The sequence below is a fragment of the Deinococcus aestuarii genome (genome assembly GCF_018863415.1).
Lineage (GTDB): Bacteria > Deinococcota > Deinococci > Deinococcales > Deinococcaceae > Deinococcus > Deinococcus aestuarii.
In genome coordinates this window covers 110,799-160,000 of the sequence record NZ_JAHKSN010000010.1, presented here as the reverse complement: position 1 = coordinate 160,000, position 49,202 = coordinate 110,799, and the positions used below count along the sequence as shown (strand labels likewise).

The window sequence follows — 49,202 nt, the reverse complement described above, 5'->3', positions numbered from 1 at the left end:
AGCCCGTCCCCCCAGCACCGCGACCAGGGCGGCCCCGGAGAGGGCGATCCCGAGGGCGGCGGGCAGCCCGACGTGTTCGGCAACGAAGCCGATAAGGGGCGGGCCGAGCAGGAAGCCCGCGTACCCGATGGTCGCTACCTGCGCGATGCCCCGGCCCGCGAGGGCGTGCCCCGCCGCGCCGTACATGACGGGCACCACATTGCTCAGGCCCAGGCCCGAGAGCGCGAACCCCACGGCGGCAGGCAGCGGCTCGCGCACGAGCAGGGCCAGCCCCAGCCCCAGCGCGGTGAGCAGGGCGCCGCCCCTCACCGTCCGCTCGTCCCCCAGGCGGCCGCGCACCCGGTCGCCGAACCAGCGTCCGAGCGTCATGGCAGCGACGAAGGCCGTGTAACCGATCCCGGCACTTCCGCCCGTCACGTTCAGCACGTCGCGGAAATACAGCGCGGCCCAGTCGTAGTTCGCCCCCTCGGAGAGCATCCCCAGGAAACACAGGGCGCCCAGCAGCAGCACGGCGGGACCGAGGTGGGGAACACGGCTGGCGGAGGAGCTGGAAGCCTCGGCCGTCCCCGGCGCCGGGCTCGCCGCGCGGTCGGGAAGCAGCAGGCGACCGGCCAGAACGCCCGCCACGGTGGTCACGGCGACGACCCCGAGGGCGTGCGCGAGCATGGGCACCCGGCCGATCAGGGCGGTCCCGAGGAGCGCGCCCAGCACGCTGCCCAGGCTGAAATAGGCGTGAAAGCGGCTCATCACCGCCCGGCCCAGCGAGCGCTCGACCGTCACGCCCTGCGCGTTCATGGACACGTCCATCGCGCCGTTCGCCGCCCCCAGCACCGCCAGCGCGAGCACGAGCAGCCCCAGGTTCGGTGCGAGAAAGGGCAGCGCGAGGGCGAGCAGGCACGCCACGGTGGAAACCTGCGTGACCCGGTGGCTGCCGTAGCGGGCCGTCCAGCCCCCCGTGAGCGGCATGGTCGCCAGGCTGCCCAGCCCCACCGCCAGCAGCGCCACCCCGAGCTGCGCGTCGCTCAGCCGCAGGTGGTCACGCACCCCGGGAATATTGACCGCCCAGGTGGCGAACATCACCCCGTTCGTCAGAAAGACGACCCCCAGGGCGTGCCGGGCCACCTCGGCACGCCGGGTGGGGAGGGGGGAACCGGGGAAGACGGGCACTTCGGTCATGGCAACTCCTGAAACGGGGGGCGGTGGTCATCTGAATCGATTCAGACACGCGGGGCTTACGCTAGCATCCGGCCATGCGCCCTGCCAAGCCGCCCCCGGCCCGCCGCGTCACCCTGCGCGACGTGGCCGCCCGGCTGGGGGTGTCGCCCGCCACGGTGAGCAACGCGTACAACCGGCCCGACCAGCTCTCCCCGGAGCTGCGCGAGCGGGTGCTTGGCGCGGCGCGCGAACTCGGCTACGGCGGGCCCGATCCCCTCGCGCGCAGCCTGCGGCGGGGACGGACGAACGTGATCGGGGTCGTCTACGACGCGCCCCTGGAGTACGCCTTCGCGGACCCCGCCGCCGCCCTCTTCCTGGGGGCCGTGGCGCGCGCCCTTCAGGAAAGGGGGCTGAGCCTGCTGCTGCTGGCGAGTCCGGGGGGCACCCGGCCCGTGCAGACCGCCAGCGTGGACGGCTTCGTCGTGTACTGCGCCGCCGAGGACAGCGAGTTGCTGCGGGCGGTGCTGGGCCGGGGGCTGCCGACCGTGCTGGTGGATCAGGCCCCGCAGCCGGGGGCCTCGCGGGTGGGGATCGACGACGCCGGGGGGGCGCGGGAGGCGGCGCGGCACCTGACGGCCCTGGGCCACCGTCACCTGGGGGTGCTGAGCCTCGAACTCTCGCCGGAACGCCGGGGAGGCCCGGTGAGCCCGGAGCGCGAGGCCCGCGCCCTGTACGCGACGACCGCCACCCGCCTGCGGGGCTACCGGGAGGCGGCGCGGGCGGCGGGCGCACACCTGCTGATCACCGAGGCCGCCCAGAACACCCCCGAGGAGGGCGAGCGGCTGACCCGCGCCCTGCTCGCCGCCTTCCCGCAGGTTACCGCGCTGCTGTGCATGAGCGACGTGCTCGCGCAGGGGGCGCTGCGGGCGGCCCAGGCCCTCGGGCGGCGGGTGCCGGAAGACCTCAGCCTCGTGGGCTTCGACGACCTGCCCAGCAGCGCGGCCCTGAACCTCAGCACCGTCTGGCAGCCCACGACCGGGAAGGGCGCGCGGGTCGGCGCGGCCATCCTCGCCCTGCTGGACGGGGAGGGCCCCGGAGACGTGACCCTGCCCACCCGGCTCGTCGTGCGGGGGACCACGGCGGGGGTGGCTGTGCCCGGTCCCCGGTCATGACGGGGGCCTTCCGCGCGCGGCCTGGGGCTGCACCGTCACCTCCAGGGTGAGGAGGTGACGTGGGCCGTCGGGAGAGGCGTGCCGGGCCTCCGGCGGTGTGGCCCGGTGGCGCGCGGAACAGCCCGGGCGGACGTGGGCGGCGGTGGAGTCGGGTTGAGGGCGTCCCCAGGGCCGTCCTATCCCTTACCCTGCCCCCATGACCTCCTCCCTTCCCACCCCGGCCGACCTCTCCACCCACATCGGGCGCGGCCTCTCGGACCTGCGCGACCTCGTGGCCCTGCAAAGCGTGTCGGCGCAGGGGCGGATGCTGCCCGAGACGGCGGCCTTCGTGACCCGGCTGCTGGAGGCCGAGGGCTTTACCGTGCGTTCGTATCCCGGTGAGGTCGCGCCCGTCCTCGTCGCCGAGGCGGGGGAAGGGCCCGCCACGCTGCTGATCTACAACCACTACGACGTGCAGCCGGAAGACCCCGCCGAGCTGTGGGAGAGCCCGCCCTTCACCCTGACCGAGCGGGACGGGCGGCTGTACGGCCGCGGCGCCTCCGACGACAAGGGTGAGTTCGCCGCCCGCCTCGCCGCCGTGCGGGCGGTGCGCGAGCGGCACGGCGGGCGGCTCCCCCTGCGCGTCCGCTGGCTGATCGAGGGCGAGGAGGAGGTCGGCAGCCCCAGCCTGGAACGTTTCGTCGCCGAGCACGCGCAGGAGTTGCGGGCCGACGGCTGCTGGTGGGAGTTCGGCAGCATCGACCCTGACGGGCGCCCGGTTCTCTCCCTCGGCCTCAAGGGCGTGATGTGCGTGGAGCTGCGCTGCCGGGTGGCGGCCTCCGACCTGCACAGCAGCCTGGGGGCGGTGATCGACAACCCCCTCTACCGCCTCGCCCGGGCGGTCGCCTCCCTGCGCGACGACGGGGGGCGGGTGACCATTCCCGGTTTCCACGACGACGTGCGGGAGCCCTCGGCGGCGGACCTGGCGGCCCTCGCCCGCATTCCCGGGGACGGTCAGGCCGTGCGTGAGACGTATGGGGTCACCCGCCCGCTCGCCACCGGCCCGGCCTATCACGGGCGGCTCAACCTCGCCCCGGTCGTCAACGTCAACGGCTGGGGCGGCGGGTACGGGGGGGAGGGCAGCAAGACGGTCCTGCCCGCCCACGGCTTCGTCAAGCTCGACTTCCGGCTGGTGCCGGGGCAGGACCCGGCGCGGGTGCTCGGGCTGTTGCGTGCCCACCTGGACGCGCAGGGCCTGACGGACGTGGAGCTCGTCGAGCTGGAGGCACACCAGAAGCCCGCGCGGGTGGAGGCCGGGCATCCGTTCGTGCGGGCCTGCGTCGCCGCCGCGCGGGAGGCGCACGGGGCCGAGCCGGTCGTGCAGCCCTCCAGCGGGGGCAGCGGGCCGATGTACCCTTTTCAGGCCCTGGGGGTGGCCTGTGTGGCGGCGGGGATCGGGAATGTCGGGGGGCGGGTGCACGCGCCGAACGAGAACATCGTGCGCGATCACTTCGAGAAGGGGGTGGTGTTCGGGGTGGCGCTGCTGGAGGGCTTGAGCCGCGGGGAGTGAGGTCGGGTTGGAAGGCGTTGCCCCACCCCACCGAGGGAGGAGGGGAGTGACGCGGCGCTGGGCCAGGGCACACGGGCGGCGGGTGTGGACAGGTCCTACGAGGTGCAGGATTCGGTCTTGTCGCGGGCCAGGAGCGTCCAGTCGCGGACAAGGGTGGGGCGTCTGGATAGATGTGTTGAACAGCGCAAAAGCTCCCGCGCTTCTAGCTCCTCCCCCCCTGTGGGAGAGGCTGGGAAACGAGCCTGGCCCCCAAGCCCACCCGGAGCGTCCTGCCACCTTGCTTCCGCCGAGATGCGGAAGGGCACCCCGCACCCGTCGCCCCCTTCAAACCTCCGCGAACAGCGATTCCTGCCGCGCCCGCCACAATTCCAGCGCCTTGTGATCCAGCCGGGAGAGGGCGGCGTCGGCGACCGGCCTCCGCTCCGGGCCCCCCTGCCCCCCGTAGACCGTCAGCGTCACGAGCCGGTGCGTCATCGTGTGGGTGACGCGGCCCAGTTCACCCGTCACGGTCGCCCCCAACCGCGCGGCGAGGCGGGCGAGGGTGTCCTCCTCCCGCGTCCCTTCCGCGACGACCTCGGTCGGCAATCCCATCAACCCGCCCAGGAGGGTCCCCTCCCGCCGTTCGAGCACGGCCTCTTTCTCGTCGCCGAGCAGGAGGGCCACGGCGCGGACCTCGCGCACGGCGGCGCGCACCTTGGGGGCGGGGAAGGCGGCGGGTTCGCCCGACCGGAAGGCCGCGCACCAGGCCGAGACCGGGCACTCGGGGCAGCGCGGGTTTTTCGGCGTGCAGACCGTCGCCCCCAGGTCCATCACCGCCTCGTTCAAGGCGCCGGGGCGGGCGGGGTCGAGGAGGTCGTCGGCCCGCGCCTGCACCCAGATGGAAGTCGGTTGCCGCTCGCCGTGGATTCGCGCGAGCACCCGCCGGACGTTCCCGTCGCTGACCGCCCTCGCCTCCCCGAAGGCGAGGCTGGCAACCGCCGCCGCCGTGTAGGGCCCCACGCCGGGCAGGGCCCGCCAGCCCCCGTAGGTCGTCGGCATCCCCTCCCGCACGATCACGCCCGCCGCCCGGTGCAGGTTCCTGGCCCGCGCGTAGTAGCCGCACCCCTCCCACGCCTTGAGGACGGCCTCGATGGGCGCGGCGGCCAGCGCCTCCACGGTCGGGAACGCCGCCAGAAACCGCTCGAAGTACACCCGCCCCCGCGCCACCTGGGTCTGCTGGAGCAGCACCTCGGACACCCACACCCGGTAGGGGTCGCGCTTCCCCTCTGCCCCCACGCGCCACGGCAGGTCACGCCCGGCGCGGTCAAACCAGGCCAGCAGCGCCGCGCGCACGGCCGGAAGGTCGGCGGGGGAGAGGGTCACGGGGGGAAGTGTAGAAGACGGGGCCGCGGGCAAAGGCAGCCGTCGCGGCAATGTCGGGCGAAAGGAGACCGGGCGTCTGCCCGGCAGTACCTACCAGCAGAAGCCCGAGGAAGGTGGGGTGGTTACAAGCCCTTGAGGTACTCATGCAATACCTTGATCTGGTCGTCGGTCGGGGGCGCCCCGTCCAGCCCGGTGTCCGCGAAGCGCGGCATCACGGGCGCGAGGGTTCGCCCGCCCGGCGCCTGCCCGTGCAACACGGCCTGACCGAAGTCCGCGAGCGACCACCCCTTCGTCTCCGCGAGGCCGGGGCCGACCCCGCCCTGGGCCTGGGCCCCGTGGCACCCGGCGCAGTTCCCGGCGTACAGCGTCTGCCCGTTGGGCGGGGCGGGGGTGGTGGAGGCGGCAACCACGGCCCCCGCGCCCTCGCCCGCGATGTTCAGCCCGGCGCGGTATGAGGTCACCCCGATGAGCGTGCCCAGCACCACGAAGGTCAGGGCGGCGGCGATCTCGCGCCCGGTGAAGAAACGGTCGTCACTCACGGGGAAAGCCTCCTTTCGGGAAAGGGCCCGGTCACCACAGCCTCATTCCGGGGACGAGCTGCGCGTCCGCGATCATCGGGCCGAGGACGGGCAGATACACCAGCAGCACGAGGAAGAAGGCGAAGACGGCTATGGCGAGCAGCGGCTCGGTGCGCCGGACGAGCAGGCTGGCCGTCTTCAGGTCTTCCCCCGCCGGGCTGATCGCCTCGCTGGAGGGGATGGGCACCGCGTCCCCGTCCTGCACCCGCCTCGAGAGCAGCGTGCGGAAGAGCACCCAGAAGAACAGCAGCCCGCCGACGAGCAGCACGACGCCGCTCAGGCCTGTCAGCGCCTGCGGGATCGCCAGGTTCATCTCGCGGTACACGTCCTGCGCGGTCGTGCTCATCTGCGAGCGGCGCGGCACCCCCAGCAGGCCCTGCCAGTGCATCCCGACCGCGAAGAGCATCATCCCCACGAACCACAGCCACACCGACCACGAGGCCAGGCGCGGGCCGAAGAGCCGTTTACCCGTCAGGTGCGGAACGAACCAGAAGGCCACCCCCATGAAGGTCAGCGTCGTCGCCGTGCCCACCGTGATGTGGAAGTGCCCGGGAATCCAGGCGGTGTTGTGCACGACCGGCCCGAAGGCCAGGCTCGCGTTCACGATCCCGCCCGCCCCCCCGAAGATGAAGGAGGTCATGGCGAGCACCTGCGCGCTGAAAGAGGCGTTGCCCCAGGGGAGGCGGCCTATCCAGCCCACCAGCCCCCGGCCCCCCCGCGCCCGCGCCCCGTCCTCCAGGCTCGCCGCCACGCTGAAGGCGGTCAGCAGGCTGGGCACGGCGACCAGGAAGGTCAGGAGCATATGGATGCTCTTCCAGGTGTTCGAGATGTTGGGGTCGGCGTACTGGTGGTGCAGCCCCACCGGCACGCTGAAGATCAGGAACAGCACGAAGGCCAGCCGGGCGAGCGGCTCGGAGGCGATGCGGCCCCCCGCCTGACGCGGCAAGAAGGCGTACCACGAGATATAGGCGGGCAGCACCCAGAAGTAGACGATGGGGTGCCCCGTCCACCAGAAGAGGGTGCGCGCGAGCAGCGGGTCCACCCCGGAAGTCAGCCCCAGCGACCAGGGAATCAGCAGCACGACCACCTCGACCACGATCCCGAGCGCCGCGATGGACCACATCAGCCAGGTGGCGACGCTGCCGAACGCGACGAGTGGCGTGACCCGGCCCGGGTTCTCCCGCTTCCAGCGCCACCACATATGGACGACCTGCCCCGCAACGAGCAGGCTGGAGCCCACCATCACCCCCGCGCCGATGTAGAAGAGGGGGCTGCCCTCCAGCGGCGGGTAGAAGGTGTAGAGCACCGTCGCGTCGTTCGTCAGCAGCGGCACGGCGGCGGTGAGCAGCCCGGCGGTCATCAGGAGGTAGGTGAACCAGGCGAAGCGCAGGTTGATCCGCGCGCCCAGGTCACGCACAGGGAGGTACAGCATCCAGCCGCTGATGAAGAACTGGGTGAAGACGAGGGCGTTCAGAACGCCGTGCAGGGTCAGCCCCTGGTAGTACGACTTGATCAGCGCCTTGAGGAGCGGAGAGTCGTAGACGTTGATGCCCGCGTAGTTCAGCGCCTGGAGCGGGCCGAGGAGAATCCCGATCAGGAGGGCCAGAAAACCCGTCACGACGTAATACTGGGTGACTTTCTTCAGGCTGGCGAGGTAAGCCGCGTCCGGTGAGGCGTCCACACGGGGGCCGGACACCAGCGGCACGGAGGGCCGGAGGGGTGGGGTGGTCACAGGTTTTCTCCTAGGGCCGGGTCAGCGCGGCGGGCGGGTCCACGATCACGCGGTTGATCATGCTCTGGTGGCCGATGCCGCAGTACTCGTTGCAGATCGCGTGCTGCTCGCCGGGGCGGCGGAAGGTGAGGGTGAAGCTCGCCACGTGCCCGGGCAGAATCTCGGCGTTGATGTTCGTGCCCGTCACGTTGTACCCGTGCACCACGTCGGCGGAGGTCACGTGAATGGTCACGGGCTGCCCGGCGGGCACGCGCAGCACGGCGGGCTCGAAGTTGAAGGCGCGGGCGACCACAAAGGCTTCGAGGGTGCCGTCCGCGTTCTGCCGCAGCCCGGGTTGGGCGAAGGGCGTAGCGGCGAGGTTGTTCGGATCGAGCCGCCCGCTGCTCACCCCGCTCGCGTGCCCGCCGCCCGTACTCCGCAGCAGGGGGAAGGTGCCCGTGATCATGCTGCCGAACACGCTGGCGAAGAGCAGCAGCAGCAGCACGACGGCGATGCCCAGCCAGATGTGCTCGTACAGGGCGAGGGTGTGGTGGTCGAGCCGCCGCGCGGGCCGATCAGGAGCCGCCACGTCAGGCCCGCCCCTGGAGGATGCCGAGGACGAGCATCCACAGGAAGATCAGGGCGAGGAGCAGGGTGGCAATCACCATCAATGTGCCGCGTGGAACGGCGTGTGGGGCGTTGTCCGCGTCCTCGGCGGGGTGGGTGGAGCGGGAGCGGTCACTCACGCGCGGGCCTCCTCGCCCACCGCGTCACCCTCGACGGGCGCGTTCGTCCCCGGCTCCGGCGTGCGGGCGTAGTCGTGCAGCAGGTCGGTCACGGTGATCACGCCGACCAGCGTTCCGGCGTCGTCCACCACGGGCATTCCGCCGATCTTGTGCCGCAACAGGGTGTAGGCGGCGTCCCGCGCGTCGGCTTCCGGGTGGGTGGTGACCACACCCCGGCGCATGACCTCCCCCACGGTGATCGCGGCGAGGCGGGTGGTCGCCTCCCACATGCTGAGGGTGGTCGTGCGGCCCGGCATCGCCTCGCGCAGGTCGCGGTCGGTCACGATGCCGACCAGCCTGCCTTCTTCGAGCACAGGGAGGCGGCGAATCCCCCGCTGGCGCATCAGCAGGGCGGCCTCGGGAACGCTGGCGTCGGGCGAGACGGTCACGGGGGAGCGGGACATCAGCCGGGCGACATGCATAGGAAAGCCTCCATAGATCGAGGCTCCCGCCGGGCTGTTACGGGGGCATTACCGGGAAGAAAGACGCCCTCTCTTGATTGGCGGAGTCACGGGGAGAGGGCCAGGGATTCTCGCTGTTCTCGGCCGCCCGGCCCGTTCACGCCCACCCGGCCTCCCCCCTCAAGAGGGGCTCGTAGCGTTGCGCAGCAGAGGAGCTCAAAAGCGTCCCTCCCGCCTGCAACCAAAGACCGTGGAGCCGAGTCAGGGCAATTGACACCGGAACACTGTCAGGCTGAGCGAAGCATCTCCAACCTGCCGGTCGAGACCCTTCACTTCGTTCAGGGTGACGACTCTTCTTTCGTCAAACGCTCTGGGCCTTTCTATCTCCCCAGGAAGGGAAGGGAACCGGTCGCCGGGGCCGCGAGCATGGTGTCGGCGCAGGGGACCTCGCCCTGCTTGATGCGCTCGGCGAGGCAGGCGGTCTCGGACATGGGGGTGTCGCCCACCTCCTCGCGCAGGTAGCGGCAGTAGCGGCGGTAGTGCTCGACGGCCTCGTACTTGCCGCGCGTGGCGGCGAGGCAGGTCATCAGGCGCTGGTGGTGGTCCTCGCCGATCAGGGGGTCGCACTCCACCGCGCGGGTCAGGGCCAGCGCCGCCAGCGGGCATTCGCGCCGCGCGCAGTGGAGCGTGGCGAGGGCCACGTACGCCCGCACCCGCGCCGCCCGGTGGTGCGCCCGCGCCGCGTCGGCCCAGTCGCCGCGCACGCCCGGCAGGTAGTCCCCGTCTGCCACCGCCAGCGCCCGCCGCAGGGCTTCCTCGCGCTCGGCGTCGTCCCGGGCGAAGCGGGCGCCCAACAGCCCCGCGTGCAGGGCGGCGGTGTCGCTCTGGGCCAGGATCGCCGGGTGCAGGGCGTAGCGTCCGCGCACCTCCGTCACCGCGTCCGCGCTTCCCAGCGTCGCCCGCAACCGGCACAGCGCCACCCGGAAGCGGTTCGCGGCGGCGGGCGTGTCCTCCAGCCCCCACAACTCCGCGAGCACGTCCGCCCGGTACGCCCCGCCCTCGTGCGCGTGGAGGTACCACAGCAACTCCTCCGCGCTGTGGGCGGGCCACGTCAGCGGCTGCCCGTCCAGCGTGACCACGCTGTCTCCGAGCGTGTGGAGAAAGAGGGCGGCGGAAATGGGAGCGGGAGCGGTCATACTTGTGACTCCTTTCACTTGTATGATGCACCCTGGACGGGAGGCAGTTGTCCCGCTCTCACCAAGGAAAACGCCCCCGACCTTCCGGCTGGGGAGCGTTCCTTTTTTGCCCGGTTCAGCCCAGCGCCGCGACCAGTTCGGCCTTGCTCATGCCGCTGCGGCCCTTGATGCCCTTTTCCCTGGCGCGGTTGTACAGCTCGTCGCGGGTGAGGTCGGAGAGCCGGGCGTTCGGGTTGCCCGTGCCCTGGGTCCGCTTGTTGGGCGTGCGGCCCTCCTGGCGGCGGTGCTTGTTCACCGTGCGGGCGGCGATCTCCTCGGCACGGTCTTCCGGCTCGCCGCGTGCGAGTTCGCTCTCCTTGACGTGTGCGTACTGCCGCTCGTCCCTGTCGCTCCAGGCTTCGGGCATGGTCCACCCCCTCACGCGCACCGTAAGCCGGGCACCCGGGAGGGGGATGAGGGGCGGGTAGAGAAGCGTTGGCCTCAAGCCCCCTGCCCCTTCCCCCCGACCACCGCCTGCACGCGGCCCACCTGCCCGCTCGTGAGGCGGACCTTGATGCCGTGCGGGTGGGTGGCCGACCGGGTGAGAAGCTGCGCCACCACGCCGCGCGTGAGCCTGCCCGTGGGCTGGTCCTGCTTCTGCACGATGTCCACGGTCACACCGGGGCGAATCTGGGAGCGGGGAGGGGTCATGGGGGGAGGATAGGGGAGGGGGAGCGGGCGGCTTTCCATCACGGGTTACAGGCCCAACACCAGCCGCAACCCAGCGTCTACCTCCTGCATCGCGCTCACGCTCAGTTCCGAGACCCGCTCCGTCAGCTCGGCCCTGTTCAGGGCAACGAGGCTAGACACGTTCACCACGCTGTCTTTCGGGAGGCGCGTTCGGTTGGTTTCTAAAAGGACGTTGCCAGGGGCAGCCGCTCGCGCAAGATTGCTCGTCATGACGGCGACGATGACGGTGGCGATGCGACTTCGGTTGAAGCTGTCGGCCTGCACCACCAGCACCGGGCGGACGTAAGCTGGACGGCTGCCGACGGGCTCGCCCAGGTCGGCCCACCAGATTTCGCCGCGAGCGATCACCACTCGTTCGCCTCGAACGCTCGACGCGCCGCCTCCTGCCGAAAGTCATCGTCCTGCTCAGGATTTGCACCATACACGCGGTCGAGTGCTGCCGTCACGTCCTCGCCACTATGCCGAGCCAAAAACTCGCGGAGGGCTGCCCGGTAAAGTTCGCTGCGGGTGAGACGCAGCTTCTGCGCCAGCGCCTCAGCCTCCGCAAAAGTCTGGTCGTCGAGGGAAATGGCGGTCTTCATGGCCGGAGTATAACTTAGTTATACCCAAGGGTGCCGATGGGCGGGACTGTTGGTACTATCGGTGGCATGAATAATGCCACTCGCATCAGTGCCACCTTGCCCTCCGACCTTGCCGCTTTTCTGGATAGGTACCAGGAAACTCACAAGCTCGGGTCACGTAGCGCCGCCTTGGCTGAAGCTGTTCGCGCCCTGCGTGATCAGACCTTACAGGACGCCTACCGGGAACTTGGCGAAGCGCAACAGAGCGGACGCGAGACCTACCCCGCCGACAACCTCGACGGTTTGGAGAATGGGTGAGGCTCATTCGGCGCGGCGATGTTTGGCTGATCAACTACCGGCCCGACGGACGGGAAGGCGAAGCAGCGCAAACACACCCTGGCATCGTCGTGACTAACAACGCTGCGAACGCCAACACACACCTGTTGATGACCGTTCCCCTGACAAGCAACGTGGCACGCTTGTATGTGACCAACGTCCTCCTGCCTAATCAGCGCACCGGGCTCGACCACGACAGCAAGGCACAGGTGGAAGCAACGCGGGCCACGCACGTCAGCCGCTTAATCAAACGGCTGGGTCATGTACCGGATGACCTGATGGCCGAGTTGGATGAAAAACTGCGAGTGCATCTGGGGCTATGACCACCCACCCGGCACCCACGCCCCCAGCCGCTCCAGATCATCCGGCACGGCGTACAGGCACACCCCGAGCTGATCGCCCACGCTGAACGCCGCGCCCCGGCAGCTCACCCACCCGCGCTCCACGCTCGCCCCCCATGCCAGCGTGAACGACCCGGCGGACGACGGCGCCCCGTGGTCCCCCTCCACCGCTGCCAGCACCCGCTCGGGCGTCGCCTCATGCACGTCGTACCGCATTCGGAACCACCGATACCCCGCGTCCTGCACCAGCACCACGCGCCCCCAGCCCGGCCCGCCCAGCAACTCCCGGGTCAGGGACAGCCACCACGCCCGCACGCCGGGCGGCACGTCCTCCCCCGGGTCGGCCTCGGCCTCCGCCGCCCAGATGCAGGAGAGGCGGGCGCCGGGGGGAGGGTGAACACGGGCGAGGGCGTGGCGGAGGTCGGGGGAGGAGAGGGGGAGGGAGAAGGTCATCTGCTGCCTCAGGTGCTACGACGAGTCCTACAATTTACCTTTTCATTCTGGCCGTCTAGGAGATATGCTCTTCCTGTGACTAAGAGCCAAAGGCGAAGCGGAACGAGACCAGTAGAGGAATTTTATATTCATGATTTATATGGAAGTAGAAATGTTCGAATTAGATTTCGCGAATCACAACTTATCCTAGTAGGAGAAAACGGCAGAGGTAAAACCACTATTTTGTCAATCTTCTACTACACAATTACAAAGCAATGGCACAAACTGTCTAATTTTCACTTCAGTAGAATAGAGCTTAAATTTAGGGGCAGGAGCCCAATAGTAATTCATAAAGAACGAATGTTTACCGATAGTGATTCAGAGGGACCTTATGACAGTTTTATCCATGAAATAATGAATAGCGGAAGGTATGAAGGCAGCACCTTTGAGAGTAATGTGATTGCAGCTAGGGATATATCTGGGGAATCAGGTATTCCTCTAACTTATGTAAGGGATTACTTACAGAGGCGCCGCAGCACGTTAAACAAGAGCGTTGTAAGTGATATAAATAGGTTGATCGATGAGTCAATTGATTGCCAAATAGTTTATATGCCTACTTATAGACGAATAGAGCAAGACATAAGACTAATTTTTCCGGAGATGAGTCACAGTTTTAGTGATATTATACAAAGAAGGTCTCCCCAGTCAAAAAATTATATAGAGTTTGTCGAATTTGGTATGAGCGACGTCAAAAGCCTTTTGGAAGTTCATTCTAATAGACTTGGGGCCTCATTAACAGAGAAACTGATAAACCTAAGTAGAAATTATCTGACCGACATTATGTCTCGCAATTATCTAGATATCACCTATGACAAAAATCTTTTCCCTATGTACGTAAAGATGTTGCAAGACATGAACGAGCACGTGAAAGGCTTTGTGGATATAAGTCAGATAGAATCAATAATGAGTAATCTAAAATCAAGAAAAAAGCTAGACGACCACGAGAAGATAGTTATGAGTTTCGTTTCTAGGCTTGTTGATGTCTTTCTGCAACAATCTAGGGAGGCAGGACCCATTTATCAATTCGCCGAGCTTATAAATAGTTACTTTATAGATAAATTTGTTCTGTACAATCCTAGCAATTACACGGTGAAGTTCTATCATAGAAAACCGTATCTTCCTAACGAAAACTCAATGTTTTTTGTGTCCGACAGTCTTGTTGAATTATATAATAAGGAGGATGAGATTGATTTGAAAGATTTATCATCTGGTGAAAAACAAATAGTCTCTCTGTTCTCCCACATTTACCTATCCGACAGAAAGAGGATGTTTCTTATTATAGATGAGCCTGAGTTGTCGCTGTCTCTGCCGTGGCAGAAGAAGCTACTTGTGGATGTATCCGAATCTGGAAGAGTAGAGGGCCTATTTGCAGTTACGCACTCGCCATTCATTTTCGACAATAAAATGGACGTGTATTCACACGATATGGCTGAATTTGAGGAAAGTAATGTCGTTTCTTGATTATCTCAGATCGGAAAGACAATCTCAATCAGTGGCATGGAACGACTTCGTAAGGATGAATGCGAAGGAAAGTAGGACACTGTTTGTATTTGTAGAAGGTGCTACTGACTCAGCATTTTATGATTTTCAAATAGAGAAGTACGATCCCTCTATAAAATACGAATACATATATTGTGGTAACAGAGATGGCGTAATAGCAACGTACAATAAGGTGAGGAATAGGACGCTTCTAAATTCTAACAAATCTATTTATATAGTTGATAAGGACCTGCACGATTATATTGGCAGTCCCATTCTTAATACTGACTTTTTTGTAACACCTACGCACTCCTACGAGAATCTGTTGATTGACACAGAGCCTCTATCAAGACTCTGGAGGAGTGGAATATTCAAAGGAAGAGTCCATATAAATTATCAAATTATTAAGAAGAAGTTCATATACGCTTGGAGGAAATTCAGTTTACTGCTACGAAGATTCCACGCTGTTGTAGCATGTTATAAAATAGATAATAATTGTGAATTGAGCAGGATAAAAGTTAAGACGTACTTTAAATTTGATGACAATTTGAATATATTCATTGAGCAGGATTATTTAAACAAAATGTATCGAAGAGCGGGGATAACCAATCCGGGTAGCCTTGATGCCCAATGCATATCAGATATTGAGGATACTATGAAAAGAGCAAACCCGAAGGCTTATGTTAGGGGAAAGTTTGAGTTGGAATTTGTGCGTCTATTTCTTGATAAGTTGCTCGAAGTTTGTAAATTGATCGACCCTAACTTTAGCTACAGATTTGAAAATAGCGATACTGGATTGGTGAATTACTTAGCACTAAGGACTCCTTTGTCACATCCCTTTCGCGAATATTTAGATAGGATGCTTGTATAAGAAAATCTACTTCCAAATATACGCTATTGCCTTTAATCCCTAAATCACTCCCAACCGCTTCTCCTCCTCATACAGCCGCTCGCCCACGAACTGCTTGAGCAGCGTCTGGTACGGCACCTTTTTCAGCGCGGCGACGTGCTTGAGCCGCTTTTCCATGTCCTCGTCCAGGCGCAGGGTGGTGACGTGGGTGGCTTTGGGCTGGCGCGGTTGCCGGGGCCGCTGGCGGAGGACGAAGCGGGGAAAGAAAAACACTGCCCCTCGTCCTGAAGGGCAGTGTACACAGCGGTCAGTTCCTTTTTGGCTCAGACCTCTAGCGCCAGCTTGTCCACGTCGTTCAGCAGGGGCGTTCCCGCCGGGTACTCGCCGTTGAAGCACGCCAGGCACAGGCCGGGGCCGCCCACGGCTTCCCGTAGGCCCCGCTCGCTGATGAAGGCGAGGGTATCGGCGCCGATCAATTCCCGAATCTCCTCCGCCGTATGCGTGCTGGCGACGAGTTCCTTGCGGGCGGCGGTGTCGATGCCGTAGAAGCACGGGTGCTTGATGGGCGGGCTGCTCACCCGGAAGTGAACCTCGCGCGCCCCCGCCTCGCGCAGCAGGTTCACGATCTGGCGGCTGGTGGTGCCGCGCACGATGGAGTCGTCCACCAGCACGACCCGCTTGCCCCGCACGGCGCTGGTGGGCGAGAGCTTCATCTTGACCTTCAGCTCGCGCGCCTCCTGGGTGGGGGCGATGAAGGTGCGGCCCGCGTAAGGGTTCTTGTACAGGCCGTAGTCGAAGGGAATCCCGCTCTCCCGCGCGTACCCGATGGCCGCCCCGATGCCGGAGTCGGGCACGGGCACCACGATGTCGGCCTCCACCGGGCGCTCGCGGGCCAGCCTCTCGCCCATGCGGATGCGGCTCGCGTGGGTGTCCACCCCGTCCAGCTCGCCGTCGCTGCGCGCGAAGTAGATCCACTCGAAGGCGCAGGGCGTGGGCCTCTTCGGCTCCACCATCAGGGAGTGCAGGCCGTCTCTGTCCATCCACACCAGTTCACCCGGCTGCACGTCCCGTACTAGCCGCGCGCCCACCGCGTACAGCGCGCACGGCTCGGAGGCGAGCACCCACGCCCCGTCGTCCCGCTGCCCGATCACCAAAGGACGGACCCCGTGCGGGTCACGGAAACCGAGGAGTTGGGTGCGGCTCATCAGCACGCAGGCGTACCCGCCCCGCAGCTTGCGCATGGCGGCGGCGGTCGCCTCCACGAGGTCCATGTGACTCTCGCGGGCGATCAGGTTGAGCATGACCTCCGAGTCGTTCGTGGTCTGGAAGAGGGCGCCCTCCATCAGCATCGCGTTGCGCACCTCACGGGCATTCACGAAGTTGCCGTTGTGCGCCAGGCCCAGGATGCCCTTGTTCGTGCGGGTGGTGAGCGGCTGGGCGTTGAAGCGCAGGTTCGAGCCCGTCGTCGAGTAGCGCACGTGCCCGATGCTGACGCGGGCGTTGGCGAGGCGCAGGCCGTCGAGCCGCCGCTCGTCGAATACCTGCGTCACCAGCCCCAGGTCCTTGTCCACGTGGAACTTCTCGCCGTCCGAGACGCACATGCCCGCCGCCTCCTGCCCCCGGTGTTGCAGGGCGAAGAGGCCGAGGTACGTCAGCCAGGCGAGGTCGTTGGGTTCGGGCGAGTATAGCCCGAAGACGCCGCACTCGTCCTGCGGCTTGTCGGTGGCGGGGTCAAAGAGCATGGTGGGGTCCTTTGGGGCGAGGGCGTTGGTCACACGCCCCCTCACCCCCGGCCCCTCTCCCACGAGGGGAGAGGGGAGCAGGCGGGTAGATTTCGGTGTGGCGACGCGGAGGATGCGGCGGGAGACGGTCAAAGCGCGAGCTTTGAGGGAAAGGCAGACGCCCGAAGAACAGATGCTTTGGCGGGTCTTGCGGAACCGTTTCCTGACCTTCAAGTTTCGACGACAGCAGCCCGTTGGGCCTTACATCGTGGATTTCGTCTGCTACGAGGCGCACTTGGTCATTGAACTCGACGGCAGCCAGCACGCCGAGGAAGGCGCCCGTGCCTATGATTTGGTTCGCACTCAATTCCTTGAGGCGGGAGGCTTCAAGGTCCTGCGCTTCTGGAACAACGAGGTCCACTCCAACCTCGAAGGCGTCGTGCAGGTCATCCAAACCCACCTGCCCTAAGCCGCCCTGCTCCCCTCTCCCCTCGTGGGAGAGGGGCCGGGGGTGAGGGGGCGTGTGACCAACGCCCTCGCCTATCACCCCAAAATCCCCCGCAGCGGTGTCGTATAAGCCTCAGTCAGCGTCCCAAGATTCACGCTCAAGTGTACGTTCGCCCCCGAAACCGAGATGGCGACGCTTTCCCCACCCGAACTAGGCAGGCTCTCCCCGATGACGGTGTAAGGCACGCCCAACTCGTCCAGCACCCGCTGCGCCTCGTCCTCGTGCCCGACTTGAACGGCCACCACCACGCGGCTGTGTGCCTCCCCGAAGAGGAGGGCATCGGGGCGGACTCCCTCAGGTGCGGCGAGCGTCACCTTCACGCCCCGCCCGCCCGCGATTGCCATCTCGGCGATGGCTACGGCCAATCCGCCTTCCGAGCAGTCGTGCGCCGTCTCCGTCAGGCCCGCGCGGATCAGGGCGAGCGTCCCGGCGATCACCCGCGCCTCCAGGTCGAGGTCGAGGGGCGGCACCTCCCCCGCTTCCAGCCCGTGAATCGTCTCCAGATACTGACTCGCCCCAATGCTCTCCGCGTGGCGCCCCAGCAGGTACAGGCTGTGCGGCCCCTCCTTCAGCGCCAGGGTGGCCCGCTTCGTCACGTCGGGCAGCACGCCCACCATGCCAATCGTCGGGGTGGGGTGGATGGCGACGGTGCGGCCCTCCTCCACATATTGGTTGTAGAGGCTGACGTTGCCGCCCGTGACTGGGGTGTTCAAGGCGCGGCAGGCGTCCGCGATCCCCTGCACCGCCTGTTGAAGCTGGAAGTACACGTCCGTCCTAAGCGGGTTCCCGAAGTTGAGGTTGTCCGTGATCGCCAGCGGCGTCGCCCCCACGCAGGCGAGGTTGCGCGCGGCCTCAGCAACGGCGGCGGCGGCCCCCAGGTAGGGGTCGAGGTACACGAAGCGCGGGTTGCAGTCGGAGGTGGCGGCCACCCCCAGCCTCGAATCCTTGATTCTCAGCACGGCGGCGTCGGCGGCACCGGGGGCGACGACCGTGTTCGTCATCACCTGGTGGTCGTACCGCTCGAAGATGGGCCGCTTGCTGGCGATGGTCGGGTGCGAGAGCAGGTCCACCAGCACCGCGCCGAGGTCGCCGGGCATGGGCACGCCGCTCAGGTCGCGCTCGCGCTTGGCCCGGATTTCCTCGGACTCCACGCCCTCCCGCGTGTACTTGGGCGCCTCGTTGAGCAGGGCGACGGGCAGGTCGCACACCACCTCGCTACGCCAGGTCAGGCGGTAGCGGTCGTGCGCCTCGACCTCCCCGATGGTCACCACGTCGAGTTCCCACTTCGCCAGGAGGTCCAGCAGTTCCTTTTCCCGCCCCGGCACGGGCACCAGAATCATCCGTTCCTGAGACTCACTCAGGCAGAGTTCCATCGGCACCATGCCCGTCTCGCGCGTGGGCACGAGGTCGAGGTTCATGGTGATGCCGAGGCCCGCCCGGTACGCCATCTCGCACGTCGAGGAGACGAGGCCCGCCGCGCCCATGTCCTGCACGCCTGCGACGAGGCCCGCCTGAATCGCCTCCAGGGTCGCCTCCAGCAGCAGCTTTTCCATGAAGGGGTCGCCCACCTGCACGGCGGGGCGGTCGGCCTGGGAGGCGTCGCTGAGGTCGGCGGAGGCGAACACCGCGCCGCCCAGCCCGTCGCGCCCGGTCTTGGAGCCGACGTAGACGATCTGGTTGCCCACCGCGCCCATCGTTCCCTTCGCCAGGTCCTCGTGCCGGAGGAGGCCCAGGGCCATCACGTTCACAAGCGGATTCTCCTGGTAGGAGGGGTGGAAGGTCACCTCGCCGCCCACGGTGGGCACCCCGATGGCGTTGCCGTAGTGGGAGATGCCCTCCACCACACCGTTCACCAGGAAGCGGGTGCGGGGCGAGTCGGGGTTGCCGAAGCGCAGGGAATCCAGCACCGCGAAGGGCCGCGCCCCCATCGCGAAGATGTCGCGCAGGATGCCGCCCACCCCGGTCGCCGCCCCCTGCACGGGCTCGACGGCGGACGGGTGGTTATGGCTCTCCATCTTGAAGGCCACCCCCCAGCCCTCGCCAATGTCCACCACGCCCGCGTTCTCACCGGGCCCCTGGAGGACCTGCGGCCCCGTGGTGGGAAAGGCGCGAAAGAGGGGCCGCGAGTTCTTGTACCCGCAGTGTTCCGACCACATCGCCCCGACGATGGCCGCCTCCAGCGCGTTCGGCTCCCGCCCGATGCCGGAGACGAGGAGGTCGTATTCCCCTTCGGTAAGGCCGAAGGTGGGGGCGCGGTCGCGGAGGGAGGGCGTTTGGGGGGGAGGGGTGGTCATGTGTTGTCCTTCAGGGAGAGCTTGAGTTGCCCCCGGTGGTAGGCGACGTGGCGCAGGTGCATCCCCAGGCCGGTCAGGCGGGCCCGTTCCCCGGTGGGGGCGGCGGGAGAGCGGAGCCGGTCTTGCCACTGGTCGTCGCGCGGGGTGCGGACATGGGTGACGATCAGGGTGCCCACCCGGTCCAGTTCCGCCAGAACGGCATCCTTTCCGTCCGTTTCGGTGACGGGCGGCGTGCCGCGCAGGGCCGGCATCCAGGGCGCGTCCTCCCAGCCCAGGTGGGCGTAGCTGGGGCTGAAATCCTGGAGGGCGAAGAAGCGCAGCCATTCGGCGATGTGCAGCGCGTGCCAAGCCGGGCTGTGCCCCAGGTGCGGCGTGCTGAAGGTCGGCTCAGGGACGCCCTCCAGCCCGGCACGGAACATCGCCAGTTCCTGTTCAAAGGCCTCCGCCAGAAAAGTCTGGACGTTCACCGCGCCACCGGGACGCCCTTCAGCGACTCGAAGATGCCGCGTCCGTCCTCGCTCCCCAGCAGCGCCTCGACCGCCCGCTCGGGGTGGGGCATCATGCCCAGCACGTTGCCGCGCTCGTTCACGATTCCGGCGATGTCGTTCAGCGAGCCGTTGGGGTTGTCCACGTAGCGCAGGGCCACCCGGCCCTCGTCCTCCAGCCGGGCGACCGTCTCGGCGTCGGCGTAGTAGTTGCCCTCGCCGTGCGCGATGGGGATTTCGATGATCTGGCCGGGCCTATACGCGCTCGTATAAGCTGTCCCCGCGTTCTCCACCCGCAGGTGGACGGGCCTGCACACGAAGTGCACCTCGCGGTTGCGGCTCAGGGCACCGGGGAGGAGGCCCGCCTCGGTGAGGACCTGAAAGCCGTTGCAGACGCCCAGGACGTAGCCGCCGCGCTCGGCGTGCTCCTTGACCGCCGCCATAATCGGGCTGCGCGCCGCGATGGCCCCGGAGCGGAGGTGGTCGCCGTAGGAGAAGCCGCCCGGCAGGAGCACGAGGTCGGTGCCCGTGGGGAGGCCGCCCTCGGTATGCCACACGAACTGAGCGTCCGGGTCGAGGGTCAGCCGCGCGGCGTGCAGGGCGTCGGCATCGCAGTTGGAGCCGGGAAACTGGATGACGGCGACCTTCATGCCAGAGCCGGTCACAGCCGCTCCAGCTCGGTCACGGTGCGCTCGCCGCCCGCGGTGCCGGTGTTTACGGTGGAGGCGGGCTCGAAGAGCAGCATCCAGACCTCTCCCGTGTCCGCGACGGGCTGGTGCTCCACGCCGCGCGGCACGATGATGAATTCGCCCACCCCGACGAGCACCTCGTGGGTGCGGAAGCGCATCCGCAAGGTGCCGCGCGTGACCAGAAACAGCTCGTCCTCGTGCTCGTGGGCGTGCCAGACGAACTCGCCGCTGATCTTGACGAGCTTGACCTGCTGGCCGTTCAGCTCGCCGACGATCCTGGGCGACCAGTGCTCGGTGAAGAGGTCGAACTTCTCCTGCAAGCTCACGGTCCGGGGCGTGCTCATGCGCCCACCGGCTCGGCCTGCTCAAGCTCCCAGCGCACGTCCTCCATGATCGGGTTGCTCAGCACGTTCCGGGTGATGTCGGCGAGTTGCGTCTCGACCGCCGTTTGCTCGCCCGAGAGCGTCAGCTCGATGTACTTGCCGACCCGCACGCCCGCCACGTTCGCGTGGTCGAGGTGCGACAGGGCCCGCTCGACGGTGCGCCCCTGGGGATCGAGGATGGAGGGCTTGAGGGTGACGAAGACCTTGGCGTGGTAGGTGGGCATGGGGCTCCTTGGAAGCGGTCGAACAGGCAAACCGCGAAGGCCTTGGCTGTTTGACCTTTGGGGCGACGCTCAGAAAGCTTGTGACCCTGAGCCCTTCGCTGCGCTCAAGGGTAACTTCCGCGAAGGGTTCCTCAGTCTTGGGATGTTTCTCCGCTCAGCATGACAACCCTTTTGCGCTCCGCCGCAGACGGTTGAACGGTTAAACCTCGCGGGTCACGCGCGAAAGCATCTCCGCGTACGCCTCCTCCACCCCGCCCAGGTCGCGGCGGAAGCGGTCCTTGTCGAGCTTCTCTCCCGTCCCGGCGTCCCAGAAGCGGCAGGTGTCGGGGCTGATCTCGTCGGCGAGGACGACCCTGCCGCCCGGCGTCTTGCCGAACTCCAGCTTGAAGTCGATCAATCGGATGCCGCGCGAGGCGAAGTAGGGCGTCAGGAAGTCCCGCACCCTCAGCGCGAGTTCGCGGATGCGCCCCAGGTCCTCCTCGCTCGCCCAGCCGAGGGCAATCGCCGTGTCCGTGTTGATCAGGGGGTCGCCCAGCGCGTCGCTCTTGTAGCAGTATTCGACGACCGGCCGGGCGAGGGGCGTGCCCTCCTCCACGCCGAGCCGCTTGGAGAAGCTGCCCGCCGCCACGTTCCGCACGATGACCTCGACGGGCACGATGGTCACGGCCCGCACACGCTGCTCGGTGTCCGACACGCGCTCGATGAAGTGGGTCGGGATGCCCGCCGCCTCCAACTGGGGGAAGAGGTGGGCGGTGATGGCGTTGTTGACGGCGCCCTTGCCGCCGATCTGCGCCCGCTTGACCCCGTTGAAGGCGGTCGCGTCGTCCTTGTACTCGACGACGTACTCGTGGGGGTCGGCGGTGGCGTAGACCCGCTTGGCCTTGCCCTCGTACAGGGGCTCGCGCTTCATGTCGGCTCCGGGGAGCAGGTCGCTGGGGAAGGGAGGAGGACGGGCGCCACCCCAAGAGGTTCGGGGCGACGCTCGGGGGTCGCGGGGTTGGTCATGCTGGGGCTCTCCATCGCCGCCTCTCGGGCGGGCTTACCGCGTCACGGTCAGGGCTCGCGGGGCGTCTCACAGGACGCGGAAGGTTGGGTCGCAACCGGCGGTTGCCGTACGTCACCCTACCATCACCCGGCGCGTGGCGGTGTGAGGCTGTTCAGGAGGGTGGGCTTTGACGCGCCCGCACAAACCGCTCCCGACCGGCGAGGTCGGGCAGCACCTCGGCCCGCCACCCCTCCGCCCGCAGTTCGGCGGCGAACTGGGGGGCATTGCGCGGGTCGAGTTCGAGCAGCAGCACCCCGCCGGGGGGAAGGGTCGCGCCTGCCTGGGCTGCGAGGGGCCGCGCCACCGCCAACCCGTCCGCCCCCGCGTACAGGGCGAGCTCGGGGTCGTGCCGCACCTCGGGGTCGGCGTCCGCCCGGTCTCCCTCGGGCAGGTAGGGCGGGTTGCTGACGATCAGGTCGAAGGGGCCGGGCAGACCCGCGAGCAAGCTCCCCTCCACGAAGGTCAGGTCCACCCCGTTCAGCGCCGCGTTCTCCCGGGCGAGGGTCAGCGCCCCGGGGCTGAGGTCGGTCGCCGTGACGGTGGCGTCCGGCCTCGCCGCCCTGACGCCCAGCGCGAGCGCCCCCGTCCCCGTTCCCACGTCGAGCACACGCGGGGTGGGGACGGAGCGCAACGCCTCCAGGGCGAGGTGCAGCAGCCATTCCGTCTCGGGGCGGGGCACCAGCGCGCGGGCGTCCGTCCTCAGCCGCACGCCCCCCCACTCCACCTCGCCGAGGAGATGTTGGAGGGGCACGCGGGCCGCCCGCCGCTCGATGATCTCAGCCAGCCGTTCCGCCTCCGCCCCGGGCACCACTTCCCCGCCCTGCGTGAGGAGCGCTGAGGCGTTCAGCCCCAACGTGTGCAGCACCAGGACCCGCGCGTCCGTCTCGGGAGACGGCACACCCGCCTCTTGCAGGAGATGGGCGGCGTGGAGCAGCCAGGCGCGGAGGGTGAGGGGTGGAGTGGGGGAGTCAGACACACGAACCGCGCTTTGTTACTCCTCCCCCTTGCGGGGGAGCTTGGGTGGGGGGTGGCGAGCGCCAGCTTGCCCTACCCGTGCCGGGGCTTGATCACCAGCCGCCTGGAGGCCCCCTCCCCGATGGACTCGCTCATCACGTCGGGGTGCTCCTTGAGGGCGATGTGGATGACGCGGCGCTCGGCGGGCGGCATGGGCTGGAGTTCGTGGGGCTCGCCGCTCTTGGCGACCTGCACGGCCAGCCGCTCGGCGAGCTTGGCGAGGGTATCGGCCTGGCGCCTGCGGAAGCCGCCCACGTCCACCCGCACCCGCAGGTCGCTCCTCCCCGCCTGCTTGGCGAGGACCGTGTAGGCGATGACCTCGATGGCCCCCAGGGTCCGCCCGTCGCGCCCCGCCAGCCGGGCGGCGTTCTCCCCGGTGATCTCGGCTTCCAGGGCGTCTTCGACCTCGCGCACGGTCACGGAGAGGTCCGGGTCGATGCGGCTGACCAGGCCCCGGAGGAAGCGTTCCAGCACCGCGCGGGGGTCCTCGTGCGCGGCCTCCAGGGCGGGGGCGGCCTGGGGCGCGTCCGGCGCGGGGGGCGGCGGGGCCACGTCGTCCGCGCCCGCGATCCCCAGCCCCGCGAGGTAGTCGTCGAGGTTCGTGCGGTTATCCATGCTCAACAGTCTATCCCGCCCCTCTCACGCCTTTCCCACCGCCCAGCGTTAAGGCACGGCAACCTCCGGCAAAGCTCGCGGCCTGCGCTCCATATCCCGTCCTCCCCGGTGCACAGGAAAGGGCGAAGGCCCGCGCGGGGAGCCTTCGCCCTCTGGTCCCGCCCTTACTCCTGGGGCCGCTCGACGAGGTACGCCCGCTCGATCACGTCCGGCGTGCCGGGCATTCCGGGCTGGATGCGCGTGAGGCGGTCGAGCACGTCCAGCCCCTCCACCACGCGCCCGAAGACGGTGTGCCGCCCGTCGAGGTGCGGCGTGGCCGTGAAGGTGATGAAAAACTGCGAGCCGTTGGTCCCCCGGCCCATCTGGGTGCCCGCGTTCGCCATGCTCAGGATGCCCTTGCCGCTGTGGCGCTGGTCGTTGATCTCGTCGTCGAACTTGTAGCCGGGACCGCCCGTGCCCGTGCCCGTCGGGTCGCCGCCCTGCGCCATGAAGCCGTCGATCACCCGGTGGAACTTGATCCCGTCGTAGTAGTGGTGGCGGATCAGGTACGCGAAGGAGTTCACCGTCACGGGCGCCTCGTCCGCGAAGAGTTCCACCACGACGCGGCCCTTGCTCGTCTCCAGCACGGCGCGGTAGTCCTTGCCGGGGTCGATGCCGTCGCCGAGTTCGGGCGCCTGACGAAACTGGGTCTTGCGCTCGCCCGACAGTTCGGGCGTCTGCGAGAAGCCTTGGGGCTGGTAGGAGTCCTGGGAGGTCATGGGGGGCATTGTAGCGAGCGGTCAGCCCTCAGCCGTCAGCTCTCAGCAACCCGGGCTTAAGCTTTGGCCTCCTGGGCTGACGGCTGATCGCTGACGGCTGACCGCTCACGCCACCACCCACTCCCCGCCCCGCATCAGCGGCTCGCGCGTTCCGTCCTCCAACACCCCGTCCACGTCGGTGCCGGGGGTGCCGATCATCCAGTCCACGTGGATCAGGGAGTCGTTGCCGCCCGCGGCGATCAAGGCCTCCGGGTTCTCGCCGTCCTGCACGTTGGTGGGGTAGCAGCGGCCCAGGGCGATGTGCGAGGCGGCGTTCTCGTCGAAGAGGGTGTTCAGGAAGAGGGTGCCCGTCCGCGCGACGGGGGCCGAGGCGGACACGAGAGCGATCTCACCCAGCCGCGCGGCCCCCTCGTCCGTCTCGACGAGCCCGCGCAGGGTGTCTTCCCCCTGCTCGGCGCTGACCTCCACTACCCGGCCCGCCTCGAAGCGCATCCGGATGCCCCGGGCGAGCTGGCCGCGCACGCTCAGGGGCTTGCTCGCCACCGCCACCCCGTCCACCCGCTCGCGGTGGGGCGCCGTGAACACCTCGTCGGTGGGGATGTTGGGCACGCCGCGCACGCCGTTTTTCGCCGTCTCCGCGCCCCCCTGCCAGATGTGCCCGTCGGCGAGGCCCACGGTGAGGTCGGTGCCCAGCTCGCTGCGGAGGTGAAGGGCCGCGTAGCGCCGACCGTTGAGGAAGGTGCACAGGCGCTCCAGACGGTCCAGGTGCGCGTTCCAGGCGGCCACGGGGTCGGGCTCGTCGGCGCGGCTGACGGTGAAGATGTCGTCCCAGAGGCGGGCGACGGCCTCTTCCTCGGGGAGGTCGGGGTACACGGCTCTCGCCCAGGCGGGGGTGCTCATCGCGCCGATGGTCCAGCTCACCTCCATGCCGCCCATCGCGCGGCTCACGTCGCGCATGGCCGCCGCCGTGGCCTTGGAGCGCCGGGCCACCCGCCCCTGGTCCACGCCCGCGAGGAGTGCCGGGTCTTCCCCCGTGATGGAGATAAAGGCGTAACCGTCGGCGACCTGGCGTTCACTCTGGTGCGCCGCCCACTCCGGCAGGAAATCGACCGCCGCGTCCGTCCCGTCCTCGTACAGGGCGAGGTTGAGGGAAGCGTCGCCATACAGGACGCGCACGTCCACCGCCCCCGCCCGGTACGCGGCGCGGGCCACCAGCCGGGCGAGGGGGGCCGCCTCGACGGGGGCGTTGATGCGCACCTTGCCCCCCTCGGGCAGGTTCACCCCCGTGCGGACGAGCAGTTCGGCGTAGCGGGCGAGCTTGGCCTCGAAATCGGGGTTGGGGGTCATGGGCGTCACTCTACGGCGTCTCCCGGGGCAGGGGGCGGCAGGGTCAGGGTGTGGTCGTCCGCCCGCTGCGGGGTGCGGCCCCCGCCCACCCGCCAGTACACGCCGTTCTCGCGGGCGAGCAGCCCCAGCCCCACGAGTTCGCGCCGCAGGGTGAAGAAGTCGGGGTGGTATTCGGCCAGCGCCTCGCTCACCTCACGCTCGGTGTACGTGCGGCCCGGCTCGAAGAGGGAGGCGAGCTCCATCAGGATCACGTCCCGTTTCTTGCGCTGGGCGGGGATGCGGGTCAGGCGCCCGTCTTGCATAAAGGCGCGCAGGACCCGTGCCCGGTAGGGGTCCTCGGCGGTCGGGGGCTCGCCCTCCCCACGAATCAGGGCGGCGAGCGTCACGTCCAGCGCCGCGTGGTTCGCCCCATGCAGGCGGTGGTGGCCGTCTTGCCGCACGGTGGTCAGCCCCGCCTCCGCGAGCGCCGCGAGGTGGTGGCTGACGGTCGCGGGCGCGAGGTTCATCAGCCGCGTGAGCGTCTCGCCGGACAGCGGCTGGGTCCACGTCAGCCGCAGCAGCGCCAGCCGCGCCGGATGCGAGAGGGCGCGGAACACGGCGGCGCGGGTACTCAGGTCGGCGCTCACCCCAGCACCTCCCGGGGCCAGGGCCGCTTGCCATAGCCGACGAGGTGACTCGCCGTGTAGATGTCCAGCGCCGCACGCGACGTGTCCAGCCGCGCCTGCGCTTTGCCCATAGCCGCCCGGTCCCCCTCCGCCCGCGCCAACCGCGCGTCCCGCTCCGCATTCGTGAGCAGACCTTCGAGGACAAGGCGGTAGTGAGCGTTCATCCTGGTCTGCGCCGATTCAACTTCGGTCGATGACATTTCGACTCCTTTCGAATCCAACCTATCAGGATTCGATGACCGTCGAAATAAGGGAGATGACGTAGGCGGGAGGGCGGGCCGCACACCGACGCTGGACCCTGCTCGCCAGCCTTGCCTGGAGCCTGAACTACCACCCCTCGATCTGTCGCCCCGCCTCGAAAGCCGCCGCGCCCACCGCCACCGCGAGGTTGAGGCTGCGGCCCCCGCCGGGCTGGGGGAGCTTCAGGGCGGGCAACCCTTCCCGCAGCCAGACCGGCAGCCCGCGTGACTCCGGCCCAAAACAGAGGTAGTCCCCCCGCCGGAAGCCCGCGCGGGTGTAGAGGGCCGAGGCGTGCGTGGAAAAGGCCCACACCCGCGCCCCCTCGGGGAGGGAAGCCTGGAAGGCCGACCAGTTCGCGTGCTCGTGCAGGGCCACGCCCTCCAGATAGTCCATCACGGCCCGCCGGAACTCCCGGTCGTGGAGGTGGAAGCCGAAGGGCCGGATCAGGTGCAGCTCGGCGCCCAGCACGGCGCAGGTCCGCGCGACGTTGCCCACGTTCCCCGCCTTCTCGGGCTCGTAGAGCACCACGCGCAGGAGGGGAGAGGGTGAAGCGTCCGTCACGCCCCCACCCGCGCGAGGAGCACGGTCACGCGCACCTGAACGTGGTCGGGCGCCAGTCCCTCCGAGGTCTTGAAGCTCACGCCCACCTCCGTCTCGGCGAGCTCCAGCAGCGCGGCCACGCTCCCGGCGATCTCAGCCCGCAGCGGCCCCAACTTGGGGCGGTCGAGCGTGACGACGAGGGCGACGTTGGCGGGGGCGTAGCCCCTCTCCCGCACGAGGCTCAGGCAGCGGGCGAGGATGACCCGCGAGTCCAGCCCCGCGTTCTCGGCGGCGGTGTCGGGGTAGTGCTGCCCGATGTCCCCCAGGCTCAGGCCCGAGAGCAGCGCGTCGGCGACGGCATGGAGCACCGCGTCCCCGTCGCTGTGGGCGACCGCGCCGCGCTCGGCGTGGGGAATGGACACCCCCCCGAGGATGAGGGGGCGTCCGGCGGCGAGGCGGTGGGCGTCCTCGCCGAAGCCGATGCGGTGGGGGAGGGGGGAAGGGGTCATGGGGGTAGCTTAGGGCAGGATGTCCAGACCCTACCTGCTGCTGAACGTCACCGTTCCCCTCGCGGTGGGGCTTCTTGTCGTGGCCTCGCTGCTGGGTGTGACCTCCCGGCGCAGCCGTCCGCTGCCAGTGTTCTCTGCGGCATTCTGGCGGTGCTTCTGGGCGGAATCTCCGTCCTGCTCGGTCTGACCCTTCCCTAGGTTGGGGAATCGTGTCAGAGGTCGACCCCCGCCGCTCCTCGGGTGGCATCTCGCAGCGCCGCCGCAAAGGCTTCGGCCTCCTCCGGATATACCCCCACCGGCAGGGTCACCCCCGAGGCCGTGTACGCCTCCTCGCCCCGCTCCGTGTCAAAACTGCCCAGCAGGTGATACAGGGGGCTCAGGTGCTCGAAGGGCACGCTCACGCTCAGGGTGACGCGGGGCCGCACCGTCTCGCGCGGGGCCGTCCGCAGGCACTCCGCCGCCGTGCCCCCGTAGGCGCGCACGAGGCCGCCCGTGCCGAGCTTCACCCCGCCGAAGTACCGCACGACGACGACCATGACGTGATCCACCCCCTGCCCCTCGACCGCGCGCAGGATGGGCGCCCCCGCCGTTCCTCCCGGCTCCCCGTCGTCCGAGAAGCGGTAGAGGGCGCCAACACGGTAGGCCCAGCAGTGGTGGGTGGCGTCGGGGTAACGGGCGCGCAGGGCGGCGAGACTTGCCAGCGCCGCCTCGGGGGTGTCCGCGCGCTCGGCGAAGGCCAGAAACTCGCTGCCCTCGACCACGGCGCCTACGCGGTGTGGCGCCGCCAGCGTGGTGAAGGGCGGGGGCAGGTCGGGCAGGGTCACAGCAACCCGCGCTGGGTGAGAACCCGCCGCGCGTGCCAGAGGGTCAGGCTGCTCGGCCCGTCCTGAATCTCGCCCGCCTCCAGCATCCGGTACGCCTCCGCCAGCGGCAGTACCACCCGTTCGATGACCTCCGACTCCTCGTGCGCCGTCTCGCCGAGCGTCACGCTGAGGGCGAGGAGGGGATAGAACACCACCCCGCTGATGCTGGGCTGGGGGTAGAAGCCGGGCAGCGCCACCCACTCGGCGGCCCGGCCTCCGACCTCCTCGGCGAGTTCGCGGACCGCCGAGTCCAGCAGCTCCTCGCCGCGCTCGACCCCGCCCGCCACGACCTCCCACACGGTCGCCCGCAGGGGGTAGCGGTACTGCCGGATCAGGACGGCCTCGCCCGCCGCCGTGACGGGGAGCACGAACACGGCGCGCGGTCCGCGGGGGCGGTACTGGTAGGTGACCTCCACCCCCGAGGCGGTGCGCGCCCGGTCCTCCAGCACCCGGCGAGGGCTGTCCACCAGCGTCCGGGAGGCCAGGGTCTCCCAGGGCTGGGTCTCGTCCGGGACCAGCCCCGGCCAGTTGGGGTGTGCGTCCCGCGTGTCCGCCATGCCCGCAGGCTACCGCAGGCCGCCCCGCGCGGTTCTCAGGTGCCCAGCCGCTGCAACTCGACCACGTAGCGGGCGACCTCCTGCGGGGAGGCGACGCGGCGGGCGATCTCCACCCGTTCTTCGAGCACCTCGGGGTCGTAGGGGTCCACCCGCAGGAGCTGATTGGCGAGGAGCAGGGCCCGCCGCAGGTCGCCCCGCCCGCGCGCCGCCCGCATCTGTCCGCGCAGGGCGAGGGTCACCGCCGTCTGCAACTCCTCGCGCAGCCCGTCGGCCCACTCGCTGTCGGTGAGGGGCGCCATGAAGGGTCCCCGGTACAGCGCCAGGATGCGCGCGGCGTCCCCCTCGTCGAGCGCCCGGCGCAGCTCCTCCACGTCGAGGGTCAGGCTCAGCCCCGGCCCCAGCGAGTAGCGCGGCTGGTTGTGCGGCCCGGTGTGGACCACGACCTCGCGCCCCAGCCCCTCGCGCAACTCACGGATCACGCTGCGGATGTAGTTCGAGCCCGTCACCGGCTCCTTGTCGGGGTAGAGGTCGAGCTGAATCTCCTGCCGGGTGCGCCCCGGATGCTGGCTGAGATACACCAGCAGCAGGGCGCTCCCGTGCAGGGTGAGGGGCACGGGCTGCCCGTCGCGCGTGATCTGCACGCGCCCGAGCGTCTGCACCTGCACGTGGGTCAGGCGGTCGTCGTCGAGCGAGGTGCCTCCCGTCACCGCCGCCAGCCGCTCCAACACCGCCTCCATGAAGGGCGCGACCTCCGGCTCCAGCAGGGCGCTGTGGGCCAGCTCGGCCAACTCCTCGATGTCGGGCTTGTAACGCCCCTGGTCGCGGTCTTGCAGCAGCCGTTCGAGCGCCTCCCGCAAGCACCCCACCGCCTCCTGGGCCCGGCCCGCCCGCCGCAGCGCGTCTGCCTGATGCAGCAGCGTGCGGGTCAAGAGGTGGGCATCTTGCATGGCCCGCACGTTCGGCAACGCCGCCTCGAAGTCGCTGAGCGCAAGCTCGACCTGCCCCCGCCGCCTGAGGACCACCGCACGCGTCACCAACAGGGGAGGGGGCAGCTCCTGACCTGGCCCCACGCCCTTGTGCAACGCCTCCATCGCCTTGGCATGCTGCCCCTGCTCGCTGTAGAACTCGGCGAGGCGGGAGGCGGTCCAGATGTGGGCTTCGTGATCTTCGCTGCGCTGAACAAGCTCTAAAAGCTGAACGAGAGTCGAATGTAATTTACCATGGTCGCCGCGCAATCGATAAAGGTCAACCTCAACAGAGAGAATCATAGTAAGCCATTGATCTGAGGTAAACTCTGGCTTTGACAGAATTGACCTTGCTTCTCTCAAATGTCTCTCTGCGCCATCACAATCTCTATTGCTGATATAGATAGCAGCAGCACCATGTAAGGCTGACAATCTCGGGTATGGTATAGGCTCTATTGCGAGCACCCGAAGTGCCTCTTTGTACAACTGTAGAGCGCGCCGAGAATTCCCAATACTAGAATACATAGCACCGAGAGTCTGGGTGACACGCCCAGTCAACTCTTCATTTCCCATCGAGATATAGCCGTGCCAAGCCTTTTCGCATCGGCTCAGGCCGCAGTCGATGTTATCCATTTGAAACTCTGTTGTACCCCACCAGCGCTGGTTGCGTAAGGCTAACTCACCACTTAACAATGGTTCAATCTGTTCAAATTGAATGATGGCTTCACCGAATCTACCCATGAGCCGTAACAAGTTCCCAAGCTCAACCATCGCCTCAAGATCGCCCAGAATGCTAGCCCTGGTTAACGGTGTCTCAGCCAATTCTAGTTCACGTAACCTAAGATGAGATAGACCGATCATACGCCATATTTTGGGCGTGATCTGATCAACCAGCGGAGCAAGTGTGATGACAGATCGGTAATTGCCTGACTCGAATGCATCTTGAATTGCATCCAGCGAGTCCATCTGTCTCCTCATGCCCACCTCAGTAGGATCTACCCATGACCTTCCAAGCTAGCACCGCGATCCTTACAGCACTGTCACAAGCTTCCTACAAGATGGGTATCAGGGACTTCGGGGTGATGCAGCTGGGTATCCGTGACTTTGGCGTTATGCAAATGGGTATCAGGGACTTCGGGGTGATGCAGCTGGGCATCCGTGACTTTGGCGTTATGCAGATGGGTATCAGGGACTTCGGCGTCATGACCCCCACCCTCGGGAAGGCGGCCTGACATGCTCACCCACAAAGTCACGCCCGCGCCCAAGCCGCAGCCCGTGAAGGCGGAACGGCCCGTCGCAGAAAAGCCGCGTGACCTCACCCTCCCGGTGATGCGTGGAACGACAGCCGACTTTGGGGTCATCTGAGATGAATATTAACGCAGAGTGGGGCCGTCCGTGAAGGCGGCCCCGCTTTCTTTTGGCCTGCTGCCGTGAAGAACTTCACTCGCTGGTCCCAGATATCCATACAACCAGGCCCCTTCCTTAGCAAAAAGGGTGCCAGGCCGTACAATCCGGGGGCTGTAAAAAGACCCGCACGAGGCGGGAACTTTTTGGTGGGTCGTGTAGGAATCGAACCTACAACCCGCTGATTAAGAGTCAGCTGCTCTGCCAATTGAGCTAACGACCCGGTTAGCGAAGGGGAGTATACGGACGCCCAGGCGACCTGTCAAGGGGAAGCGAGGGCCGCCACGAGGAGGACACGCACCGTTCCGGCGAGGTACAGACTCCCCGTGATCAGCAGCGTGCCACCGGGCGGGGTGAGGTCGAGGGCACGGAAGAGGGCGGCCTGTGGGTCGGGCAGGGCTTCTCCACCGTACTTCTCGGCGAGGGCGTGAGGCGGGGTCGCCGGATCGCCCGGCGCGGTGAAGACCCGGACGGGCGCGACGGCGAGCAGGGGCGCGAGGGTGGCGGCGGTGTCCTTGCGGGCGAGGTTGCCGAAGAGGAGCACATCGGCGTGCGGCACGCTGGCGGCGAGAGCGCCCGTGGCGTGCGGGTTGTGAGCGCCGTCGAGGAGCACCGTCTTTGCCCCGACCTCGAAGCGTTCCAGCCGGGCGGGGTGGGTGGCGTCGAGCGCGGCATCCACTCCCGCCCCGTGGCCGAGGAGCCGCAGCGTCGCCAGGGCGAGGGCGGCGTTCGCGTGCTGGTGCGCTCCCGCGAGCCGGGGCGGGCGGGGTAGGGCGAAGAGAGCCGGGTGTGTCCCCGGGGTGAAGAGGGGGGCGCCGATCTCCGCCGTGACCTCCCGCACGACCTCCAGCGCCTCCCCGGTCGCGGTGGTGAGCAGGGGCACGCCGGGCCGCGCGGCGAGCGCCTTGTCGCGGGCGATCTCGCGCAGGGTGGGGCCGAGGGTGGCCGTGTGGTCGAGGGCCACGTTGGTGAGGGCGACGGCACATACCGTGGAGAGCGCCTGCGTCGCGTCGCTGACCCCGCCCACCCCGGCCTCCATCACGGCCAGCTCGACTCCCTCCCGCGCGAACGCCAGGCAGGCGAGCGCCAGGGTGAGGTCGAAGAAGGCGGCGTCCGGCGCGTGCTCCTTCGCCCAGGCGATGAAGTCGGCGGTGCGGGCCGGGTCGAGGTCGTGGCCCTGGAGGCGGATTCGCTCCTCGTAGCGGGTGAGGTGCGGGCTGGTGAAGCGGCCCACGCGGACCCCGGCGGCGAGGAGCCCGGCCTCCAGCATCGCGCAGGTGCTCCCCTTGCCGTTCGTGCCGACGACCCGGAGGGCAGTGAAGTGGCGATCCGGTGCCCCGAGCCGGTCGAGGAGGGCCCGCGCCGCCCCCGGTCCCCGTGCCCGGCCCGCGCGGGTGCGCGAGAAGAGCCAGTCGTGGTCGGGCCCGCCCGTCATGCGCCGAGGGTAGCGCGGCCCCGGCCTGTAGGATGCGGGCCGTGACGGACACGGATGGGTCGCCCCGCGTGGGCGTGGTTATGGGCAGCCGCAGCGACTTCGAGACGATGCTGGGCGGCCTGGGCGTGTTGCGCGAACTGGAGATCGGATACGAGGTGCGGGTGCTCTCGGCGCACCGGACGCCTGCCCTTCTCCCCAGCTACGCGGCCCGCGCCGAGCGGCTGAATCTCGCCGCGATCATCGCGGGGGCGGGGGGGGCCGCCCACCTGCCGGGGATGCTCGCCGCCTTTACCCGTGTGCCTGTCCTCGGCGTGCCTGTCCAGAGCCGCGCCCTGAGCGGCCAGGACAGCCTGCTCAGCATCGTGCAGATGCCCGCCGGAGTCCCCGTCGCCACCTTCGCCATCGGCCCGGCGGGAGCGAAAAACGCCGCCCTCTTCGCCGCCGCGATCCTCGCCACGACGGACGCGGGGGTGCGGGAGCGTCTGGTCGCCTTCCGCGAGCGCCAGACCCGGGTCGTCCTCGACGACCCGTTCTTCGAGGGCCACCCGGAGGCGGGGGCGGAATGACCCCTCAACAGGCCGCCCTCGGCATCCTCGGCGGCGGGCAGCTCGCCCAGATGCTCGCCCTCGCCGCCCTGCCGCTCGGCATCAGGACGGTGGTGCTGGAGCCCGACCCGCAGGCGCCCGCCCGGCTGTGCGCCGAGCACCTGTGCGCCCCCTACACCGATCCCGCGGGGCTGGGCCGCCTCGCCGGGTGCGACGCCGTGACCCTGGAGTTCGAGAACGTGCCCGTGGAGGCGCTCGCCCGGCTGGAGGGGCGGGTGCCCGTGCGGCCCGGCGGAACGCTCCTCGCCCGCAGCAAGCACCGCGCCCGCGAGAAAGAAGCCCTGCGCGCGGCGGGGGCGGCCACCGCGCCCTTCGTGACGGTCGAGACGGAGGCCGACCTGCCCGGCGCCCTGGAGCGGGTGGGGGGCCACGGCCTCCTCAAGACCTCCGAACTCGGCTACGACGGCAAGGGGCAGGCGCGGGTGAACTCGGAGGCCGAGTTGCGCGCCGCCTGGGAGGAGCTGGGCCACGTGCCCTGCGTGCTGGAGGGCCTGGTGACTTTCGAGCGCGAGGTGAGCCTGGGGGTGGCGCGCACGGCGGCGGGCGAGGTCGCCTTCGGGCCGCTGGTGGAGAACACGCACCGCCGGGGCATTCTGCGAACGAGCGTCTACCCGGCGCAGGTCCCCCCCGGCACCGAGGCCCGGGCCCGCGACCTCGCCCGCCGGGTGGCCGGGGGCTGGGGGCTGGAGGGGCTGCTGACCCTCGAATTGTTCCAGTTGCCAGGCGGCGACCTCCTCGTGAACGAGGTCGCCCCGCGCGTGCACAACAGCGGGCACCTCACCCAGGACGGCGGGGGCGTCAGCCAGTTCGAGGCGCAGGTGCGCGCGGTGCTGGGCTGGCCGCTCGCGGACTGGGCCCCCCTCCACCCCTGCGCGATGGTGAACGTCGTGGGCACCCCGGACGGCACGGAGCCCGACTGGGCAGCCATCGACGCCCTGCCCGGCACCCGGCGGCACCTCTACCACAAGGCGCCGAGGCCGGGCCGCAAGCTCGGGCACGTCAACCTCGTCGCGCCGGACGTGGAGACGCTGCGGGGGCGGCTGGCGAGGCTGGAACGCCTCGTGCCCTGACCCGCCCCCGTCCGCTACAGTCGCCCGCATGACCCTGCCCGCCGTCCCCACCGAGGTCCGCACGCCCCGCCTCCTGCTGCGCGCCCCCAGTCCCGAGGACGCCCCGGCCCTCCACGCCGCCGTCCAGACTTCGCTGCCCGAGTTGCGGCGGTGGATGGTCTGGGCCCAGGAACCGCCCGACCTCCCCGGCACGGTGGAGAACCTGCGGGAGGTCGCCGTGCGCTTCGAGACACGCGAGAACCTGCGCTACCACGTCTGGAACGCGGAGGGCACCGAACTCGTGGGCAGCAGCGGCTACCACGCGCTCGACTGGCGGGTCCCGAAGGGCGAGATCGGGTACTGGATCTCCACCGCGCACGCCGGGCGGGGTTACGCGACCGAGGTGGCGCGGGCGCTGACCGACCTCGGCCTGCGCCCCCCGGGGGAGGGGGGCCTGGGCTTTCGCCGCATCGAGATTCGTGCGGACGCCCGCAACGACCGCAGCGCCCGCATCCCCCGCGCCCTGGGCTACACCCTCGACGCCACCCTCGTGAACGACGCGGTGGCGGCAGACGACCCGGGGCAACTGCGGGACACGTTGGTCTTCAGCGTGACGCGGTGAGGGGGCAGGAGGCGGAAGGCTCCCGGCCCTCTGCTCACCGTCAGGGCGTGATCCGCGTCCCCGCCTCCCCCCGCGCCGCCGCCGCGAGGACGCCCGCCGTCATCCCGCTGGCGATCACGGCGTGGGGGGACCCGGCCTGGAGGGCATCGAGAGCGGCGCGGACTTTAGGAATCATGCCGCCCGCGATCCAGCCCGCCCCGATCCCGCCCTCCACCTCCGCGCGGGTGAGGTGGGGGGCGAGGCTGGAAGGATCGGGGTAGGCGCGGTAGACGCCCTCCACGTCCGTCAGGAAGACGATGCCCTCGCCGAGCGCCCCCGCGACCGCCCCGGCGGCGGTGTCGGCGTTCACGTTCAGGGCGCCTCCGTCCGGACCGACCGCCACGCAGCCCACGACGGGGGTGATCCCCGCGCCGAGCAGGGTCCGCAGCAGCCCCGCGTTCACGCCCGTCACCCGCCCCACCCGGCCCAGGGCGGGGTCGAGGACCTCGGCGCGCAGGAGCTCGCTGTCGCGTCCCATCAGGCCGACCGCCGAGCCGACCTCCTGGCTGAGCCCCTTGTTGAGCTGGCACAGGGCCATCTCGACGATCTCCATCGCCTCCGGGGAGGTCACCCGCAGGCCGCCCCGGAACTCGCTCGCCACGCCCCGCGCCGCGAGTTCACGCTCGATCACGGGCCCGCCCCCGTGAACGACCACGACGGGGTACGTGGCCCGCAGCGCGGCGATCTCCCCGGCGACGGCGCGGCGAAGCTCGACACTTTTCATGGCGTTGCCGCCGTATTTGACGATCACGGGGGGAGTCTAAGGGTCAGGGCGTCAGACGGCCAGCGCCGCAGGCTCAGACCGTTCGGCGGCTCGACACGGCGTGCAGGCCGTCTCCCCCCGGTCCGGTGGGGAGGACCGCCACGGGTTTGGCGTACCACGTCAGGGAGGGGCGGGCGTCGAGGGCGAAGGTGTACCCCAGGCATTCCCAGAAGCGGGCGCCGCGCGGGTTCTCGCCGAGGACCGAGGCCAGGATGCGGGTGGTGCCGCGGGGAAGACGGCGTTCGAGGTCGCGCACCGTCCGCTCGCCCAGCCCCTGCGACTGGCGGTCCTCGCGGATCAGGAGCAGGTTGATGGTGAGGTCCCCCGGGTTGGGGTAGTCCTGCTTGCAGTCGAGGCTGCCGACGAGTTCCCCGGCGGCGTCGTGGAGGAGTTCGAGGTGGCGACGCGGGTCGAGCAGGGCGATCTCCACGTCCCGCTGGACCTCCGAGAGGGTGGGAACGCGGGTGCCGAGCAGGGCGAAATACCCGGGGGCGGCGGCGTACAGCGTGTGGAGCAGCGGCGCGTGGTGCAGCGCCAGCGGCGTGACGTTCAAATCGGGTGCCTCCCGTCCGGCGGGCGGGTTGGGGAGAAGTGGTGGCCGGACTGGGTTCAGGATACGCCCCGGAACCCGGTCCAGCGCGTGAATTCGGCTACCGGAGCGTCTTAGGCTGCGCCTTGGCCGCTTCACACGTTGGGGGTGTGGGGTGCGCTACCCTGCCCCCCGATGAGCCCCGGTTTCTACGCCTCCCGCCTCGCCCGCCCGGGGGCCGTCCTCGCCCCGATGGCGGGCTACAGCGACGCTCCATTGCGCCAACTCGCCGCCGAGCAGGGCGCCCTGTGGACCGTCAGCGAGATGATCAGCGCCCGGGGGCTGGTGCTGGGCGGCGACTCGGAGAACCTCTCGCTGGGTCGTCCCTACCCCGGCGAGGAGAACCGGGTGGTCCAGCTCTTCGGCGCCGAGCCGGAGCTTCTGGCGCGGGCAGTGGTGAAGGCCGAGGGCTGGTTCGCCCCCGCCGCCCTCGACCTCAACATGGGCTGCCCGGTGCCCAAGGTGCGCGGCAAGGGGGGCGCGTGCCTGCTCCAGACGCCGGAAGTCGCCTTCGAGCTCGTGCGGGCGATGCGCTCGGCGACCGAGCTCGACGTGAGCGCCAAGATTCGCCTGGGCTGGGACACCGACCGCAGCGTGGAGATCGCCCGGGGCCTCGCGGCGGCGGGCGCGGCCTTGATCACCGTCCACGGCCGCACCAGCGCCCAGCGCTACACGGGCGAGGCCGACTGGGACGCCATCGCCCGCGTCGCGGCGAGCGTGGACGTGCCCGTGGTCGGCAGCGGCGACGTGCGGAGTGCCCCGCAGGCCCGCGAGCGGCGGCGCTCCGGGGTCGCGGCGGTCATGGTCGGGCGCGGGGCGGTGGGCAACCCCTGGCTCTTCCGCGCGCTCGCCAGCGGGGACGACTCGCCCCCCGGGCTGGGGGAACGTGCCCGCACCGCCCTGCGCCACGCGGAGTTGCAGGCAGCCTTCTACGGCCTCGACCGCCGGGGCCTGACGAACATGCGCCCGCTGCGGAAGGTGCTTCCCCAGTACCTCCCGGACCTCCCCGAGTTGCGGGGCGCCCTCGTCACGGTCGAGACGCTGGAGGACGTGGCCCGCGTCCTGACGCCGCTGCTCCCGGTCCGTCCGGCAAGGCGAGACATGCCGGTCGCCGGATAACCCAGTGCCGACGCCTTTCCCTGCCTTTCGGGGGGGAGGAGGGGGAAACGGCCAAGGGAGATGTAAATGTCTTCACGCCGCGTGGAAAGGGGCACGGTATGCTGTGGGCGGCCATGAACGTCCGCGAATACTATGCCTACCTGTCCGCCGCTCGCGAGCAGCTATGGAATTTTCTGCGGGCACTCCCCGGCAGCGACCTCGACCAGCACCTGATCGACGGAGACCGCTTTCACAACATCAAGGACCTGCTGCTGCATGTCACCGACGTGGAAGACCACTGGGTCCACGGCATCGCGCTCGGGGGGGGGGTGGCCGGGCGTTATCCCCACGACTGGGTCCAGCCCCGCGCCGAGCAGTACGACCTCGGCTGGATCATCGACTACGGGCGCGAGGTGGGGGGCCTCACCCGCACCTTCCTGGACAGCGAGCCCGACCTGGGCCGCGAGGTCAAGCTCGTGCAGGACGACCCGGCCAGCGACACCGTTACCCTCGACCAACTGATGTGGCACGTCATGACCCACGAGGTCCGCCACACCGCCCAGATTGTCCTCCTGATCCGCCAGCTCGGCCACACGCCCCCCTGGCTCGACTACCTGCGCTTCGCCCGCCCCCACACCGCCGCCCCTGCCCCCACCGGGGAGCCCGAGCCCGAACTTATCGCCGACGACGAGTTCTAGAGGCGTCGACGAACGAACAAGGGTCGCCCCGCGCGTGAGCGTTGGGCTCCGCATGAGCCTCTGTTGGGGTAAGCGCCCCGGAGCAGGGAACGGCTGTCCTGGTGTCCTCCCGACCGCATTCTCGAATCAGACGGTCCGGCCCCTCAGTCAGTCCCTCTGGTCGCGGTCCAGCGGCACGAAGTCTCCCGGCGGGCGGATGAGGAGGCGGTCCACGCGCGGGCCGTCCACGTCCACGACCTCGATCTCCCAGTCCTCCACCCGCAGGAGGTGGCCGACGCCCGGGAACTCGCCGAGGGCCTCGAGCACGTACCCGGCGACGGTGCTGAAGTCCTCGCGGGGGAGGGGGGGCAGGGGCAGCGTCTCGCGCAGGGTGTGCAGGGGGAGGCCGCCGTCCACCAGAAAGGTGCCGTCCTCGCGCCGGACGACCAGCCCCTCGTCCTCGGGGTCCTCGATGCCCGCGAGGGTGGCGAGGAGATCGCTGACCGAGAGCACGCCGCTGAACTCGCCGTACTCGTCCACCACGACGGCGAGACGCTGCTGACCCTCGCGCTCCAGCCGGGCGAGGGCGTCTTCCGCCCAGGCCGTCTCGGGCAGGAACACGGCGGGCCGCACGAAGTCCGTGAGGGGCTGCCCGGTGTGCAGCGAACGCAGCACGTCGGCCACGGCGACTTGCCCCACCACCTCGCCCGAGCCGTCGCGCACGGCGTAGCGGTCGTGCTCGTGGTCGAGGACCGTCTCCACCGCCTCCGAGATGGGCGCGGTGAGGTCGAGCGTCACCGCGTTCACCCGGGGCGTCATCAGGTCGCGCACCCGGCGGTCGTTGAAGCGCAGCACCGACTCGATGCGCTCCGTCTCGCCCGCCTCCAGGCTCCCGCTCTCGGCGGCCTGGTTCACGATGGCCCGCACGTCCTCCTCCGTGACGAACTCGGCCGCCTCGCCGCGCATCCCGAACAGCGCGAGCAGCCCGCGCGAGGTGGCCTCCAGCACCCACACGACCGGGCGCATGACCTTTGAGAGCACCGTGAAAAAGGGCGCGACCCGCATGGCGAGCGCTTCCGGGTTCCGCAGCGCCACCCCCTTGGGCGCGAGTTCGCCGAGCACCAGCGAGAGGAAGGTGACGAGCAGGACGACCGCGACGCCCGCCGCCGAGCCCGACGCCGTGCCGAAGAGGGGGCGCAGCAGCGGTTCGAGGTAGCGGGTGAGGCTGCCGCCCGCGAAGACCGCACTCACGGTCCCGATCAGGGTGATGCCGATCTGCACGGTGGCGAGAAAGGCGCCGGGCCGCTCGATCAGGCGCAAGGCCGCCGCCGCTCCCCGGTGGCCGCGCGCCGCCGCCGATTCCAGGCGCGAGCGTTTGGCGGAGACCACCCCCAGCTCCGAGCCCGAGAAGAAGCCGTTGATCAGCAGCAGCAGGATCAGGATGCCGAATTCCAGCAGGGGATTGCCCACAGGGGGCAGTGTAGGTGCCCCGGGGTGAGCTTTCCTTCACGGCTTCCTGACGAGACGGCGAGGGAGCGGCTATACTCGGAGGGTTATGCGTACGGTCACGATAGGGACGCGCGGCAGCAACCTCGCGCTCGCGCAGACCCGCTGGGTGGTCGCCCGCCTGAAGGAGGAATGGCCCGAGACGGACTTCCGCATTCAGACCATCAGCACGGGGGGCGACCGCAACCGGGGCAGCCTGGAGGCGATGGCCCAGAAGGGCGACAAGGGCTTCTGGGTCAAGGAGATCGAGGAGGCCCTCCTCACGGGCCGCATCGACATCGCGGTCCACTCGCTCAAGGACCTGCCCACCGAGCAGCCGGAGGGCCTGGAGGTCTCCTCGATCCCCAAACGGGTGGACGCCCGCGACGTCCTCATCGGCAGGGAGGGCATGAAGCGCCTCGCCGACCTGCCGCCCGGCGCCCGGGTGGGCACGAGCAGCGTGCGGAGGCGGGCCTTCCTGCACGCCTACCGCCCGGACCTGGAGGTCGTCAACCTGCGGGGCAACATCGACACCCGCCTCGCCGCCATCGGCACCCCCGACTACGACGCGATCATCCTCGCGGCGGCGGGGCTGATCCGCACCGAGCAGCGCCACCGCATCGACGAATTCCTGGAGCTGGACGTGCTGCTCCCCGCCCCGGGCCAGGGGGCGCTCGCCCTGGAGACCCGCGCCGACGACGACCTGAACATCGAGGTTGCCTACGCCATCCACGACCACGGCACCGACGACCGGGTGACCGCCGAGCGCGAGTTCCTGGCGGGCCTGGGGGCGGGGTGCCTCGCTCCCGTCGGTGCCCACGCGGGCGTGAAGGGCGGCGTCCTCACCCTGGAGGGCTGGGTCGGCGCGGTGGACGGCAGCAAGGTCATCCGCGCGACGACCTCGGGCGACCCTGCCGAGTGCGCGGACCTGGGCGCCGAACTCGCCGCCGACATGTTGAGCCAGGGGGCACGGGACCTGATCGACTCGGTGCGGGTGTGAGGCGAGTGGTCGTCCCCTTCCGGCAGTGACCGACTCACCGGCGAAACGGCTCGCCGCCCTCCACACGGGCGGCACCATCGCCAGCCGCCCCAGCCCGGACGGCGCGGGGGTCACGCCCCAGTCGGCGCCCGCCGTGCCGGGGCTGCCGGGCGTCGTGGTGGACGACGTTCGGCCCTTCACCCTCCCCAGCCCGCACGTCACGCCCGCGCACATGCTGGCCCTCTCGCACCTGATCGCCGGGCTGGCCCCGGGGCACGACGGGGTGGTCGTCACCCACGGCACCGACACGCTGGAGGAGACGGCCTTCCTGCTGCACCTCACGCTGGGCGTCCAGACCCCCGTGGTCCTGACGGGGAGTATGCGTCACGCCCAGGAGGTGTCCTGGGACGGCCCCGGCAACCTCCTCGACGCCGCGCACGTCGCCCTGCACCCGGCGAGCCGGGGACGCGGGCCCCTCGTCGTCTTCGGGGGAGACATCTTCGACGCGCGGACGGTGACCAAAGTTCACACGACCGCCGTGGACGCCTTCGGGGGGTATCCCGGACCCATCGGGCGGATCGACCGAGTGGGGGAGACCGCCCACGTCCGCTTCTTCGCCCGGCCCGAGCCCCGGCCCACCTACGCCCCGGCGGCGCTGACCGCCCGCGTCGAAATCCTGTACGCCTACGCGGGCTGGACGGGGGAGGGCTACGCGGGGGCCGAGGAGCGCGCCGACGGGCTGGTCATCGCTGCCCTGGGCACGGGCAACCTCCCCGCCGAGCTGCTGCCCCTCATCGCGCGGACGACGGAGGTGGGCAAACCCGTGGTGATCGCCACCCGGACGCACGCCGGGCCGGTGATCCCGGTCTACGGTTACCCGGGCGGTGGGGCGACCCTGGTCGCGGCGGGGGCGATTCCCGCGAGCTTCCTCAACGCGCACAAGGCCCGCCTCCTGCTGCTGGTGCTCCTGAGCCTGGGGAGGACCGGAGACGAGATTCGGCGGGTGTTCGGGGAGGGGGCGTTCTAGAACTCGGGACGGGAGGCACCGCCCCAGACCTCTCGCCCGGCCCGGCGGATGCTCTACCTTGGGCCCCATGAGGTTCCACCTGCCCCTGCTTCTCGCTGCCCTCCTCGCCCCGTCTGCCCTGGCGCAGATGACGATTACCCGGCCCTCGGCGCCCACGCCCGGCGTTCAGCCCACCGCCACCCCCGCCGTGCCCGCCGATCTCCCCGACGGGTGGCAGGTGATCAGCGGGCGGGTCCGCGCCCCCGCCGAGGTGCGGCTGCCCGCCGGAAGCACGGTGACGGTCAGCCTGGAGGACGTGTCGCGCCGGGACGGGCCGAGCCTCTTTCGCGTGCAGGCGAGCTTCCCCGTCTCGCGCCTCTCGACTCCGTACCAGCTCCAGTTCAACCCCGTGCGCCTGCGTCCGGGCCGCACCTACGCCCTGACTGCCCGCGTGACCGCCCCGGGCGGCCGCCTCCTCTACCGCACGACCACCCCCCAGCCGCTGCCGACCGCCCGGAACGCAGTGCAGGACGTGGTGGTGAGCGCGGTGAGGTAAGCGATCAGCCGTCAGCGGTCAGCTTTCAGCCTTTGTCGCTGACGGCTGACCGCTGACCGCTGACGGCTCCTAGAGGTTCCACCCCCCCGCCACCTCCAGCTCCTGCCCGGTCACGTAGTCGCTCGCGCGCACGAAGTAGAGGGCGGCGTCCACGAGTTCGGCGACGGTGCCGACCCGCCCGGCGGGAATCTCGCGCAGGGGCTGGCTGACGGAGGTCTCGATCACGCCGGGCGAGACGACGTTGACGGAGACGCCCGTGCCCGCGAGCACCCTGCCGAGCGCGTGCGAGAGGTGGAGGACGCCCGTCTTGGCGATCACGTAGGGCACGATGCCGGGCCGGGCGACGAGGTGCCGGGCGCCCGCGTAGCTCAGGTTCACGATGCGCCCGAACCCCGCCTCCCGCATCAGTCCGGCGGCCTCCTGGCAGGTGGCGAAGGTGGCGGTGAGGTTGGAGGCGAGCATGTCGGCCCACTCGGCGTCGCTCGTCTCCAGCAGGGGGCGGTGGACGTAGTTCCCGACGTTGTTCACGAGGACGGCGAGGGGTGAGCCGGGAAAGGCGACGTGGGCCTCCCGGACGAGGGCGCGGGCCTGGGCGGGGTCGGTGAGGTCGGCCCGGAGCGTGACGGCCCGCACCCCCTCCCCCCCGCACTGCCGGGCCGTCTCCCGCGCGTCCGCCTCGCTGCCCCGGTAATGGACGGCGACCGCGTACCCCTCGGCGGCGAGGGCGACGGCGAGGGCCCGCCCGATCCCGCGCGCCGCCCCGGTGACGAGGGCCGTGCCCTTTTCCCCTCCGCTCGTCACGCCTCGCCCCGCGCCAGCGCCAGCTCGACGAGCGTGCGGGTGACGGTGTTCAGGGGATAATCCCCAGCCTTCGCCAGCGGCACCCACGCCCACTCCTCGATCTCCTCGTTGGGTGAGACCTCGGGGTCGTCCGTCCGGGCGAAGAAGTCCACGAGGACCATGTGGGCGGGCTTGTGGAACTCGGGGCTCAGCACAGCCTCCTGGGTCTGGGCGTACCTCACGTCGCTCAGCCTCAACCCCGTCTCCTCCCAGAACTCGCGCGTGACCGCCGCCTCCAGCGTCTCGCCCCAGTCCACCTTGCCGCCGGGCACCCCCCACAGGCCGCGCCACTTCGTCGTGCGGACGATCAGCACCCGCCCGTCCGGTCCCCACACGAGCGCCCCCACGCAGACGACTGGCCTCTCCATGAGGGGTAGGGTACGCGGTGCGGGCGGGCAGGTCCGTGGGAAGTCGTCCGTGGGGAGGAGGTCGTATCCTCTGTTCTCCACTCCCTCCTCACCCCTTACCCCCGGCGGTACCGCAGCACCCGCCGCTCCAGCGCCACCACCGCCGTGTACAGCGCCACGCCGAGCAGGATCAGCAGCACGATGGCGGCGAACTGGCGGGGCGTGTTGTAGTACGCGCGGGCCTGGTTGACGGCGAAGCCCAGCCCCGGCTGGTTGCTCACGAACTCCCACACGACCGCGCCGATCAGCGCGAGACTCAGCGCCAGCCGCAGCCCGCCGAGCATGACGGGCAGGGCAGAGGGCAGTTCGAGGCGGGTCAGCCGCTGCCAGGGACCCGCGCGCAGGGTCGAGAACAGTTCGTGGTCGGTGGGCCGAACCTCCCGCACCCCCACGATGGTGGCGACCATGACGGGGTAGAGGGCGCTCAGGGCACTCACGAGCACGGCGGGCACCGCCCCGAAGCCGAACCACGTGATCAGCAGCGGCGCGAGCACCACGATGGGTGTGCTCTGCGAGGCGACCACGAAGGGGCTCAGGAAGCGTTCGAGCGCGCGGGACTTGCCGAGCGGATAGCCGATCAGCGCCCCGGCGAGGCTGCCCAGCAGCGCCCCGAGCAGGGCCACCCGCGCCGTCGCCCAGGTGAAGGCCACGAACTCGCCCGGTGTCTTGGCGAACTCCGCCCAGACCTGCCCGGGGCCGGGGAGGAGGAAGGGCTGATTGAGCAGCCGTGCTCCCAGCTCCCACAGCCCCAGCCCCACGAGCAGCGCGGCGATGGGGGCGAGCCAGCCCAGGCGCATCCGGCCCTTGGGGGCCACGACGAGCCGCGTGCTGTTCCCGGCGCCGAGCAGGGCGCGCAGGTGGGCCTCGACCGGGCTCGCCGCCGGGGCGTGGGTCTTTTGCCGGGTGTCCAGAATCTCCACGATCCGCCCCGCGCGCAGCACGGCCACCCGGTCGGCGAGGGTGGCGGCCTCCCGGATGGAGTGGGTCACGAGGACCGTCGTGCGCCCCGTCTTGTCGTGGAGGTGGCGCAGCTCGGCGTTGAAGCGCTCGCGCACGAGGGCGTCGAGCGCCGCGAAGGGCTCGTCGAGGAGCAGCACGTCGCCGCTCTGGGCGAGCGCGCGGGCGAGCGCCACCCGCGCCCGCATCCCGCCCGAGAGCTGCCCCGGGAAGTAGGCCGCGTAGTGATCCAGGCCGACGAGGTGCAGCGCCTCCCCCGGCTCCAGGCCGCCCCCCGCCCCGAGGTCTCGCGGCAGCCGCACGTTCCGCAGGGCGGTGCGCCACGGCAGCAGGCGGTCGTCCTGAAACATCAGCGCGGGCGGCGAGGCGACCTCCACCGTGCCCGCCTGGGGCCTGAGCAGCCCCGCCAGCACCCGCAGCAGGGTGCTCTTGCCCTCGCCGCTGGGGCCGATCACCGCCAGGAACTCGCCGTGCGGGACCGTCAGCGAGACGCCATCGAGGATCGTCAGCCCGCCCAGCCGCATGGTCACGCCGTCCAGCCGGATGGCGATGGAGGGGTCCTGCCGGGGGAGCTCCACCTGGCCGCGTTCGTGGGTGCCGGTCATGGGGCGGGCCTCCCCCGCGTGTTCACGAGGATGACGCCCGCCACCGCGATCAGACCGCCGACCAGGCTGACCGCGCCCGGCACCTCCCCCAGCCACAGCCACCCGATCAGAATGGCGAGCACCGGGCTGACGTACAGGAAGGAGGTCGTCGTGCTGGCGCCGACCCGCGAGAGGGCGAAGGTCCACGTCAGGTAGCCGACCACCGACGGGAAGAGCCCCAGGTAGATCACCGCGAGGTGGGCCGGGAGCGGAGCCGCCGCGAGCTGTGCCCCGAAGCCCGGCAGGAAGGCGAGCAGGGGCAGGGTCCCCAGCAGCAGGCTCCAGACCGTGAAGTGCAGGGGATTCATCCGTCTCAAGAGGGGCCGCTGAAACACGAAATACAGGCTGGTGAAAAAGGCCGCCGCCAGGATCAACAGCGCCCCGCGCGTGAACTCCACGCTCTCGCCGCGCCCGAGCACGATCAGAGCCACGCCGCCCAGGCTGATCCCGGTGCCCAGCCACCCCAGCGTGTTCAGCCGCTCCCCCGCGAAGCGCGTGGCGAGGAGCGCCGTGATGACGGGCCCCGCCGCGACGATCAGGCTGGCCGTCCCGGCGGGCACGCTGAGTTCGCCGATATTCAGCAGCAGGTGATAGAGAGTGATTCCCGCGAGGCTGAGCACGAAGATCTGCCCGAGGTCCCGCGCGGGCGGCACGGGGATGCGCGCGACCACGGCGTACACGATCAGGGCCGCCCCCGCCACCAGAAAGCGGTAGAGCGTGAGGTGCCCCGGTGTGAACGCCTCCAGTCCGGCCCGGATGCCCGCGAAGGCCGACGCCCAGAACACCAGGGTGACGAGGATCGCCCCCAGCGAGAGGGCGTCGAGACGACCGATCTGCGGCGCGCGGGAGGAGACGGATCGGCTCACGCCCGCCAGCCTAGCGCGGCCAGCCGGGGCGGGCGAGCGTGAGGGGGCCCTCAAGGCGGGCACATCCGCCCCGCACCCGGCCCGGGGAGCATGGCCTTTCCAGACGCACGGCCCGACCACCCAGGAGGTTTCCTTATGGACGAACGCAACAAGGGCGCCGGTGAGACCAACGAGTCGTACATGGGTGCTGGCGACAACGCCCCCGACGCGAACACCAACCTCGGCCCCGGGGTGCCCGGCAGCCCGGTGACGGGGGCCGACCGCGAGGCCACCGGAGCCATCACGGAGAGCCACGCGGACTCGGGGCAGGAGGGCGCCCTGCCCGCGGACGAGCAGAGCGACCCCGCCCGACAGATGGACAACAGCGGGATGCTCAAGCCCACCGGCGAGGGGCGGGACGCCGGGATCATCGGGGCGAGCGGCGACGACCGGAACGAGAACGGCTGAGCCCCCTCCGAGCCCCCCGGCCCGCGAGCCTATGCGGGCCGGGGGCTCTTTACGGTGACTTGGGGAAGCATTCACCGGGTCCATGAGAACACCCCCTAGACTGCCCGGAGCGGAGGAACCCTTCATGACGAATACGAACAGCGGTGAGCAGGGGAACAGCATGGACCAGGGCCGCCTGATCAGCGGGGCGGCGGGCGGCGCCCTGCTGCTGATGGGCCTGCGTCGGCGCGGCATCCTGGGCCTGGGTATGGCGGCGGTGGGCGGCTACCTCGCCTACCGCGCGGCGACCGGCAACGACCCGGTGATGGCGGCGGCGGGCCTGAGCGGCAACACGGCGGCGGCCAAGCCGATCTTCGTGGAGCACAGCGTGGTCATCGACCGCCCCGCCCAGCAGGTGTACGACTACTGGCGCAAGCTGGACAACCTGCCCAGCATCATGAGTCACCTGGAGACCGTCACCGTCCTCGACGAGCGCCGCAGCCGCTGGGTCGCCAAGGCGCCGCTGGGCACCCACGTCGAGTGGGAGGCCGAGATCGTCAACGACAAGCCCGGCGAGCGCATCGGCTGGCACAGCCTGCCCGGCGCCACCGTGGACAACGCGGGCAGCGTCCAGTTCGAGAACCTCCCGAACGGCGGCACCCGCGTCCACGTCGCTCTCTCCTACCGCCCGCCCGCCGGGGCGCTGGGCGCGGCCGTCGCCAAGCTCTTCGGCGAGGAGCCCAGCCAGCAGATCGCCGAGGACCTCCAGAAGTTCAAGCAGACCTTCGAGGGCTCGAACCCGGCGAACTGAGGGCGGAGGCGAGGAGGGGCGGGGCCGGGAAGGCCGACCGCCCCTCTTTTTCGCGTGATCTTCACCAGCTCAGGTCGTACCCGGTGACCCGTTTCGGCTGCGTGACACTTCCGGGCGTGTAGGGGTAGGTCACCAGATTCCAGCCTGCCCGGAGCCCGGAGAGGAGATCGGTCGTCCCGCCACGGCTGTAGACGAGGTATTTGTTGTTGTTCCGTGTCCGCGGCTCGCCCGCGTCATACTTCCGATTGGCATGGCTGTCCACGTAGCCGATCACCTGATAGACCTTCCAGGCAGGATTGGTTGGGAAATCGACTCCGAAGTTGCCCCCGTCTTCCAGGGAAATATCGATCTGCGGCACATCGGGGTTCACCGTCTCATCGAGGGAGAGACCCACGAAAGCGAGCCGCACGTCGCCACCACCCGGGGCTGTACCCGACAGGGTGCCCATGACGTCGTGGCCGGTCGGTATGCCCAGGAGGCCGCACGACGCCAGCACCGTCGGTAGGACCAGCAGGACGGTTCTGCCCATACAGATGATTGTAGCCTTGCTCGTCAGGTGCGGCTGAGAGACGGCCCTCTCCCGGAACTGCCCCTATTCCAGCCCGGTGCCCTCCTCCTGAGCAGGTAAGATCGGGCCGTTCAGGCCAGGCACCTCCTTCGCCCCCGCCGCGATCACCGTCTCGCTATGCACGTCGGCAGGAAAAGAGGCGTCTGCGGCAAGGGTGCCCGGCTGGTCCAGAAGCGTTCGGCCTGGGTAATCGAAGGTCACGCTGTGCTGCCTGAAAAACCTGGCGGGGAGAAACGCGGGGGCATCGAAGGCCGCCGGGGCGATCCGGTCGTGCTCCACCCCGAAGACTTGGCAGCCGTCAAGTGAGAGGGGGCGTCCCTGAACGGTCACCTCAGGGGGAGCAGGAGGGGTGATCCAGCCTCCGTCTTCCTGAACCGGGGCACCTGTGGATGGCAAGCCCAATTCTTCACGCAGCCGCCGCCCCAGCAACACCGCCCCTCCACCCGTGTCGAGGAGAGTCCCTATGCCCGCACGTCTGCTCAAGCCGGAGTGGTAGTCCAACCGCACAAAAGGCCGGTTATGAACGACCTGGAGCGGGAGTTCGAGCGGAGCCACGTCGTCACCCTACCAGGGGTGAAGGCACCAACCCGGCGAACTGAGGCCAGAGGGAACGGGAGCCGCCCCACCCTGGAGACGGCTCCCGTGTTTGGTCCCGGAGGTCAGAAGCTCAGGTCGTAGTTGTTGAAGGGCGTGCCGCTCTTGACGAGCCTGCCGTCTTGCACGAAGTTCCAGCCCTTGCTCAGCCCCGTCACGTTGCCGACGAAGTTGCTGGTGGTGTAGGCGAGAACCTTGCCACTCGACTGGGTGCGCGTCTCGCCCGGGTCGTAGCTGCCGTTGCCGTCGCGGTCGGCGTAGGCGATGACCTCGTACCCTCCGTCACGGGGGGAGGCGGGCAGGCTGAGGGCGTACACACCCCGGTCGGTGGGGGTCACGGCGAACTGTTCCACGCTCTCGTTGACGGCGCCGCCGAAGGTCAGGCCGAGCAGGGCCAGCCGGATGGTGCCCTGGTTCGTCGGGGCGCCCGTGATGTCGCCCGTCACGTCCCCATCGGGCACGCCGACCGTGCTGCAAGCGGCGATGACGAGGGGCAGCCCCAGCAAGAGGAGTTTTCGCATACGGGTCACTGTAGTCGTGCCCGTCCTGCCGGGGTGAAGGGAAGAGGCGCCGCCGGGAGGGCTCTCAGCTCATCTCCCCGTCAGCTTCGGGGGAAAGATGGGAGTTCAGGTCGGGGCCTGGGTCCGCTCCCTCCTCCACCACC

Annotated in this window: 63 protein-coding genes and 1 tRNA gene (2 of these 64 cut by a window edge); 19 read left to right on the top strand and 45 right to left on the bottom strand. The window is 69.1% G+C overall.

From position 1 onward, the window contains the following. Positions 1–1,176 carry the 5' portion of an MFS transporter gene (locus IC605_RS13715; protein ID WP_216325051.1) on the bottom strand. The gene continues 33 nt to the left of window position 1, outside the view, so 1,176 of the gene's 1,209 nt are visible here — the first part of the coding sequence; the start codon lies at positions 1,174–1,176; its stop codon lies beyond the left edge, outside the window. 74 nt (positions 1,177–1,250) lie between these two features. Between IC605_RS13715 and IC605_RS13710 the strand changes: the two genes are divergently transcribed. Together IC605_RS13710 and IC605_RS13705 are read left to right on the top strand one after the other, a co-directional pair. Continuing rightward, positions 1,251–2,327 carry a LacI family DNA-binding transcriptional regulator gene (locus IC605_RS13710; RefSeq protein ID WP_216325049.1) on the top strand — a complete coding sequence of 359 codons (1,077 nt, stop codon included), beginning with the start codon at positions 1,251–1,253 and terminating at the stop codon, positions 2,325–2,327. 196 nt (positions 2,328–2,523) lie between these two features. Next, positions 2,524–3,876, top strand: coding sequence for a M20/M25/M40 family metallo-hydrolase (locus IC605_RS13705; protein ID WP_216325047.1), 1,353 nt, complete (start codon positions 2,524–2,526; stop codon positions 3,874–3,876). A 324-nt stretch (positions 3,877–4,200) separates the two neighbouring features. On the opposite strand, the gene mutY is transcribed toward IC605_RS13705, so the two are convergent. The 11 genes from mutY to IC605_RS13650 all read right to left on the bottom strand — a co-directional run bounded on the left by mutY (position 4,201) and on the right by IC605_RS13650 (position 11,219). Further along, the gene (gene mutY / locus IC605_RS13700) at positions 4,201–5,238 is read right to left on the bottom strand and encodes an A/G-specific adenine glycosylase (RefSeq protein WP_216325045.1); all 1,038 of its coding nucleotides are present in this window, start codon (positions 5,236–5,238) and stop codon (positions 4,201–4,203) included. A gap of 122 nt (positions 5,239–5,360) precedes the next feature. Then, positions 5,361–5,777, bottom strand: coding sequence for a c-type cytochrome (locus IC605_RS13695; protein ID WP_216325043.1), 417 nt, complete (start codon positions 5,775–5,777; stop codon positions 5,361–5,363). A 31-nt stretch (positions 5,778–5,808) separates the two neighbouring features. Further along, positions 5,809–7,548 carry a b(o/a)3-type cytochrome-c oxidase subunit 1 gene (locus IC605_RS13690; RefSeq protein WP_216325041.1) on the bottom strand — a complete coding sequence of 580 codons (1,740 nt, stop codon included), beginning with the start codon at positions 7,546–7,548 and terminating at the stop codon, positions 5,809–5,811. Positions 7,549–7,558: 10 nt separating this feature from the next. Beyond that, positions 7,559–8,116 carry a cytochrome c oxidase subunit II gene (locus tag IC605_RS13685; RefSeq protein WP_216325039.1) on the bottom strand — a complete coding sequence of 186 codons (558 nt, stop codon included), beginning with the start codon at positions 8,114–8,116 and terminating at the stop codon, positions 7,559–7,561. Position 8,117: 1 nt separating this feature from the next. After that, positions 8,118–8,273 carry a hypothetical protein gene (locus IC605_RS13680; protein ID WP_216325037.1) on the bottom strand — a complete coding sequence of 52 codons (156 nt, stop codon included), beginning with the start codon at positions 8,271–8,273 and terminating at the stop codon, positions 8,118–8,120. Beyond that, positions 8,270–8,734, bottom strand: coding sequence for a CBS domain-containing protein (locus tag IC605_RS13675; RefSeq protein WP_216325034.1), 465 nt, complete (start codon positions 8,732–8,734; stop codon positions 8,270–8,272). Before IC605_RS13675 ends, IC605_RS13680 begins: the two co-directional genes overlap by 4 nt. A 359-nt stretch (positions 8,735–9,093) precedes the next feature. Further along, positions 9,094–9,909, bottom strand: a complete 816-nt coding sequence (locus tag IC605_RS13670; protein WP_216325031.1) for an AfsR/SARP family transcriptional regulator — start codon at positions 9,907–9,909, stop codon at positions 9,094–9,096. Between the two features lie 115 nt (positions 9,910–10,024). Beyond that, entirely contained in the window at positions 10,025–10,315 is a 291-nt protein-coding gene (locus IC605_RS13665) for a Rho termination factor N-terminal domain-containing protein (RefSeq protein WP_216325028.1), read from the bottom strand. 74 nt (positions 10,316–10,389) lie between these two features. Further along, a complete protein-coding gene (locus IC605_RS13660) occupies positions 10,390–10,599 on the bottom strand; it encodes a YwbE family protein (RefSeq protein WP_216325025.1) in 210 nt (69 codons plus the stop codon). 45 nt (positions 10,600–10,644) lie between these two features. Then, on the bottom strand, positions 10,645–10,986 hold the full coding sequence (locus IC605_RS13655) for a type II toxin-antitoxin system PemK/MazF family toxin (protein ID WP_343216616.1): 342 nt from the start codon (positions 10,984–10,986) through the stop codon (positions 10,645–10,647). Further along, positions 10,983–11,219, bottom strand: a complete 237-nt coding sequence (locus IC605_RS13650; RefSeq protein ID WP_216325019.1) for a type II toxin-antitoxin system VapB family antitoxin — start codon at positions 11,217–11,219, stop codon at positions 10,983–10,985. Before IC605_RS13650 ends, IC605_RS13655 begins: the two co-directional genes overlap by 4 nt. A gap of 66 nt (positions 11,220–11,285) precedes the next feature. Here IC605_RS13650 and IC605_RS13645 point away from each other — a divergent pair, with 66 nt between their 5' ends. Both IC605_RS13645 and IC605_RS13640 read left to right on the top strand, forming a co-directional pair. Beyond that, positions 11,286–11,516 carry a ribbon-helix-helix domain-containing protein gene (locus IC605_RS13645; protein ID WP_216325016.1) on the top strand — a complete coding sequence of 77 codons (231 nt, stop codon included), beginning with the start codon at positions 11,286–11,288 and terminating at the stop codon, positions 11,514–11,516. Continuing rightward, complete coding sequence (locus IC605_RS13640; protein WP_216325013.1) at positions 11,513–11,857, top strand: type II toxin-antitoxin system PemK/MazF family toxin; 345 nt, start codon at positions 11,513–11,515, stop codon at positions 11,855–11,857. The genes IC605_RS13645 and IC605_RS13640 overlap by 4 nt, the downstream gene beginning before the upstream one ends. Here the strand turns inward: IC605_RS13640 and IC605_RS13635 are convergent. Next, complete coding sequence (locus IC605_RS13635) at positions 11,852–12,328, bottom strand: hypothetical protein (RefSeq protein WP_216325009.1); 477 nt, start codon at positions 12,326–12,328, stop codon at positions 11,852–11,854. The two genes, IC605_RS13640 and IC605_RS13635, sit on opposite strands and share 6 nt — an antisense overlap. Positions 12,329–12,403: 75 nt before the next feature. Between IC605_RS13635 and IC605_RS13630 the strand changes: the two genes are divergently transcribed. Beyond that, the gene (locus tag IC605_RS13630) at positions 12,404–13,828 is read left to right on the top strand and encodes an AAA family ATPase (protein WP_216325006.1); all 1,425 of its coding nucleotides are present in this window, start codon (positions 12,404–12,406) and stop codon (positions 13,826–13,828) included. Between the two features lie 31 nt (positions 13,829–13,859). Next, complete coding sequence (locus IC605_RS13625) at positions 13,860–14,717, top strand: DUF4435 domain-containing protein (protein WP_216325004.1); 858 nt, start codon at positions 13,860–13,862, stop codon at positions 14,715–14,717. Positions 14,718–14,756: 39 nt separating this feature from the next. Here the strand turns inward: IC605_RS13625 and IC605_RS13620 are convergent, their stop codons facing one another. Next, on the bottom strand, positions 14,757–14,969 hold the full coding sequence (locus IC605_RS13620) for a BrnA antitoxin family protein (RefSeq protein WP_216325099.1): 213 nt from the start codon (positions 14,967–14,969) through the stop codon (positions 14,757–14,759). 50 nt (positions 14,970–15,019) lie between these two features. Continuing rightward, positions 15,020–16,438: an amidophosphoribosyltransferase gene (gene purF, locus IC605_RS13615; protein WP_216325095.1), complete on the bottom strand. Its 1,419-nt coding sequence runs from the start codon at positions 16,436–16,438 to the stop codon at positions 15,020–15,022. Between purF and IC605_RS13610 the strand changes: the two genes are divergently transcribed. Beyond that, entirely contained in the window at positions 16,437–16,886 is a 450-nt protein-coding gene (locus tag IC605_RS13610; RefSeq protein ID WP_343216615.1) for an endonuclease domain-containing protein, read from the top strand. The two genes, purF and IC605_RS13610, sit on opposite strands and share 2 nt — an antisense overlap. 74 nt (positions 16,887–16,960) lie before the next feature. On the opposite strand, the gene purL is transcribed toward IC605_RS13610, so the two are convergent. The 17 genes from purL to IC605_RS13525 form a co-directional block, all read right to left on the bottom strand. Further along, positions 16,961–19,219, bottom strand: coding sequence for a phosphoribosylformylglycinamidine synthase subunit PurL (purL, locus tag IC605_RS13605; RefSeq protein ID WP_216324998.1), 2,259 nt, complete (start codon positions 19,217–19,219; stop codon positions 16,961–16,963). Next, positions 19,216–19,686, bottom strand: a complete 471-nt coding sequence (locus IC605_RS13600; RefSeq protein ID WP_216324983.1) for a DinB family protein — start codon at positions 19,684–19,686, stop codon at positions 19,216–19,218. Before IC605_RS13600 ends, purL begins: the two co-directional genes overlap by 4 nt. Then, positions 19,683–20,354, bottom strand: coding sequence for a phosphoribosylformylglycinamidine synthase subunit PurQ (gene purQ / locus IC605_RS13595; protein WP_216325092.1), 672 nt, complete (start codon positions 20,352–20,354; stop codon positions 19,683–19,685). The genes IC605_RS13600 and purQ overlap by 4 nt, the downstream gene beginning before the upstream one ends. Positions 20,355–20,365: 11 nt before the next feature. Beyond that, positions 20,366–20,737 carry a cupin domain-containing protein gene (locus IC605_RS13590; RefSeq protein ID WP_216324980.1) on the bottom strand — a complete coding sequence of 124 codons (372 nt, stop codon included), beginning with the start codon at positions 20,735–20,737 and terminating at the stop codon, positions 20,366–20,368. Next, complete coding sequence (gene purS / locus IC605_RS13585; protein WP_216324977.1) at positions 20,734–21,000, bottom strand: phosphoribosylformylglycinamidine synthase subunit PurS; 267 nt, start codon at positions 20,998–21,000, stop codon at positions 20,734–20,736. The genes IC605_RS13590 and purS overlap by 4 nt, the downstream gene beginning before the upstream one ends. A gap of 199 nt (positions 21,001–21,199) precedes the next feature. Beyond that, the gene (gene purC, locus IC605_RS13580; protein WP_216324957.1) at positions 21,200–21,910 is read right to left on the bottom strand and encodes a phosphoribosylaminoimidazolesuccinocarboxamide synthase; all 711 of its coding nucleotides are present in this window, start codon (positions 21,908–21,910) and stop codon (positions 21,200–21,202) included. Positions 21,911–22,157: 247 nt separating this feature from the next. Next, on the bottom strand, positions 22,158–23,021 hold the full coding sequence (gene prmC / locus IC605_RS13575; RefSeq protein WP_216324955.1) for a peptide chain release factor N(5)-glutamine methyltransferase: 864 nt from the start codon (positions 23,019–23,021) through the stop codon (positions 22,158–22,160). Positions 23,022–23,092: 71 nt separating this feature from the next. After that, a complete protein-coding gene (locus IC605_RS13570; protein ID WP_216324953.1) occupies positions 23,093–23,674 on the bottom strand; it encodes a Jag family protein in 582 nt (193 codons plus the stop codon). Between the two features lie 164 nt (positions 23,675–23,838). After that, on the bottom strand, positions 23,839–24,432 hold the full coding sequence (locus IC605_RS13565) for a peptidylprolyl isomerase (protein ID WP_216324951.1): 594 nt from the start codon (positions 24,430–24,432) through the stop codon (positions 23,839–23,841). A gap of 105 nt (positions 24,433–24,537) precedes the next feature. After that, the gene (locus tag IC605_RS13560; RefSeq protein ID WP_216324948.1) at positions 24,538–25,779 is read right to left on the bottom strand and encodes an aminopeptidase; all 1,242 of its coding nucleotides are present in this window, start codon (positions 25,777–25,779) and stop codon (positions 24,538–24,540) included. A gap of 5 nt (positions 25,780–25,784) precedes the next feature. Further along, positions 25,785–26,405, bottom strand: a complete 621-nt coding sequence (locus IC605_RS13555; protein ID WP_216324945.1) for a DUF2087 domain-containing protein — start codon at positions 26,403–26,405, stop codon at positions 25,785–25,787. Further along, positions 26,402–26,644, bottom strand: a complete 243-nt coding sequence (locus tag IC605_RS13550; protein ID WP_246580805.1) for a hypothetical protein — start codon at positions 26,642–26,644, stop codon at positions 26,402–26,404. The genes IC605_RS13555 and IC605_RS13550 overlap by 4 nt, the downstream gene beginning before the upstream one ends. Before the next feature lie 127 nt (positions 26,645–26,771). Then, positions 26,772–27,245 carry a tRNA (cytidine(34)-2'-O)-methyltransferase gene (locus IC605_RS13545; protein ID WP_216324942.1) on the bottom strand — a complete coding sequence of 158 codons (474 nt, stop codon included), beginning with the start codon at positions 27,243–27,245 and terminating at the stop codon, positions 26,772–26,774. Further along, the gene (ispF, locus tag IC605_RS13540) at positions 27,242–27,733 is read right to left on the bottom strand and encodes a 2-C-methyl-D-erythritol 2,4-cyclodiphosphate synthase (protein WP_216324939.1); all 492 of its coding nucleotides are present in this window, start codon (positions 27,731–27,733) and stop codon (positions 27,242–27,244) included. The genes IC605_RS13545 and ispF overlap by 4 nt, the downstream gene beginning before the upstream one ends. Before the next feature lie 212 nt (positions 27,734–27,945). Then, positions 27,946–28,551, bottom strand: a complete 606-nt coding sequence (locus tag IC605_RS13535; protein ID WP_216325087.1) for an IMPACT family protein — start codon at positions 28,549–28,551, stop codon at positions 27,946–27,948. A 2-nt stretch (positions 28,552–28,553) separates the two neighbouring features. Further along, entirely contained in the window at positions 28,554–29,153 is a 600-nt protein-coding gene (locus IC605_RS13530) for an NUDIX domain-containing protein (RefSeq protein ID WP_216324919.1), read from the bottom strand. Between the two features lie 35 nt (positions 29,154–29,188). Beyond that, on the bottom strand, positions 29,189–30,388 hold the full coding sequence (locus IC605_RS13525; RefSeq protein WP_216324916.1) for an AfsR/SARP family transcriptional regulator: 1,200 nt from the start codon (positions 30,386–30,388) through the stop codon (positions 29,189–29,191). Positions 30,389–31,119: 731 nt separating this feature from the next. Here IC605_RS13525 and IC605_RS13520 point away from each other — a divergent pair. Then, on the top strand, positions 31,120–31,350 hold the full coding sequence (locus IC605_RS13520; RefSeq protein ID WP_216324913.1) for a hypothetical protein: 231 nt from the start codon (positions 31,120–31,122) through the stop codon (positions 31,348–31,350). 1 nt (position 31,351) lies between these two features. Further along, positions 31,352–31,483, top strand: a complete 132-nt coding sequence (locus IC605_RS25135) for a hypothetical protein (protein WP_281416278.1) — start codon at positions 31,352–31,354, stop codon at positions 31,481–31,483. A gap of 186 nt (positions 31,484–31,669) precedes the next feature. Here the strand turns inward: IC605_RS25135 and IC605_RS13515 are convergent. Further along, positions 31,670–31,745: transfer RNA gene (locus IC605_RS13515), tRNA-Lys, on the bottom strand. 39 nt (positions 31,746–31,784) lie between these two features. Beyond that, complete coding sequence (locus IC605_RS13510) at positions 31,785–32,957, bottom strand: glutamate ligase domain-containing protein (RefSeq protein ID WP_216324910.1); 1,173 nt, start codon at positions 32,955–32,957, stop codon at positions 31,785–31,787. Positions 32,958–32,989: 32 nt separating this feature from the next. Between IC605_RS13510 and purE the strand changes: the two genes are divergently transcribed. Genes purE through IC605_RS13495 form a run of 3 tightly spaced genes read left to right on the top strand, consistent with a single transcriptional unit; the run spans position 32,990 to position 35,233 of the window. Next, positions 32,990–33,523 (top strand): 5-(carboxyamino)imidazole ribonucleotide mutase, encoded by a 534-nt coding sequence (gene purE / locus IC605_RS13505; RefSeq protein ID WP_216324907.1) that lies wholly within the window; start codon positions 32,990–32,992, stop codon positions 33,521–33,523. Continuing rightward, entirely contained in the window at positions 33,520–34,632 is a 1,113-nt protein-coding gene (purK, locus tag IC605_RS13500; protein ID WP_216324904.1) for a 5-(carboxyamino)imidazole ribonucleotide synthase, read from the top strand. The genes purE and purK overlap by 4 nt, the downstream gene beginning before the upstream one ends. Before the next feature lie 28 nt (positions 34,633–34,660). Further along, a complete protein-coding gene (locus IC605_RS13495; protein ID WP_216324868.1) occupies positions 34,661–35,233 on the top strand; it encodes a GNAT family N-acetyltransferase in 573 nt (190 codons plus the stop codon). A gap of 40 nt (positions 35,234–35,273) precedes the next feature. On the opposite strand, the gene argB is transcribed toward IC605_RS13495, so the two are convergent. Next, positions 35,274–36,023: an acetylglutamate kinase gene (gene argB / locus IC605_RS13490; RefSeq protein ID WP_216324865.1), complete on the bottom strand. Its 750-nt coding sequence runs from the start codon at positions 36,021–36,023 to the stop codon at positions 35,274–35,276. Positions 36,024–36,069: 46 nt separating this feature from the next. Further along, positions 36,070–36,588 carry a GNAT family N-acetyltransferase gene (locus tag IC605_RS13485; RefSeq protein WP_216324849.1) on the bottom strand — a complete coding sequence of 173 codons (519 nt, stop codon included), beginning with the start codon at positions 36,586–36,588 and terminating at the stop codon, positions 36,070–36,072. Positions 36,589–36,759: 171 nt separating this feature from the next. Here IC605_RS13485 and IC605_RS13480 point away from each other — a divergent pair, with 171 nt between their 5' ends. Continuing rightward, positions 36,760–37,743 (top strand): tRNA dihydrouridine synthase, encoded by a 984-nt coding sequence (locus tag IC605_RS13480; protein ID WP_216324846.1) that lies wholly within the window; start codon positions 36,760–36,762, stop codon positions 37,741–37,743. 113 nt (positions 37,744–37,856) lie between these two features. Then, positions 37,857–38,420, top strand: coding sequence for a DinB family protein (locus IC605_RS13475; RefSeq protein ID WP_216324843.1), 564 nt, complete (start codon positions 37,857–37,859; stop codon positions 38,418–38,420). Positions 38,421–38,567: 147 nt separating this feature from the next. Here the strand turns inward: IC605_RS13475 and IC605_RS13470 are convergent, their stop codons facing one another. Then, on the bottom strand, positions 38,568–39,869 hold the full coding sequence (locus IC605_RS13470; protein ID WP_216324840.1) for a hemolysin family protein: 1,302 nt from the start codon (positions 39,867–39,869) through the stop codon (positions 38,568–38,570). Between the two features lie 85 nt (positions 39,870–39,954). Here IC605_RS13470 and hemC point away from each other — a divergent pair, with 85 nt between their 5' ends. The 3 genes from hemC to IC605_RS13455 all read left to right on the top strand — a co-directional run bounded on the left by hemC (position 39,955) and on the right by IC605_RS13455 (position 42,425). Next, complete coding sequence (gene hemC / locus IC605_RS13465) at positions 39,955–40,884, top strand: hydroxymethylbilane synthase (RefSeq protein ID WP_216324837.1); 930 nt, start codon at positions 39,955–39,957, stop codon at positions 40,882–40,884. Between the two features lie 25 nt (positions 40,885–40,909). Beyond that, the gene (locus IC605_RS13460; protein WP_216324834.1) at positions 40,910–41,890 is read left to right on the top strand and encodes an asparaginase; all 981 of its coding nucleotides are present in this window, start codon (positions 40,910–40,912) and stop codon (positions 41,888–41,890) included. Between the two features lie 67 nt (positions 41,891–41,957). Next, complete coding sequence (locus IC605_RS13455) at positions 41,958–42,425, top strand: YbaY family lipoprotein (RefSeq protein ID WP_216324831.1); 468 nt, start codon at positions 41,958–41,960, stop codon at positions 42,423–42,425. A 69-nt stretch (positions 42,426–42,494) separates the two neighbouring features. On the opposite strand, the gene tmpR is transcribed toward IC605_RS13455, so the two are convergent. From tmpR to IC605_RS13435, 4 genes are all read right to left on the bottom strand, one after another. After that, positions 42,495–43,226: a bifunctional dihydropteridine reductase/dihydrofolate reductase TmpR gene (tmpR, locus tag IC605_RS13450; protein WP_216324828.1), complete on the bottom strand. Its 732-nt coding sequence runs from the start codon at positions 43,224–43,226 to the stop codon at positions 42,495–42,497. Further along, positions 43,223–43,633 carry an NUDIX domain-containing protein gene (locus IC605_RS13445; RefSeq protein ID WP_216324826.1) on the bottom strand — a complete coding sequence of 137 codons (411 nt, stop codon included), beginning with the start codon at positions 43,631–43,633 and terminating at the stop codon, positions 43,223–43,225. Before IC605_RS13445 ends, tmpR begins: the two co-directional genes overlap by 4 nt. A gap of 95 nt (positions 43,634–43,728) precedes the next feature. Continuing rightward, positions 43,729–45,234, bottom strand: a complete 1,506-nt coding sequence (locus tag IC605_RS13440; RefSeq protein WP_216324822.1) for an ABC transporter permease subunit — start codon at positions 45,232–45,234, stop codon at positions 43,729–43,731. After that, complete coding sequence (locus tag IC605_RS13435) at positions 45,231–46,139, bottom strand: DMT family transporter (RefSeq protein WP_216324819.1); 909 nt, start codon at positions 46,137–46,139, stop codon at positions 45,231–45,233. Before IC605_RS13435 ends, IC605_RS13440 begins: the two co-directional genes overlap by 4 nt. Positions 46,140–46,274: 135 nt before the next feature. Here IC605_RS13435 and IC605_RS13430 point away from each other — a divergent pair, with 135 nt between their 5' ends. Both IC605_RS13430 and IC605_RS13425 read left to right on the top strand, forming a co-directional pair. Next, positions 46,275–46,586 (top strand): hypothetical protein, encoded by a 312-nt coding sequence (locus tag IC605_RS13430; protein WP_216324816.1) that lies wholly within the window; start codon positions 46,275–46,277, stop codon positions 46,584–46,586. A gap of 124 nt (positions 46,587–46,710) precedes the next feature. Continuing rightward, positions 46,711–47,376, top strand: a complete 666-nt coding sequence (locus IC605_RS13425) for an SRPBCC family protein (RefSeq protein ID WP_216324814.1) — start codon at positions 46,711–46,713, stop codon at positions 47,374–47,376. A 61-nt stretch (positions 47,377–47,437) separates the two neighbouring features. Here IC605_RS13425 and IC605_RS13420 read toward each other — a convergent pair whose 3' ends face one another. The 4 genes from IC605_RS13420 to IC605_RS13405 form a co-directional block, all read right to left on the bottom strand. Beyond that, positions 47,438–47,905, bottom strand: coding sequence for a hypothetical protein (locus tag IC605_RS13420; protein WP_216324811.1), 468 nt, complete (start codon positions 47,903–47,905; stop codon positions 47,438–47,440). A gap of 63 nt (positions 47,906–47,968) precedes the next feature. Beyond that, positions 47,969–48,427, bottom strand: coding sequence for a hypothetical protein (locus IC605_RS13415; RefSeq protein WP_216324808.1), 459 nt, complete (start codon positions 48,425–48,427; stop codon positions 47,969–47,971). A 176-nt stretch (positions 48,428–48,603) separates the two neighbouring features. Beyond that, the gene (locus tag IC605_RS13410; protein WP_216324805.1) at positions 48,604–49,059 is read right to left on the bottom strand and encodes a hypothetical protein; all 456 of its coding nucleotides are present in this window, start codon (positions 49,057–49,059) and stop codon (positions 48,604–48,606) included. A 64-nt stretch (positions 49,060–49,123) separates the two neighbouring features. After that, positions 49,124–49,202, bottom strand: partial view of a hypothetical protein gene (locus IC605_RS13405; protein WP_216324802.1) — the 3' end only. The gene runs 260 nt beyond the window's last position; the window shows 79 of its 339 coding nt (coding positions 261–339); its start codon lies off the right edge, out of view; its stop codon occupies positions 49,124–49,126.

Coding starts and splice junctions, on each gene's coding strand:
- IC605_RS13710 (WP_216325049.1), top strand. CDS start 1,251: ATGCGCCCTGCCAAGCCGCCCCCGGCCCGCCGCGTCACCCTGCGCGAC.
- IC605_RS13705 (WP_216325047.1), top strand. CDS start 2,524: ATGACCTCCTCCCTTCCCACCCCGGCCGACCTCTCCACCCACATCGGG.
- IC605_RS13675 (WP_216325034.1), bottom strand. CDS start 8,734: ATGCATGTCGCCCGGCTGATGTCCCGCTCCCCCGTGACCGTCTCGCCC.
- IC605_RS13670 (WP_216325031.1), bottom strand. CDS start 9,909: ATGACCGCTCCCGCTCCCATTTCCGCCGCCCTCTTTCTCCACACGCTC.
- IC605_RS13665 (WP_216325028.1), bottom strand. CDS start 10,315: ATGCCCGAAGCCTGGAGCGACAGGGACGAGCGGCAGTACGCACACGTC.
- IC605_RS13660 (WP_216325025.1), bottom strand. CDS start 10,599: ATGACCCCTCCCCGCTCCCAGATTCGCCCCGGTGTGACCGTGGACATC.
- IC605_RS13650 (WP_216325019.1), bottom strand. CDS start 11,219: ATGAAGACCGCCATTTCCCTCGACGACCAGACTTTTGCGGAGGCTGAG.
- IC605_RS13645 (WP_216325016.1), top strand. CDS start 11,286: ATGAATAATGCCACTCGCATCAGTGCCACCTTGCCCTCCGACCTTGCC.
- IC605_RS13635 (WP_216325009.1), bottom strand. CDS start 12,328: ATGACCTTCTCCCTCCCCCTCTCCTCCCCCGACCTCCGCCACGCCCTC.
- IC605_RS13610 (WP_343216615.1), top strand. CDS start 16,437: ATGGTGGGGTCCTTTGGGGCGAGGGCGTTGGTCACACGCCCCCTCACC.
- purF (WP_216325095.1), bottom strand. CDS start 16,438: ATGCTCTTTGACCCCGCCACCGACAAGCCGCAGGACGAGTGCGGCGTC.
- purL (WP_216324998.1), bottom strand. CDS start 19,219: ATGACCACCCCTCCCCCCCAAACGCCCTCCCTCCGCGACCGCGCCCCC.
- purQ (WP_216325092.1), bottom strand. CDS start 20,354: ATGAAGGTCGCCGTCATCCAGTTTCCCGGCTCCAACTGCGATGCCGAC.
- IC605_RS13590 (WP_216324980.1), bottom strand. CDS start 20,737: ATGAGCACGCCCCGGACCGTGAGCTTGCAGGAGAAGTTCGACCTCTTC.
- purS (WP_216324977.1), bottom strand. CDS start 21,000: ATGCCCACCTACCACGCCAAGGTCTTCGTCACCCTCAAGCCCTCCATC.
- purC (WP_216324957.1), bottom strand. CDS start 21,910: ATGAAGCGCGAGCCCCTGTACGAGGGCAAGGCCAAGCGGGTCTACGCC.
- IC605_RS13570 (WP_216324953.1), bottom strand. CDS start 23,674: ATGGATAACCGCACGAACCTCGACGACTACCTCGCGGGGCTGGGGATC.
- IC605_RS13565 (WP_216324951.1), bottom strand. CDS start 24,432: ATGACCTCCCAGGACTCCTACCAGCCCCAAGGCTTCTCGCAGACGCCC.
- IC605_RS13560 (WP_216324948.1), bottom strand. CDS start 25,779: ATGACCCCCAACCCCGATTTCGAGGCCAAGCTCGCCCGCTACGCCGAA.
- IC605_RS13550 (WP_246580805.1), bottom strand. CDS start 26,644: ATGTCATCGACCGAAGTTGAATCGGCGCAGACCAGGATGAACGCTCAC.
- ispF (WP_216324939.1), bottom strand. CDS start 27,733: ATGACCCCTTCCCCCCTCCCCCACCGCATCGGCTTCGGCGAGGACGCC.
- IC605_RS13530 (WP_216324919.1), bottom strand. CDS start 29,153: ATGGCGGACACGCGGGACGCACACCCCAACTGGCCGGGGCTGGTCCCG.
- IC605_RS13520 (WP_216324913.1), top strand. CDS start 31,120: ATGACCTTCCAAGCTAGCACCGCGATCCTTACAGCACTGTCACAAGCT.
- IC605_RS25135 (WP_281416278.1), top strand. CDS start 31,352: ATGCTCACCCACAAAGTCACGCCCGCGCCCAAGCCGCAGCCCGTGAAG.
- IC605_RS13510 (WP_216324910.1), bottom strand. CDS start 32,957: ATGACGGGCGGGCCCGACCACGACTGGCTCTTCTCGCGCACCCGCGCG.
- purE (WP_216324907.1), top strand. CDS start 32,990: ATGCGGGCCGTGACGGACACGGATGGGTCGCCCCGCGTGGGCGTGGTT.
- purK (WP_216324904.1), top strand. CDS start 33,520: ATGACCCCTCAACAGGCCGCCCTCGGCATCCTCGGCGGCGGGCAGCTC.
- IC605_RS13495 (WP_216324868.1), top strand. CDS start 34,661: ATGACCCTGCCCGCCGTCCCCACCGAGGTCCGCACGCCCCGCCTCCTG.
- IC605_RS13480 (WP_216324846.1), top strand. CDS start 36,760: ATGAGCCCCGGTTTCTACGCCTCCCGCCTCGCCCGCCCGGGGGCCGTC.
- IC605_RS13475 (WP_216324843.1), top strand. CDS start 37,857: ATGAACGTCCGCGAATACTATGCCTACCTGTCCGCCGCTCGCGAGCAG.
- hemC (WP_216324837.1), top strand. CDS start 39,955: ATGCGTACGGTCACGATAGGGACGCGCGGCAGCAACCTCGCGCTCGCG.
- IC605_RS13455 (WP_216324831.1), top strand. CDS start 41,958: ATGAGGTTCCACCTGCCCCTGCTTCTCGCTGCCCTCCTCGCCCCGTCT.
- IC605_RS13445 (WP_216324826.1), bottom strand. CDS start 43,633: ATGGAGAGGCCAGTCGTCTGCGTGGGGGCGCTCGTGTGGGGACCGGAC.
- IC605_RS13440 (WP_216324822.1), bottom strand. CDS start 45,234: ATGACCGGCACCCACGAACGCGGCCAGGTGGAGCTCCCCCGGCAGGAC.
- IC605_RS13430 (WP_216324816.1), top strand. CDS start 46,275: ATGGACGAACGCAACAAGGGCGCCGGTGAGACCAACGAGTCGTACATG.
- IC605_RS13425 (WP_216324814.1), top strand. CDS start 46,711: ATGACGAATACGAACAGCGGTGAGCAGGGGAACAGCATGGACCAGGGC.
- IC605_RS13420 (WP_216324811.1), bottom strand. CDS start 47,905: ATGGGCAGAACCGTCCTGCTGGTCCTACCGACGGTGCTGGCGTCGTGC.
- IC605_RS13410 (WP_216324805.1), bottom strand. CDS start 49,059: ATGCGAAAACTCCTCTTGCTGGGGCTGCCCCTCGTCATCGCCGCTTGC.